The following is a 40,457-nucleotide window of genomic DNA, read 5'->3' as shown; positions in this document are numbered from 1 at the left end:
GCAGACCGCAGGCTTCCCCTGGATCCGCCACGACGAAGTTCAGACCGCAGGCTTCCCCTGGATCCGCCACGACGAAGTTCAGACCGCAGGCTTCCCCTGGATCCGTCATAACAACGTCCACACCGCTTAATCACTCGACATCAGGAGAATTCGCTATGTTAAAGCTTTTTAAGTCCCTGATCGGGCGCCATGAGAAAAGAAGCAAGATCGTTGCTCCCGCAAACCTGAACAATCTCGAAACCATCAGTGCCAGCGCTTGGTGGCAATAACCAGCCTTCGGCCAGAAAAGCTTCCAACTTTAAAACAGAAAGGGCTCCTGTAAAGGAGCCCTTTTCGCATCTTTAGCCCAACTCAAACCCTGACGTGGTATTGGCCGATACAGATGGCCAATCGACCTGACACCCCGCTTACCTCAAAAGGAGGGACGGGAAATTGGCATCACCTGCGATTGCAATCGGTACCCCGTCAAATAATTGACCAAATATTGAACGCCGCACCTCCTCGCTCAAGCTCGAAGATGGCTTGGGCTAAACCGCTCCGTCAGTCCACGTAGGAAACGCATGATCCCATTACATCGCTTCAACAGCCACGCAGAGCGACTGTCGCAAGTGCCGGAAAATTTTAGTGTGGCCTATTAAATGAAGCGGTAAAAAAGGAGCTCGTCAGAGCTCCTTTTCTTGACCAAGGTATCCTTAGCTGTAGAAGCGGTCACCACTCTCAGCCATGCGAACCAGTCGCTGCGATGGCTCGAAACGGTCTCCATAACGCTCCTGGCAGGTGCGTAACTTATCCAGCAGTTCTGCCGCACCGATCCGGTCGATATAGCGGAACGGGCCGCCGAGAAACGGCGGGAACCCTATGCCGAAGATGGCACCAATGTCGCCATCCCTTGGCGAAGCGATGATCCCCTCGTCCAGGCAACGCACCGCCTCGTTTAACATCTGGATCAGGCAACGTTCTGCCAGTTCCTCGCCGCTGAGGCGAGCCTCAGGAGTGACCCCCAGTACCTTGTAAACACTCTCATCTACCGGCTTCGGCCCTCTCTTTTTACCGTCATGCCGGTAAAATCCACGGCCATTCTTCTTGCCCTTGCGGTCATCTGCCAGCAGGGTATCGAAGGCTTCCGGTGCCTTGAAGCGCGCACCGAGCTCCCGTTCAAGAATCGGCGCAATCTTCGCTCCCACATCGATCCCCACCTCGTCCAGCAGGGTCATCGGGCCCACCGGGAAGCCAAACTTCACCAGCGCCCTATCCAGAGCTTCGATAGGCTCACCGGAAACCACAAGGTTGGCCGCTTCGTTCATGTAGAGCGCCAAGATGCGATTGACATAAAAACCGGCCCCATCCTTAACCACGATGGGCGTCTTGCCCTGTTTACGGGCGAAGGCCACCGTGGTGGCGATGGTTTGGGGCGAGGTGCCCTCGTGTGCAATCACCTCGACCAGTGGCATCTGCTCCACCGGCGAGAAGTAGTGCAGTCCAATCACGTTCTCCGGGCGAGTGGCTACCGCGGCGATCTGCCCGATAGGCAGGGAGGAGGTGTTGGATGCGAAGATGGTATCCGGCCCACAATGCGCTTCGACGTCCTTGATCATCTGGTGCTTAAGATCCAGATCCTCGAACACCGCTTCCACTACCATGTCGACATCCTTGATCCCCTGGTAACGGGTAGTGGTCGACAGCAGACTCATCGCTTTGTCCGCCTGGCCCGGGGTCATCTGGCGCTTCTTGACCCGTTTCTGCACCTGTTTGTAACTGTATGCCAGAGCGTTCTGTAGTCCGGTTTCGGCGATATCCTTGATACGAACCGGCACCTTAGCTTTAAGCGCCGTCACCGATGCGATTCCGCCGCCCATCAAGCCGCCGCCGAGCACCATCACCTTGTTGACTTCGGCCGGCTTGGCCCCCTCGGCGCCGCTCTCTTTCTTCATCTGGGTGGTCGCGAAGAAAAGGGAGCGTAACGCTTCCGACTCAGGCGTCATCACCAATTCGGCAAAGAAGCGCGCTTCCGCCTCGAAACCCGCAACCCGGCCCTGCTCCCGACCCACCTTGACCGCCTCGATGATCTTCGGCGGCGCCGGATAGTTGCCCTGGGTTTTCTTCTCAACCTGCTTGGCAGCTTGGTCGTAGATCAGTTTCCGTCCCAGCGGGGTCAGCTCCAACGCACGCTCGGTGGCAGAGAGCTTGGGCTTGATCTTGCCGCGCTTGCCTTTGGCCGCCCAAATCTTGGCCACCTTCAGCAGCACGGAGTGCGGTACCACCTCATCCACCAATCCCATCCGACCGGCCTGCTTGGGCCGCAGTTGGCGACCGGTAAGCATCATATCCAGCGCTTTGGCAACTCCAACGACTCGCGGCAGCCGCTGCGTACCACCACCACCGGGCAGCAATCCAAGTTGAACCTCCGGCAAGCCGATCAGCGTTTTGGTACTGTCGCTCACGACTCGGTAATCGCACGCCAGCGCGACCTCCAGACCGCCGCCCAAACAGGGACCATGGATCGCTGCCACCACGGGAACTGGCAGCGCTGACAGGGCGTCCAGGGTCTGATGGCCCGCCAGCGAAAGCCGCGCCACCTCCTCTTCCGTGGTACAGCGATCCAGCATGCCGATATCGGCGCCGGCGATGAAGGAGTCCGCTTTTCCGGAAGTCAGGACCACACCGCGGACAGCACTGTCATCGCGGATCTCGTCCAGCACGGTTTTCACTTCCTCGTTGAAGCTGTCCCGCAACGTGTTCATGCTTTCGCCAGGCACATCCATGGTGATCACCGCGATCCCATCGGCGTCCTTTTGCCAGCTAAAGGTCTTCCCGCTCATCACTCCACCTCCAGGATCATTGCCGCACCCAAGCCACCGGCCGCACAGGCGGTGGTTAAGCCAACCCCTCCCCCGCGCCGTTTCAACTCACGGCACATCTGGGTGATCATCCGACCCCCGGTGGCCGCGAAGGGGTGGCCATACGCCAGCGAACTGCCCATCACGTTAAACTTGTCCATGTCGATCTCACCGATCGCCTCGCTTCGACCCAGCTTCTGCTGGGCAAACTCGCGGCTGGCAAACATCTTCACGTTGGCCAGCGTTTGCGCCGCGAACGCCTCATGCATCTCGATCAGGTCCAGATCCGCCAGCGTCATACCGGCCCGGTCCAGCGCTTTGGGCGTCGCATAACTGGGCCCCATCAGCATGTCCTCCCAGACATCGATGGCACTGAAGGCGTAGCTGCGCAGGTAACCGATGGGGTCGTACCCCATCGCCTTGGCCCGGGACTCCGGCATCAGCAGCAGGGCCGAGGCACCGTCGGTCAATGGCGTCGCGTTGGCGGCGGTGACACTGCCGTACTTGCGATCGAACACCGGCTTCAGCGTGGCCAACTTCTCCGCTTCGATCTGCGCGCGAATGTTGTTGTCCCGCTCGATATACCCTTTATAGGGAGGGACATGGCAGGTCATCACCTCGTCATTGAGCAGGCCATCCTCCCAACTCTGGTGGGCGCGGCGATGGGATCGTACCGCCAGGGCATCCTGGTCGGCTCGAGGGATATCGTGGGTCTTCGCCATCTGCTCGGCAGTTTGTCCCATGGAGAGATTGGTGGAGTATTCCGCGACCGCCGGCGGCACCGGCAGCAGGTCTTTGGGCCGCAGGCGCTTTAAGATCCCCAGGCGTTGCCCCAGCGAGCGCGCCTTGGAGAGATCCACCAGGGCACGACTCAAACGGTCACTGACCCCGATGGGCAGAACCGAACTGGAATCGGCGCCCCCGGCGATGCCGATCTCGATCTGCCCCGCCATGATGGACTCCGCCACATTGACCGTGCTCTGAAAGGAGGTCGCACAGGCACGGGTAACCGAATAGGCATCGGTGTGTACCGACATCCCGGTACCCAGTACGATCTCCCGGGCGATGTTGGGGGCCTTTGGCATCTGGATCACCTGGCCATAGACCACCTGATCCACCAGTTTCGGATCCAACTCACTGCGAGCCAGCAGCTCACTGACCACCATCTTCCCCATCTCCAACGCGGAGATACCGTGGAAAGCCGTAGCCTGGCGTGCAAAGGGGGTTCGCAGGCCCGCTACTATAGCGATCCTGTCACCCGACGAGGTCGTCAAAGGCTGTCGCTTCGTCATGAAATACCCTCATTCCGTTGAGAAAAATGTGACCCGTTCGAGGTCAGACCAGTACAATGTGACCCAATACTAACTTTTGCTGTCATAGTGTCAAACACCCGTGTGACTTATCCCGTTACAGGGTGTTCATATTTGTAAGCCACGAAGTGCCCTGAAGTTTTCTCAGTCCATGGGAAGACCCAGGCCAAGAGATGGCACCCTGGATAGCTTTGCAAGATGGAACCCCCATGCGACCCGACAAAAACCTCAGCCGCCGCCCCCTCTCACTCTGGATAGCCCTGCTTTATGTTCCTCTGGGATTGCAGATGCTGTTTTGGATGATGGGGTTTCACTACGTGGATTTCAGCCTGCCTCAGAGCCTCACGGCGATCCCCGCCACGCTGGGACGCTACTACATCAGCGTCACCCAACTGCTGTACCCGGTGGTGTTTGCCTATGGGCTCTTCTACAGCCTGCACCTGAACCGTCAGGGCGCTCCGGCATCCCGGGTGATGCTGGCTTCTCTCCTGCCGCTTGCATGCGCATCCCCCTACTTGCTCAGCATACAGATAATGCAGTATTTTCAATGATCTTCATACCGGAACACGCCAACCAATCTGGGCCATCAGCGCCCACGAAGTGGTAGCGTCGACCGCGTCCGTGAACCCGAGAATGCGTTAAGAGAGTGACCATGCAACTGCAACGTCTCACCCCCATACAAACCTACCTGCAGCAGATGGTGCTGGGGCAGCCCAACCTGGTGGAAGGGCTGCTCATTGCGCTGATCGCCGACGGCCACCTGCTGGTGGAGGGGCCACCCGGGCTCGCCAAGACCCGGGCTGTGAAAGCCCTGTCCGATTGTATCGACGGTGACTTTCATCGGATCCAGTTCACCCCGGACCTGCTCCCGGCGGATCTCACCGGCACCGACATTTTCCGCCAGGAGACCGGTCAGTTCGAGTTTCAAAAAGGCCCCCTGTTCCATAACCTGGTCCTGGCGGATGAGATCAACCGGGCGCCGGCCAAGGTACAGTCTGCGCTGCTCGAAGCGATGGCGGAGGGGCAGATCACCGTGGGTAAGCGCAGCTACCCCCTGCCCCGCCTGTTTCTGGTGATGGCCACCCAGAACCCCATCGAGAACGAAGGCACCTACCCGCTGCCGGAAGCCCAGCTCGACCGCTTCCTCCTGCACCTCTCTTTGGATTACCCCGACAGCGAGACGGAACTGGAGATCCTGGCCCTGTCCCGAAACGAAGCCCAACATGAGACGATCACCCGTCCGGAGGCGCTCACCGAGCAGGAGGTCTTCAGCGCCCGGGATGCGGCCCTAAAACTCTACCTGGCCCCTCAACTGGAGCAGTACATCGTCTCCCTGGTGATGGCCACCCGCCAGCCAGCCCGCTATGACGATACCCTGGCCAGCTGGCTGCAATGGGGCGTCAGTCCCCGTGCCTCGATTGCGCTGGAACGTTGCGCCCGCGCCCGGGCCTTCCTCCAGGGCCGGGACTACGTGGCTCCCGAGGATATCCAGGCGGTCGCGGCCAACGTTCTGCGTCATCGTCTGCTGCTCAGCTACCAGGCAGAGGCAGAGGGCGTCACCAAGGATCAGGTGATCGCCCGGATCCTGCAACTGGTGGCGGTACCCTGATGGTCCAGGCAACACCGGGCCGGTCTGCATCCATTCCCGGGCCCGAGGATCTGCCCCGCCACGGTAACGGCGTTAGCCTGACCCTCAAGGAGTTGCTGGCCCGGGCGGAACACCAGGCGTTGGTGCGCAGTGCCGATGACGGGCGGGCGCGGGCACAGATGGCGGGAGAACGTCTCTCACGGCTCAAAGGACGCGGCATGGAGTTCGCCGAAGTGCGCGCTTACCAGCCTGGGGATGATGTTCGCACCATCGACTGGCGCGTCACCGCCCGCTCCGGTAAGGCCCATACCAAGCTGTTCCGCGACGAGCGGGAACGGCCGGTGCTGCTGTGCGTGGATCTCGGCAGCCGCATGCGCCTAGGCTCCCGACTGCTGTTGCAGTCGGTGCAGGCCGCGCACCTCGCCGCCCTGCTGGGCTGGTATGTTACCGCCCGCGGGGACCGTATCGGCGGCCTGATCTGCCATGAGCAGGGTCACCATGAGCTCAAACCCCGCGCCCGCCGGCTTGGCCTGCTGGCGATGCTTGAGGCCCTGGTGGAGCTGCACACTGCGGACAACCGCCAGGATCCGGCTGCGAACGGCGCAGATTACTGGGCTAAAGCGCTGCTTCGGCTTCAGCGCCTGACTCGCCCAGGCAGCCTGGTGGTGATCATCACCAACCCCCTTGGGCTGGATGCGCCATCGCTGGAGCAGATCAATCGGTTGCGCCGCCACGCCGAGGTGCGGCTCTTCGCCATCGGCGATCCCCTGTTTGACCAGCTGGCGCGAAACCCCGGCCCCCTGCCGGTGCAGCTTCCCCATCATAATCAACCCGGCTGGCTGGACCGGCGAGGCAGCCAGCATCTCGCTCAACGCTGGCAACAGGCACGTCAAAATGCCGCCCAGTTGAGCCAACACCACCACCTTTTTCTCAGTGAACTGACCGCGGCCGAGCCCCTGGAGCGGCAGTGGCAGCAATTGTGGTTATGAATCCGCTCGAACAGTTACACGACATTCAACTACCGGCTCCCGTGAGTCACTGGCCACCGGCCTGGGGCTGGTGGTGCCTGCTGGCACTCATCCTGGTTAGCCTCGGTGCCATCGCTTACGCGCTTTGGCGACGTCATCAATATCGCCGGCCGCTGCGTCAGACCCTGGCCCAGCTCCAGCAACTCGACGCCAACGACCCCACCCTGCCCACCCAGCTTCAGGCGCTGATCAAGCGTTGCGCCCTGGCTTACACCCCCCGGGAGGCAGTGGCCGCGCTGCATGGCGAACAATGGCACCAGTACCTCAACACCCTCTATCCCACCGACTGGCCGGCATTGCTGGGTAATCCCTACCGCCCGCCAGCCTTGTCGACGCACGAGGGCCAGCGCCTGCTGGTGGCAGCGGCCCAGGCTTTGAAGGCCCTGCCAAAACAACACACGGGGGTGCGTCATGCTGAGTCTTGAGTGGCCCTGGTTGCTGCTGGCCCTGCCACTGCCACTGCTCCTTCCGCGGCGCCGTCCCAACCAGGTGGCGGCCCTGCGATTGCCCGGCGCTCTGGCTCAAGCCCTCCCCACCGCCGCCAGCCCGGTACCTCACCGGGGATGGCGGATACTCGCCTGGTTGGCCTGGGGGCTTCTGGTGCTGGCTACGGCACGCCCCTTGTGGCTGGGCGATCCGGTGGCGCTGAAACGAGAGGGGCGGGATCTCATGATTGCGGTGGACCTCTCTGGCTCCATGCAGCTGGAGGATATGACCCTCAATGGCCGCACGGTGGATCGTTTTACCATGGTGGGTCACCTGCTAAGCGACTTCATCCAGCGTCGGGAGGGGGACAGGCTTGGCCTCATCCTGTTTGCCGATAACGCCTACCTGCAGGCCCCCTTGACCTTCGACCGGCGTACCGTGACCCGCTACCTGCGGGAGGCTCAAGTGGGACTGGTTGGCCAGCAGACCGCCATCGGCGACGCCATCGCCCTGGCGGTCAAGCGCTTCGAGCAACTGGAGCAGAGCGCCCGGGTGCTGGTGCTGCTGACCGATGGCGAAAACAACGCCGGCCGCTTCAGCCCGGAGCAGGCGGCGGACCTGGCCCGCCGGGCGGAGGTGACTCTCTACACCATCGGGGTCGGTGCCTCCGAACTTCAGCAACGGGGCCTGTTTGGCAGCCGCACCGTTAACCCGTCCGCGGAGCTGGACCGGGCGGAAAAAACCTTCACCGCCCTGTCCGAGTCCACCGGCGGGCGCTACTTCCGAGCCCGCAGCAGCGCCGAACTGGAAGCGATCTACCAGGAACTCGACGCCCTGGAGCCGATCGCACAGCAGGGTAGCCAGTGGCGCCCCCGCAGCGAACTCTATCCCTGGCCCCTGGGCCTGGCCCTGGTTCTTCTGCTGGCGCTGTTTCTGAGGAGGCAGCATGGCTGATCTGCATCTTATGCGCCCCCTCTGCCTGCTGGCCCTACTGCTGCTGCCGCCATTGGCCTGGTGGCTGCGTCGTCAACGTGCGGGCCAGCAGTTTTGGCAGACCCTGCTGCCTGCCCACCTGCAACCGGCGATGCTCAGTGACGCCGATGCCTCGCGTCCTATCGGAGTCCTGCTGCCGGTGGGCTTGCTGGCCCTGGCGATCCTGGCGCTGGCCGGCCCTTCCTGGGACAAGCAATCGGTACCCCTGTTTCAGCTTCAACAGGGCCGGGTGCTGGTAATGGACATGTCCTACTCCCAGTGGGCCACGGATCTCAAGCCCAACCGCCTCACCCAGGCCCGCTTCCGGGCACTGGATCTGCTCAAGCAGCTCCCCGATGGGGAGCTGGGCCTGGTGGCTTACGCCGGTGACGCCTTTGTCCTGGCGCCACTGACGGAAGACCGCACGACCCTCGCCAACCTGCTGCCCACACTCTCCCCGGAGTTGATGCCGGTGCCCGGCTCCAACCTCCCCAATGCGCTCTACACCGCCGACCAACTGCTAAGGGATGCGGGCTACCAGCAGGGCGACATCATGCTGATCACCGATGGGCTACACCCGGAGCATGCGGATGAGGCGCTGGCGCTGGCGGCGAAACTGCCCTGGCGCCTCAATATCCTTGCCCTGGGCAGTGCCGAGGGCGCGCCGATGGGGCGACCGGATGGCCAGTTGATCCGTAACCGTGCCGATGAGATCGCCCTGGCCACGACGGACTTCGCCCTGCTCGGCAAACTGGCGCGGGCCGGTCAAGGCACCCTGGTGCCCTACCGTTCCGATGGCAGTGACCTCACCCGCTGGATCCAGGCCGCCTCCCCCTCCCTGGAGGCCGAGGGCCGAACCCAGGAGGATCGTCTGCATCAGCAGTGGCAGGACCGCGGCGCTTATCTGTTACTGCTGCTGTTGCTGCCCCTGGCCTGGATGCTGCGCCGCCACGCCCTGTTGGCGCTACTGCCGGTGCTGTGGCTGTCGGGCCTGTCGACGTCACAGGTCGAGGCCTCCCCCTGGTTGACCGACGATCAACAAGGCCAGCGGGCCTTCGAGCGGGGCAACTATGCCGAGGCAGCACAACTGTTTGAGAACCCCGCCTGGCAGGGCGCGGCCCTCTACCGGGATGGCCAGTACGAGCAGGCGCTGACGGCCTTTGAGCAGGGAGGCGATATCGACAGCACCTTCAATGCCGGCAACGCCCTGATGCAACTGGGCCGTTATGACGAGGCGGCAGAGCGCTACCAGAAGGTCCTGGATCAGCAGCCCCAGTATCCCGGTGCCCGGGACAACCTGGACTTGGCGCGGACGCTGATGGAGAACCCACCCCAGCAGCAAAGCCAAAACGACAAAGATGGCGATAGCGATGACAGTTCGGATGGCAGTGGCAGTGATGGCCAGAACGCCGAAGATCCATCGAGCGAAGGCCAGTCTCAGGACCCCCAATCGCCATCGTCGCAGTCCGATCCGGGATCTCAGTCAGGCGATGCTGAAAACGGCCCCGAGGACGCGCAACCGCCCTCCATGCAAGCCGGCGGTGACGCTGAATCCGGGCAAGAGAGGCCCACCCAGCCGCCGGGCTCCGAACCGTCGGACTCGGATCAGAGCCAGGGAGCGAATTCAGATGCCCAGGCTCAAAGCAGCGCCGACCCCAACGCCCCCAGGCCACAGCCAAAAGAAGCCGCAGAGAGCGAAGCCGGAGCCCAGCAGGGGCAAGAGGAAGACCATTCCGAGGGTCAAAACACCGAGGCCCAGGGCACGGGTGCCGACATGAGCGAGCCGGGTCAGGAGGAAGCGGAGCAGGCGGGCGTCGCAGCGGCCGAGACCGGCGACAGCCCCCCCGAGGACCCCGAGCTTACCCGGATGTTGCGGCGGGTGCCGGACGATCCGGCCACCTTGCTGCGCAACAAGATGCAACTGGAATATCAACGCCGCCGTCAGGAAGGCCGCATACATACGGAGCGAACGCAGTGGTGAACCGCGCCCCCCATTTCCCGACTTTTGCCGCTTTTATCGGAGCCGCCCTGGCTCTGTTGAGTCTGCTATTGCCCCCCCAGGCCATGGCGGTCACGACGCTGACCGCCTACGTGGACCAAAATCCCGCCATCATGGGCCAGTCGGTCACCTTGACCATCACCGCCGATGACAGTCTGAAACGGGACGCGCTGGATCTGACACCGCTGGAGCAGAACTTCGTGGTGGGGCGCAGCAGCGTCAGCAGCAGCACCCAGATCATCAACTTCGATATGAAGCAACAAACCACCTGGACGGTGCTGCTGCTTCCCCGTCAGCCGGGGGAGTTTACCCTCCCCTCCCTGGCGATCGAGGGCGTCCAAACCCAGCCGATCACACTGGAGGTGCTGCCCGCCGACCAGGCGGCGGAGCGGGATACCCTGCCCCTGGCGTTCATCGAGACGGAACTGGATCGCAACGAGATCTACCCGGGCCAGCCAGCCCTGCTGACCGCCACCCTGCATGTCGGTGCGGATCTCCAACGCGGGGCACTCACCGCCCCCTCCGCCCCCGGAATCACCCTCAGCCAGTGGGGAGAGGACGAGTCCGGTACCGAGGTGGTTCGAGGCCAGCGCTACCGAACGGTGACCCGACGTTACGTGGTCAGCGCCGCCGAGAGTGGCCCGCTGACGCTGGATCCTATCCAGTTCGAGGGCGACCTGCTGGTGGGCGGCGGCGATCTCATCAACCGGGGTCGCGCCCGCTCCATGGTGGTCGCCAGCGATCCCATCGAGCTGACCGTGCTGCCCCAGCCGGCGGCCTACCAGGGGGAGTGGCTGGTGGCGGACATGGTGGCCCTGAGCGATGATCTGGGCGAGCAAGCCGGCCCCTACGAGGTCGGTCAGCCCATCTCCCGCACCCTACTGCTCACCGCCATGGGCGCGGTTGCCGACGCCTTGCCCGCGCCAAAGGTAACCGCCCCCGAAGGGATGCGTCTCTATCCCGACAAGGTAAAACGGGAGGGGGGTGTGCGCCAGGATCGGCTGATCGCGACTCTACGCCAGAGCGTGGCCCTGGTGGCCAGCCAGCCGGGGCAGTTCACCCTTCCCGAGGTCAGGGTTCCCTGGTGGAACGCCAAACTCAAACGTCAGGAGTGGGCCGTACTGCCGTCGCGAACTGTCGAGGTGATCCCCAGCAGCGGCAGCGCAGCAACGCCTCCCGACTCACCTCAGCCCACCGCTGCACAGCCGCAACACCCCCTCTCTACTGAGGCCGGACACTGGCCGCTGCTGACGGCGCTGATGTTCCTGCTTTGGCTGGTGACCCTGGTCTGGGGCTGGCGTCGCGGACGACCAAAAATCCAGCCTCTTACCGAGAAGGGGCCAAGCGAAGTCGACGACAGCGCGTTACTTCGGGCCTGCGAAAAGCACGACGGAACCACGGTACTCAACCTGCTTCCAATCTGGGCGGAAGCATACCTTGGGCAGCCCGTCACCCTGCCACAATTGAGTCAGCGTCTGCCCGCGCTGGCGGAGCCCATCGCGCAGCTGCAGCGCAGCCGCTTCGCCGTGGCAAAAGCGCCCTGGGATGGCACCGCCCTGGCAAAGGCAATCCGCGCCCTGCCCCCGCCACGGCGCAAACCGGTTTCCGACTTGCCGCCGTTGGATCCCACAACCACACTGACTGAACCAGTCAGTAAGCGGCCATAACCACAAGGTTTCAAAAATGCTTGGCGGAGTAGGAAAGAAACAGCTGGCGGCTTCGGTCACTTCAGAGATGATGACAAAACAGCGACGTTACGAAGCCCTGGTGCGTGCCCTGCACGCCGATCTCTACCGCTATGCGTTTTGGCTCTGCCACAACCCCACCGTGGCAGACGATCTGGTGCAGGAAACCTTTCTGCGCGCCTGGAAATCCCTCGACAGCCTCAAAGATGAGGGGGCTGCCAAGGCGTGGCTCATCACCATCTTGCGACGGGAAAACGCCCGGCGGTTTGAACGTAAGCAGTTCGATCTCAGTGATCTCGATGAGGTGCAGGTGGCCGATCCCGCTCAGGGCGACCCGGAACAAACCATAGAGCAGCGCTGGCTGCGCCGGCAGATCGCGCAGCTGGAGCCGGAGTACCGCGAGCCTCTGCTGCTGCAGATCCTGTACGGCTTTTCCGGTGATGAGATCGCCACCGTCATGGAGCTCAATCGCAACACCGTGATGACCCGACTTTTCCGAGCCCGCAACCAACTGCGAGAAGCGATGCAGGATAATGCCAAGACTGGGGGGCAGAAGAATGGATGACCTTGAATTTCGCCGGCGTCTCTACGCCGATCCGAATAGACAAGATGAGGAACTGCGCCAAATCGCCGAAGGTGACCCGGCTCAAAACGCATTCTGGCAGGAGCTCAGGGCATTGGATCAACAACTCGCCTGCGCCATCAAGGTGCCGGTCCCTGCAGATCTGGCGGAGCGCCTGCTGCTGCAGCAGCAGCTAAAGGTGCACCGAAGCGCGCGAAGACAGCGCTGGCAACTAGGACTGGTCGCCTCCGTGGCGCTGCTGGCATTGGGTCTGTTCCTGGTGTCGGGACAGCGAAGTGCGGATCTCGGTGAGCACGCCCTGGCCCATATGGCCCATGAGCAGGACTTCGTGGCCCATATCGATGAGCAGATCACCCTGGACGCCCTGAATACCAAGCTGGCGGCCCTCGGCGGCACCCTGAGCGACATCCCCGGTGAGATCTACTACGCCAACTACTGCCATTTCGAGGGCGTACGCAGCCTGCACGTGGTGATGGGGTCGGATCAGGGCCGGGTAACGCTGTTTGTGATCCCGTCACAATCGCAGCTTACCCTCCCTCATCAGTTCGCCAACGACAGCTACCTCGGCCTGGGACTGGATAAGGGCCCGCTGCACCTGGCTCTGGTGGGGACCCGGGAGCAGCAGTTGCAACCCCTGGTCGAGCGTCTCAGGAGTGACCTAAAACTTCTGTAACCGCAATGGGAAGCGCAGACGTGTCCCTATGGGTGCGAGGGCGGCGTCAGTAACATGTCCAGGTGCATCACACCGCCATCGTCATAGGGCTCGGAGCATACCGCGAAGCCAAACTGGCTGTAGTATTCCACCAGGCCCTGCTGGGCGGAGATCTTGATACTGGCCGAGGGAGTTTGCTCCCATACTCTGAGGATCCCCGCCCGCACCAGCTTGGCGCCCAGATCCTGCCCCCGGAACTCCGAAGCCAGCACCACCCGGCCCAACTTGGTCACCTCCGCCCCAGGGATCAGCCTCAAGTAGCCCGCCAACCCCTCCGGGCAGTAAAGCAGCAGGTGCTGTGCATGCCGGTCCAGCCCATCCAGATCCGCATAGAGACTCTCCTGTTCCAGTTGGAAGACCCGCTCGCGCAATTGCAACAATGCATACAGATCTTCTACGCCCAGATCCTTAAACTCCTTCCAGATCATGTTTTCAATGGGTAACGTGACACTGCTCACGGACGTCGTCCTCTTATTGGATGTCAAAATTAGAACTCGAAAAGAGCCGTTACTATGATATCAACCGCCACCAGCATCACCTTTTTTGCCTACCTGATCTTTCTTCTGGTCATCGGGATCCTGGCTTACAAAAAAACCAACACCACCTCAGATTACATCCTCGGCGGACGGCAGATGGGCCCCGCCGTCACTGCATTGAGTGTCGGCGCCTCTGATATGTCCGGCTGGCTGTTACTGGGCCTGCCCGGTGCCATCTACCTGTCGGGCCTGAGCGAAGCCTGGATCGGCATCGGTCTGGTACTGGGGGCCTGGATCAACTGGCACCTGGTGGCCAAGCGCCTGAGGATCTACACCGAGTTCACCCGGGATTCCCTCACCCTGCCGGATTACCTGGAGACCCGCTTCGGCGACAGCGGCGTGTTAAGGCTGGTGGCGGCATCCACTATCCTACTCTTTTTCATCTTCTACACCTCCTCCGGCCTGGTGGGCGGCGCCATTTTGTTCGAGCAGGTCTTTAACCTGGATTACACCACCGCCCTGATGGTGGGATCCGCCATCATCGTCTCCTACACCTTTGTTGGCGGCTACTTTGCGGTCAGCTGGACCGACTTTTTCCAGGGGATCCTGATGTTGATCGCCCTGCTGCTGGTACCGGCCGTAGTGTTCCTGGGTAACGATGCCCCCGCCCAAACCCTGGAGCCGGGCATGCTGGATCTGCTGCCCGAGGAGCTCTCCGCGCTCGCGATCATCTCCCTGATGGCGTGGGGACTGGGCTACTTCGGTCAGCCCCATATCCTCGCCCGTTTCATGGCCATCGGTAAGGTCGAGGACCTGCCCCGCTCCCGGCGCATCGCCATGAGCTGGATGCTGATCTCCCTGCTCGGTGCCCTGGCCACCGGTCTGGCCGGGGTTATCCACTTCAACGGTGGTGCCCTGGACAATGCCGAAACCGTCTTTATCGAGCTTTCACGGGTGCTGTTCAATCCCTGGATCGCCGGCTTCCTGGTCGCCGCCATCCTCTCCGCCATCATGAGCACCATCGACTCCCAGCTGCTGGTGTGCTCCTCGGTGGTCACGGAAGACTTTTACAAGAAGTGGCTGCGACCCAACGCCGATGACCGGGAGAAGGTGATGGTCGGGCGGCTCACGGTGCTGGCCGTAGCGGTGATCGCCACCCTCATCGCCCTGGATCCCCAAACCAGCGTCCTGGGCCTGGTCTCCTACGCCTGGGCCGGCTTCGGCGCCGCCTTTGGTCCGGTGATCCTGCTCTCCCTCTATTGGCATGGCTTCAGCCGCACCGGCGCCATCGCCACCATTATTACCGGCGCCGCTACCGTGGTGATCTGGAAGCCCCTCTCCGGTGGCCTGTTCGATCTCTACGAGATCCTGCCGGGCTTCCTTATGGCCACGCTGGCCGGAGTGCTGTTCAGCCAACTGGCACCACCTAGCCACCAGATCCGGCAGCAACATGCCGAATTTGAGCGGATGCTCTAAACCCGAGCACAACAAAGGGCGCCTCTGGCGCCCCTTTTTTTAACATTCGCCCAAAGTGCCGAATACAGTTACCTCAAGAAAACGGGAATAAGCTCGCACTTTTAACGACGTTAACCGCAAAAAAGCATCTGGTCGGATATGTCACCCTACCCCGACTGCCTAGAATGCGTCCCCAATATTAAAACGATCCACTGCCGTTTAAGTGAGACCTCGATGAAAACGATGAACAAGACGCTGATCGCCACTGCCATGAGCTCGGCGGTCAGCCTGGTTGCCAGCCCGGCTTTCGCCGCTGGCTTCCAGCTGAACTCCCAATCCGCGACCATGCTCGGTCGCGCCGCTGCCGGTGATGCCATCATTGCCGACAACGCCGCCGTGCTGGCCCGCAACCCCGCCGCCATGGCGCTGTTTGATGAGAAAGCCTTCTCCGTAGGCCTGGCTTATGTGGCTCCGGAAGTCGAAGTCAGCAATGTGGAATTCAATGGAACCGAACTGGGCAGCATCGAGAATGCCGCTGAATCTTCACCGGTGCCGAACATCTACTACATCCAGCCGGTCGGCGACAAATGGGCCTTCGGCTTCGGCGCCTTCACCAACTTTGGTACCGGTACCGACACCGCTGAGCTGCTGAAAGATAATCCGGTATCGCCGGATCTGCTGGGCAAGACCGAGGTCAAGTCCATGACCCTGAACGCCAGCATGTCCTACCGCATCAACGACTACCTGAGCCTGGGTGCCGGTATTGATGTGGTGTACGGCATGGGTACCCTGACCCGAAATGGAAATATTGGTCCCGTTCCTTTTGAAGCGGTCAACGCCGATGCCAGTGGCATTGGCATCGGCGGGATTATCGGCCTGGCCTATGAGATCAACGACAACCATCGCCTGGGTTTCAGCTACCGCTTTAGCCCGGATATCGATGCCACCGGCGACATCTTCTACCTAAACCGAGAGCAGGACGAACTGCACGTACCGCTGGCCGATATCGCCCAGTTCGCCGGTTACCATAAACTGACCCAGAAATTTGCCCTGCACTACACCGCCCAGTGGACCAACTGGAGCAACTTTGAAGCAGTGGACTACACCGGCCTGGATGGCAGTTACAACCAATTGAAAGAGTACGCCTGGAAAGACTCCTGGTTCCTGAGCCTGGGTGGTACCTACGACATCAATGAAAAATGGACGGTTCGTGCCGGCTACGGCTTCGATCAGGGCGTTATCGATGAGGTCGAATCGGTTTCCATCCCGGATTCCGATCGTCAGTGGGTCTCCCTGGGTGCCAGCTACCGTCTGAGCCCGACCTCCTCGCTGGACATCGGTTACACCAAGGTGATTGGCGAAGAGGTGAACGTGGTCGAGAACTCCGTCCTTGGCGGTGTGCTCAACGCGACTACCGAAGCCGGCGCAAACTACGTTGGTATTCAGTACAGCCGCAGCTTCTGATCCCAGTTGACTGCATGAAAAAAGAGGCCGCAAGGCCTCTTTTTTTGTTTGCTCCTCAGGCAATCAAAGCGGGCAACTCGGCAAGCATCGGGCCCGCGTTGTCCGGGTAGAGGCGATACTCGCCGTGGTACTTCACCAAGGCGCGGTAGTCGCTGACTTTATGCAGCAGTAGCCCCTGCTGGTATGCCCTGGCAATTAATACCGATACCTCTCCCCGCGCGTACAGGGAGAGCGGCACCGCCAGTGTACCCTCCCCCTCGAAGGCCGAAGAGAGTGCATCCGCACAGACCACCAGCGAGCTTCGCCCCTCACTGTGGTGATGGCAGGGTCCCCTGACCGGGTAGGTGGTTTCCACCTGCCAATCCAACGTCACCATCTCCTCCAGCAGCGCCGCCAGCTGAGGCTTTTGCACCGGCGCCATGGCAGTGCCACCGTCGTCCACAGTCAGTAAAGCGCCGTACCAGGCCTGGATCTGCCGAAAAAGGGGGGTCAACTCGGCACCCTTGCCTCGGGAGCGGGATTGCTGCTGCCACGCCTTGAGCTGTTCCACGGTGGTACGGGAAAAACGATGCAGCTTTAGCGCCTGAGTGATCCAGCGACCCAGAAAGTGAGCCTCGCTCAACGGCGTCCGCGGCACCCGCCCGCTGGCCTGCGCCTCCGTCAGTTCAGACAGCGCCGTGGTCACGACCTGATAGATATCCCGGTTAAATGTGCTGGCCATGGTGCGACTCCCAAAATCAATACAACGCCGCCCATGGGCAACTCCTCATGGGCGGCGATATCTCATCATGGACAGGGGAGCGACTCAAGGGCCTGGGTGCGGCTGCAATCACTCAGCGCAGCACACCGTTGCGGCGCTGACGGTTGGCGTAACGCAGCAGGAACAGCGCTACCAGGAAGATCACCAGCGTGAAGGTGAGCGAAAAGGGGTCGCCCATCACCTGCAACCCATCCATCAGCAGGTAGTTGTGGATGGTGGTCAACACCATCGCCAGCAGGGAGATAAGCAGCACAGGCACCGCCAACGACTTGCGCAGCAACAGCAGCAGGGCCCCCAACAGGCCGCCCCAAACCGCCACCGCCCAACTGGCATCCACCCAGGCCGGGAAACCGGTGAAGAATGCCACCTGCTCAGGCGTGAAGGCGCTGAGGTATTCCGCATCGCCACTCTGGGTCAGGTAGTAATCCAACGCCCCCATGGCGTTCCAGGCGATCGCCAATATGGCCACCAACCAGAGGTGCCATGGGGCCGGTGGGTGCTCACGCAGTGCTGTCATAGCAAACTCCGGAAAAATTCTCGTAGAGTGCTGATTGTAGATGGTTAAATCTCGCTAAGCAGGGAGTCGACAAAAGAAGGGGCCACCTTAGAAAGGTGTGCTTGGCACGGCAAAATAGCCAACTCGAGAATGGGAGCGTCTTGGGTACGGCGTTCGAACAGAAGTATCAAACGGCGGCGGGCCTGAGAAAGGCCTGCGCTCTAGGCCTTCCAAGAGATGCTTACCCCAAAAAATATCCAGACAATGAGACTATGCTGTACGTGTTCACAAAGACAGATGCCTAATCCTATTTATTGGATGAAAAAGCCCGCCTAATGGCGGGCAGGTCTAGGTGCCAGAACTAGTTACAGATTAACTGCGGCTTGATTTGCAGCGTGCTGCTCTGGAGTCGTAACGACTTCGCCTTCCACGGTGATCTTGCTCTGCCCATAGCTATAAGGGATCCAGAAAAAGCTGGAGTGAACAGTGGCGTTCTTGAGAGCAAATCCCTTCTTACCTTAAATAGCACGGTCAATGGCCTCTTCGGCATTGGGGTTGCCTGTTGGGATAAAAGTGATGGTTACCCACAGCGTCCGCCGCAGCTTTCTTTGTGATCAAGATCCGGTCAGCGACAATGGCTCACCACGCCTCTAAAGTGAATCGAGCGTGGTGAGCTAGGGAAGAATGGATCAGGCCGCCGGAGCGGGGGACGCTACCGCAGTGAGCTGCGGCTCGCTTTTTAACTCGGGCTCACCCGCATCCGCATGGTACTCCTCCCCATCCCGGTAGGCCCGGCCGTAGTAGGAAGCCAGCAGCACCTGCTTGAGTTCCGAGATCAGGGGATAGCGGGGGTTGGCGCCGGTGCATTGGTCATCGAAGGCATCCACTGCCAGCTCCTCCAGCTTGGTCAGGAAGTCGGGCTCGGCGACGCCCGCCTCCCGGATGGAGAGGGGGATCCCAAGCTCGCGCTTGAGCCCCTCCAGCCAGCTGATCAACGCCTCCACCTTCTCATCGAGTCCCACACCAGGTTGGCATAGCCCAAGGTGATCGGCGATCTCCGCGTAGCGACAACGAGCCTGGGGCCGGTCGTACTGGGAGAACGCGGTCTGCTTGGTGGGCTTGTCGGTGGCATTAAACCGCACCACATTGCTGATCAACAGGGCATTAGCCAGACCGTGCGGCAAGCCAAACTCGGCCCCCAGCTTGTGGGCCATGGAGTGGCACACCCCAAGGAAACTGTTGGCGAAGGCGATGCCGGCGATGGTCGCGGCGTTGTGCACCTTCTCCCGGGCGATGGGGTCCTGGGCCAGTTGGGCGTAACTGGTGGGCAGGTAGGTCTTGAGCAGTTTCAGCGCCATCAGCGCCTGACCATCGGCGTACTCGTTCGCCAGCACCGACACATAGGCTTCCAGGGCGTGGGTCACGGCATCGTACCCGCCGTAAGCGGTCAACGACTTGGGCATGGTCATCACCAGGTCCGCATCGACAATTGCCATGTTCGGGGTCAGCTCGTAATCCGCCAGCGGGTACTTGGCACCGGTTTTATCGTCGGTTACCACCGCGAAGGGGGTCACCTCGGAACCTGTCCCTGAGGTAGTAGGGATGCAGACCAGCTCCGCTTTCTGGCCCATCTTGGGAAAGCGGTAGATCCGCTTGCGGATATCCATAAACCGCAGAGCCAGATCGGCAAAATCGGTATCGGGATGCTCATAGAGGACCCACATGATCTTGGCCGCATCCATCGGCGAGCCGCCACCGAACGCGAGGATCACATCCGGCTGAAAGCTGCGCATCGCCTCGGCACCGCGCTGAACCACCGACAGCGTTGGATCCGCCTCCACCTCGAAGAAGCTGTGCACCTCCATCCCCTGGGCCTTGAGCTGCTTCACCAACCCATCCGTGTGTCCCTGGTTGAAGAGGTAGCGATCCGTGACGATAAAGGCCCGCCGCTTATCGCGAAGATCCTCCAGCGCCACCGGCAGGGAGCCACGGCGGAAGTAGATCGACTTGGGCAGCTTGTGCCACAGCATGTTTTCCGCCCGCTTGGCGACCGTTTTCTTGTTGATCAAATGCTTTGGCCCCACGTTCTCGGAGATGGAGTTGCCACCCCAACTGCCGCAGCCGAGGGTAAGCGAGGGGACGACATTGAAGTTGTAGAGATCCCCAATCCCGCCGTGGGTGGTGGGGATGTTGATCAGGATCCGCGCGGTTTTCAGCTGCGCGCCGAAGTAGCGGATCCGCTCCCGTTGGGTGTCCTGGTTGGTGTAGAGGCCGGAGGTGTGCCCAATCCCCCCCAGCTCCACCATCTGCACCGCCATCGCCACCGCCTGCTCGAAATCAGCGGCGCGGAACATCCCCAGGGTGGGGGAGAGCTTCTCATGGGCGAAGGGCTCATTCAGGTCGATGGTCACCCCCTCCCCCACCAGCAGTTTGGTATCCGCCGGCACCTCGACTCCTGCGATGGCGGCGATGGTGGTGGCGGACTGACCGACGATGTCGGCGTTAAGCTGGCCATCGATCAGCAGGACCGCCCGTACCCTGTCTGCCTCTTCGGGACTGAGCAGGTGAGCGCCGGACTGGGCAAATCGCGCCTTAACCCGGTCGTAGACCTCATCCAGCACAATCACCGCCTGTTCCGAAGCGCACACCACCCCATGGTCGAAGGTCTTGGAGAGGATAATGGAGGCGACCGCCCGCTTGAGGTCGGCGGTCTCGTCGATCACCACGGGAACGTTGCCCGCCCCCACCCCGATGGCGGGCTTACCGGAGGAGTAGGCGGCTTTCACCATGCCCGGACCACCGGTGGCCAGGATCAGGCTGATATCATCATGGGTCATCAACGCATTGGAGAGCGCCACCGATGGCTCATCGATCCAACCGATGATCCCCGCGGGCGCACCGGCCGACACCGCGGCCTCCAGCACCAGCCGCGCCGCCACGTTGGTGGCGTTCCTGGCCCTGGGGTGGGGAGAGAAGATCACCCCGTTGCGGGTCTTAAGGGCGATGAGTGCCTTGAAGATCGCCGTTGAGGTGGGGTTGGTGGTGGGCACAATAGCGCAGATGAGGCCCACCGGCTCGGCGATGGTCATGGTCCCCATGGCGTCATCCTCCTCCAGCACGCCACAGGTCTTCTCCTCCTTGTACTTGTTGTAGATGAACTCGGAGGCAAAGTGGTTCTTGATCACCTTATCCTCCAGGATCCCCATGCCCGACTCCTCGACCGCCAGGCGCGCCAGGGGGATCCGGGCATTGTTGGCCGCCAGGGAGGCGGCTCGGAAGATGGCATCCACCTGCTCCTGGGTGAAGGTGGCGAACTGCGCCTGGGCGGCCTTAACCCGCGCCACCATGGCATCCAGGCTGGCCCTGTCATGAACTCGCATACGTGACTCCTAAAGATTGAAAATCGATGAGTCAGCCCCCGTGATGAGTGTTTTTAGCGGTATCGGCCACCAGCCTATCCATGAGTGAAAAAACACCTTTATTTCCGATGGATAATCTGTTGGACAGAGGCTGACTCAACGACTCTCTGGGCCGATTATAGGGAGGGGAGGAAGGGAAAAATTTGACCGGGGTCACTTGCTAAGAAAAAGCAGCAAAAAGGTAAATTTTGTCAGGGAAAAGGGGTTAAATGTGCGATCTTGATAGCGCTGTGCGGGCGCTATTGTTATGAACCTCGGTTCCTGAGCGTGAGCTCCGAGATCCTAAAACCAGGTTCTCGGTTCTCTGTGCTACATAGCTGATCCTAAATATGCTCCACTTTCCAGTAAGCCCAGAAGCCTTAGGCTTTGATCCGGCTCTTAGGAACTCGGGCCCAGATCCGAGTTCCCAAGAGCTTGGTGCTCGACTGCACCAGGTTGCCTTCGCAAAAGGCGGGGGGTACCACAATTCAGAACAGTTTTTTAGGAACCAGGAACTTGAGCCTTAGCTTTAGCCAGCAAAGGATGCACCAATAAAAATCCCGGTCAGCAGACTGACCGGGATGGGGGATTTGCAGGGCGGGGGGGTTAGCCGTGGTCGAAGTACCAGGCGGCCGCGCCCATCAGGGCGGTATCGCTTTTCAGAGCCAGGGAAACTGGCACCGGGTCCAGGTAGCCGGTCATCGCGCCCTTGTGGCCAAACGCCTGGGTGAAGTCACTGTGCTGCAGGAACTCCTTGATCCGAGGCAGGATCCCCCCACCGAGGAAGGCACCACCCAGCGCTCCCTGTGCCAATACCATGTCGGCGGTGACGCTACCCAGCCAGCGACAGAACTCCCTGAGTGTTTCCAGCGCCAGGGGATCATTGCCCTCCTGGGCAGCCGCGGTGATCTGCGCCGGGGTCTCCAGGTGCGGGTCCATCGACAGCAGGATCCCCATCGCCCGGTAGAGGTTCACCAGTCCATTACCACAGAGCACGGTTTCCACCGAGACATGGGCGAAGCGACGCCGCAAGATCTCAATTAGGGCGGCCTGCCGCTCATTGGTGGCCGCCAGGCTGATGTGTCCCCCTTCGCAGGCGATGGGCTGCCATTTGCCATCCGGGCGCGGACTCAAGGAAGCGACACCGAAGCCGGTGCCCGGTCCCAACACCACCATGGGGGCGCCCAGGGCGCCCTCACCGAGTTTAACGCTCTGCAGCTGCTCCGGCGGCAGCAGCGGGATGCTGTAGGCGTAGGCAACAAAGTCGTTGATCACCGACAGCTTGGGCAAGCCCAGGTTGCGCCCGAGATCGCGGATATTGGCTTGCCAGTTCAGATTGGTGAGGTTGACGCTCTCCACCCCAACCGGGCCGGCCACCGCCAGGCACGCCCCCTGGGGTTCAACGCCGTCGGGCAACTGCGCCATAAAGTGGCGAACCACCTGCTCCAGGGAAGCAAAATCGCGGCTGGGAAAGTGGGTGGCGTGCTCGATGAGCAGGTCAGCCCCCTCACGGCGGGCCAGGGCGAAGCGGGCGTTGGTGCCGCCGATGTCGGCGACGATGATCTGTGTGTGCTGTTCCATAGTGATCCAATCTTGAGTCGGATTGTACGCAGAGGTCCCTGCCCGCGCTCCTTGGCGGGCGCCCCGTCAAAGGGCCACTCATCTTACCGAACCTGGGAACAGATAAAAGGGGAATACGAATGCAAAAGCGGTGTCGCCACAATCACTTGCCCGGTGTTCTGCCATCAGGACAGATCCCGACCCGGATCTGAGGTAGGATCGTGGCACTCAGTTATCGCTTTCTCTTTAGGCAGTTATGCGGATCATCCACACCTCGGACTGGCACCTCGGACAACACTTCTACGGCAAAAGTCGCCTGGACGAACATCGCGCCTTCCTTGACTGGCTGCTCGAACAGATCCAGCACCACCAGGCCGATGCCCTGATCGTCGCCGGGGACCTGTTCGATACCGGCACGCCCCCCTCCTACGCCCGCAGCCTCTACAACGACTTCGTGGTTCGGTTGCACCAGACGGACTGCCAGCTCGTGTTGCTGGGGGGTAACCACGACTCCGTGGCGATGCTGGAGGAGTCCAAGGTGTTGCTCTCCTGCCTGGGCACCCACCTGGTTGCCCGGGCGGAAATGGATCCGGCCCAACAGGTGGTGGTGATCAAGGATCCCAAAGGCAAGCCCCTCGGCCTGGTCTGCGCCATCCCCTACCTGCGCCCGCGTGACCTGGCACACTCCGAGGCGGGCCACTCCGCCGAACAGAAGAAACAGGCGCTGCAGGCGCTCATCGGCGAACACTACCAGGGGGTCTACCGCCACGCCTGCCAGCTACGGGAGGAGTTGGCACAGCAAGGAGCAGGTCCACTGCCGATCGTCGCCACTGGCCACCTGACCTGCGTCGGTGCCAGCCAGAGTGAATCGGTACGGGATCTCTATATCGGCACTCTGGACGCCTTTCCCGCCAGCGCCTTCCCTCCGGTGGACTACCTGGCTTTGGGGCATATCCATCGCCCGCAGCGGATCGCCGGCAGCGACCACCTGCGCTACAGCGGCAGCCCCATCCCCCTGAGTTTCGATGAACTGGGCAAAGAGAAGGAGGTACTGCTGGTGGAGCTGGACCACACCGGCTTTGTCTCTGCGACCCCGCTGCCGGTGCCCACCACCCAGCCAATGGCAATGCTCAAGGGGGATCTGGCAAGCCTGGAGCAGCAACTGGCCCAATGGCCGGATAATTCCTCTCCAGCCGATGCACAAGCGGCACCGGGGCTGACCACTTGGCTGGATATTGAGGTAACCGACCAGGCCTATCTTAGCGACCTGCAAAACCGGATCCTGGCGCTCACCGAGGGCAAGGCGGTGGAGGTTCTGCTGGTGCGCCGCGCCCGAACCACCGAGGCACGGGCCCTGGAGGGGGAGGAGCGCGAGACCCTGACCGAGCTGACCGTGGAGGAGGTGTTCCATCGCCGCCTGGCGCTGGAGTCTCTGGACGAGGCCCAAAGCAATGCCCTTCGACAGCGATTTGCCGACACCCTGGCGCAACTGGACGAGTCCGAAGAGGCCCAAGCATGAAGATCCTCAGCCTGCGATTTAAGAACCTCAACTCCCTCAAGGGAGAGTGGAAGATCGACTTCACCCAGGAGCCCTTTGCCAGCAACGGCCTCTTCGCCATCACCGGCCCCACCGGGGCCGGCAAAACCACCCTGCTGGACGCCATCTGTCTGGCGCTCTACCACCAGACACCACGCCTGAGTGTCTCTCCCAGCCAGAACGAGCTGATGACTCGCCACTGCGCCGACTGCCTGGCGGAGGTCGAGTTCGATGTCAAAGGGGTGGGCTATCGCGCGTTCTGGAGCCAGCGTCGGGCCCGCAATGCCCCCGATGGCAAACTGCAGCCCCCGCTGGTGGAGTTGGCCCAGCTTGACGACGGCACCATCCTGGCGGACAAGGTCAAGGACAAGCTGGCGCTGATCGCCGAACTGACCGGGCTCGACTTCGGCCGCTTTACCAAATCGATGCTGCTCTCCCAGGGCCAGTTCGCCGCGTTTCTTAACGCCAGTGCCAACGAGCGGGCGGAGTTGCTGGAGGAGCTGACCGGTACCGAGATTTACGGTCGCATCTCCGCCCAGGTGTTTGACCAGGCCGCCGCCAGCAAAGCGGAGCTCGACACCCTGCGCGCCCGGGCGGACGCGGTCGAACTGCTAAGTCCGGAGACGCGCAGCGAACTGAACGATGCGCTGGCACAGCATAAGGCCCAACAAACCGAGCTTGAGACACAACTGTCGGCGCTGGACCAGCAACGCCAGTGGCTGCAAAAAGCCCAGGAGTTGACGCAGCGGCAGCAGGAGGCTGAGGTACAGCAGCAGGCGGTTGCCACCCGCTATGAAGCGCACAGGGAGGACCTGGATAAATTGGCGCAGGCGGAGCCGGCCCAGCCCCTTGCGCCCCTGCTCAACCAGCTGGATGAGGATCGCACCCAGCTGGCCTCCCTCAGCCAACAAGAGGAGCAGCTCAAGCAGCAACTGCAGAGTCAGCAACAGCGGCTGACAGAGTTGGAAGCGCAGCAACAGCGGGCAGCCTCGGAGCTGACGCAGCAGCGCCAGCGTCAGGCTCAGGAGGAGGCGCAGATCCTCAGTCACCTGATCCCACTGGACAACACCCTGGCGCAGTGCGAACAGCAGCGGGCCACCGTTCAGGGCGAGAAGCTGCGCCTGGATCAGCAGCGGCTCGAAGCCGAGCGGGAACACAACGAACTGCGACAGGCAGAGCAGGCGCGGCAGCAAACCATGGCAGAACGGGCACGCTTTTTAGAGCAGCACGGCTACGCCGAGGCGCTGGATCGCCAGCTGGCCCTGTGGCAGCAGTTTGCCGAACAGCAGCAAAGCGACAGCGAACAGCTGGCACAACTGGATAAGCGCCATCAGGAGCTCCAGGGCCAGCAACGCCCCCTTGGGGAGCAGCTGACCCAGTTTCAGGCAGAGTCCCAGCAACATGAACGGGCGCTGCAACAGGCCCAGGAGGCGCTGGCACATGCGCCGCCGCCCCAGGACGGATCCGACGAATGGGAGCCGCGACTGCAGCAGCTCCAGGCACAGGGGCCGCACTGGCAGGAGCTCAAAACCGCTGCCCGGTTCTGGCTCAACGCCCAACAACAGATTACCCCCCTGCTGGCCCGCCAGGGCACCCTTGAGAGGGCCATCGCTTCCCAGCAGCAGGAGCTGGAGCTGAAACGGGAACAGCTGCGGCAGCGCACCCCCCACCTCAAGGACTTGGAGGCACGCTACGCCCTCGAGCAGCAGATCCGCTCCCTGGACGCCCATCGGGCGACACTGCAACCGGACACCCCCTGCCCTCTCTGCGGTGCCACCGAACACCCACTGGTGACCGAGTACCAGCAACAGGATGACGCCAGCACCGCCGACCGACTGAGCCAGTTACGCCAGGAGGTGGAGCAGCTCAAGAGCGCCGGCATCGAGCAGAGCCAGGCGCTCAGGCTCGACCAACAAAACCTGCAACAGCTGCAGCAGCAGCTGGAGAGCCTCAGGGAGCAACAGCGTCAGCAGCAGGCAAGCTGGGCACCACATCGAGAGGCCCTGGGGCTGGCATTCACCATCGAGCAAACGGACGCGCTGGCCGAGGCTGAGCAGGGGTGGCAAAAGCAGCAACAACGGCTGTCGGAGCAGGTTCAGAAGCAGCGCGAAGCGATGCAGCGCCGTCACCAGCTGGAGCAGCAGTTGGCCAAACTGGCGCAACAGCACCAGCAGGCCCAGGCCAAGCTCAGCGGACTGGCCCAGCAGCAACAATACCTGGCACAGCAGATCGAGAGCGTTGCAGCCGAACGCCAGCAGTACCAGCAACGTCAGCAGCAGCGTACCGAGCGCTGGCAGCAGCAGGCGCAATCCCTTGGCCTGAGTCTGCCGGAAGCGGCGAAGCAACCCCAGTGGCTGTCGCGACTGACCGGCCAGGTGCAGGCCTGGCACAAGGCCCAGCGCGACCAGCAGCAGGATCACAACGCCAGCGCCCTGGCCCAGGAGAAGCTGGAGCAACTGCAGCGACGCAGCCAGGAGCTCGCCGGGCAGGCGACTGAACTGGAGCAGACCCAGGCTGACATCGAGCAGAGGGAGATGCACACCAGGAACGAACGCACCCTGGCCTTTGGCACCGACAGCGTCGAAAGCCTCAGGGCGGCGATCCAGCAACGAAGTGACAAACAGGAGTCCAAACTCAAACAGGCGGAGGCCGAGCTCCAAGCCCAGCAACAGGCGGTGGCCGCCCTCAAGGGACAGGCACAGAGCCTGGCACCGCAGAGGGAGGCCCTGGCGAGCCGGGTCGATCAACGCCATGATGCCCTCAGTCAGAAGGGATCCGCCGCCGGCTTTGCGGACATCGAGGCCCTGCGGGCCACCCTGCTCAGCGAAACCCAGTGGTCCGAATTGATCAGCCTGAAACAGGCACTGCAGCAGCAGGCCCATCAGGCCGATGTTTTGCTCAAGCAGGCACAGGCGCAACACAGGGCGCACTGGCAGCAGAGGCCGGAGGCGCAAAAAGCCCTCTCAGAGGGCGACGAGGCGCTAGCGCAGGCCAGCCAGGCACTGGAGCAGGAACGACGGGAGATAGAAGAACAGCGACAGCAGAGCCTCGGTGAGCAGGGGCAGCTTCGCGAACGGCTCGAGAGCGATCAGCAGCGTCGCGAGGCCCGATCCGAGTTGGTGGCCGAGGTGGAGCGGCAGCAGGCACGCCATGATGAGTGGGCGCAGCTCAACGGACTTATCGGCTCCCGCGACGGCGCCAAGTTCCGCCGCTTCGCCCAGGGATTGACCCTGGAGCACCTGGTGCACCTGGCCAACCGGCAACTGGCCCGACTGCATGGGCGCTACCAACTCAAGCGCAGCCAGCGGGATGCCCTGGCGTTGTCGGTGCTGGACACCTGGCAGGCGGATACCGTCCGGGACACCCGGACCCTCTCTGGTGGCGAGAGCTTCCTGGTCAGCCTGGCCCTGGCACTGGCCCTGTCGGACCTGGTCAGCCACAAGACCCGTATCGACTCGCTCTTTTTAGACGAGGGTTTCGGCACCCTGGATCCCGAAACCCTGGATACGGCGCTCGATGCCCTGGACCAGCTCAACGCCAGCGGCAAGATGATCGGGGTGATCAGCCATGTGGAAGCCCTCAAGGAGCGCATCCCGGTCCAGATCCAGGTGCAAAAACGGGCGGGTCTCGGCCACAGCCAGTTGGCCAGCGAGTTTGCCCTCACCAACACCGCAACGACGACCTCATGATCAGACTGGGAAGGTAATGGTCGGAAGGGTGAATTAACCTCATCAACAATTGCGACACATTGTTAGCAATTTCATTGCATCTGGCTGCGCAAGGCCGATAAAATCGGCCTGCGAGCGGGTAACCGCCTTTGTCAGGACAGGGCATGAAAGTAACCATCAAGGATGTGGCGCAACGGGCGGGGGTTTCTTTCAAAACCGTCTCCCGGGTGATCAATCGAGAACCCTCGGTCAAGCAGGACACCATTGACAAGGTGGAAGCGGCGATCGCCCAGCTCAACTACCAGCCCAACCTGGCAGCCCGTAACCTGGCGGGCACCCATGCCTATGTCATCGGTTACATCTACGACAACCCCAACGCCTACTACGTCATCGACATGCAGCAGGGGATCCTTAAGGCCTGCCAAGCCGCCAACTACGAGCTGCTGATCCACCCCTGTGATGCCAAGGCCGAGGATATCTGTGATCAGCTGGTCGAGATGGTGCGCCGCTCCCGCCTGGCGGGACTGGTACTCACCCCGCCCTTTTCGGAAAGCGCCGAGATCATCGCCACCCTCAAGGCGCTCAACGTCGCCCTGGTGCGGATCGTCTCCGGCTCCGGCGAACCGGATGGGGATCCGGACTGCCTCTACATCGATGACCGGGCCGGAGCCTACGCCATCACCCAGCACCTGCTCAGGCAGGGGCACCGGGAGATCGGCTTCCTGGGCGGGGATCCCGAGCACCAATCCAGCTTTGAGCGCCTGGCGGGGTTTCGGCAGGCCCTTGAGGATCACGGCGTTGCAGTGCAGCCGGCCTTCATCCGCGAAGGGCAGTATGCGTTCGAGTCCGGGGTGGAAAATGCCAAGGCGTTGTTGGCACAAAAACAGCGGCCCACGGCGCTGGTGGCCTGTAATGACGAAATCGCCGCCGGGGCACTCTTTACCGCCCGGCTGGCGGGGGTAGAGATCCCGCGCCAGCTCTCCATCGTCGGCTTCGAAAACAGCCCCTTCTCCCGCCAGACCTGGCCCCGGCTGTCCACAGTGGACCAGCCCATCGCCCAGATCGCCCAACAGGCCACGGAGCAGCTGCTCAAGCGCCTGCAGGGCCAGGCGGTGAAGACGGCCCAACGCTTCGTTCCCCAGCCCCTGCTGCGGGACTCCTGCGATGTACCGGCGAGCGCACTGGAGCCGAGTCCGACCTGATCCCGTGCTCGCAGCGAGACCTTCGTTCTTAGTTCCTGGTTCCGAGTTCCTAGGTTCTAAAAGCTAAAAGCTAAAAGCTAAAAGCTAAAAGCTAAAAAGCATTCCATATCATGCTCTTCGAAATCGGTGTCTCGCGCCTGGTGCCTCGCTCCTGCTCTTAGGAACTAGTAACTCACACCTCGAGCCTCCTGCCCTTCAGAACCCGAAACGCGCACCGGGTGTCCGCTCTTAGGAACCAGGAAGTCGCTACTAGAATCCCGCTCCTGCTCTTGGAACCTAGAACCTAGAACCCAGCGTATCGATCCCGCTCTCAGGAACTCGGAACCAGGTACTCCCTCTTGGCGCCCGCTTTTGCCTCGGTCACACCTTAAAGAACAGCCGGTGCCGGGCCAGGAATGCCAGTACCGCCAGCTGTACCGCCAGCAGTGCCAGGCAAGCCAGCAGGGGTTGCGCCGCGGCCGGCAGGCTGTCGATCACCCCACCCATTAGGCTGCGGCTTAGGTAGCCCCAATCCACCAGTGCCGAGGCCAGGTAGATGGCGATGGCATTGCCGCCGATCAGAGCAAACAACCGCCCCGGGCGATGCCAGCCCCAGCCGTCGATCAACAGCGCAAACAGGGCCAGCAGAAGCCCGCTCCAGCCCACGCTCACCAGCACGAAACTGACGGTCCAGAGGGTCTTGTTCAGAGGAATCCAGGGAGAGATGCCATACCCTGTCAACAACAGGCCACTGCCCACCGCAGCCAGCAGCGCCAGTCGCCGGTTCAGGGCGTAGGGCGTCGACAACCAGCGTCCCACCCAGGCGCCAGCCAGGGCGTTGAGGGCGGCACTGAGGTGGGAAAACAAGCCTTCGGGGTCCAGCGGACCGCCGCCGTAAAACTGCCCCGGCAGCAGCGCCTGATCCACCCAGGCGTTGAGGGAACCGGCGGCACTGTACGGGTCGGCGCCGAAGCTGCCCTGGGTCAGGCCATAGGCCAGCATCAGCAGCCCTGCGGCCAGCAACTGGGCCCGCAGGGAGAGGTGCCAGACAATCATCGCGGCCAGGAACCAGGCCATGCCGATCCGCCCCAGTACGCTGGCGTAACGCACCGCGTCCGGTGCAAGCGGGATCCCCCCACCCCAGCCATGGTTGTACACCACCCCCAGCAGGCAGAGCAGCGCCAGTCGCTTTAAGGCCTTACGGTAGATGGGCCAGCGGGCCGACGGTGTCATCGCCCTCAAGGCCAGGGGTTTTAATCCCAGGGTGACGCCGGAGAGGAAGATAAAGAGGGGAAAGATGAGATCGTAGGCGGTCACGCCATGCCAGGCGCTGTGCTCCATCTGGTTGGCGGCCAGCTGGAAGCCGGACCAGCCGGTCAGCACCAGCAACGCGGCAAACAGCCCTTCGCCACCGAGGATCCAGAACATATCGAACCCGCGCAGGGCGTCAATCGAAAGCAGCCGGGGTCGAGACCCCGGCTGTGGTTGCGTCGCTTGGGTCATCTACGACCAGCTGCGCATCTTGTGCCCTTTGAAGGCATAGAAGAGGATGAAGCCGTAGCAGGGTATGCCGATCCAGTAAGCGGACTGGATGCTGCCGCTGATATCCGCCACCAGGCCGAACAGCAGGGGGATGATGGCCCCCCCGGCGATCCCCATAATCAGCAGTGCCGAGCCCTGGGCGGTGAACTTACCCAGCCCCTCCAGTGCCAGCGGCCATACCGCCGGCCACACCAGGGCATGGGCCAGGCCCATCATGGCCACGAAGGTCACGGAGTCCGGCAGCACCGGGATCCCACTCCAGCCCCACAGCAGGTCGGCGATAGCGGTGCTCTCCTGGGAACCCAGAGTGATTCCGACGATGCAGAGCAAGCCAGCGATGGCGGAGCCCTTCAGTGCCGTTTCCTGGCTAAAGAAGCGCGGAATGCAGGTCACGCCGATGATGTAGCCCACCACCATGAACACCATGGTGTAGGAGGTCAGGGCGGCGAAGTTTTTCACCCCCAACCCGGAGCCGTAGAGGCCGATGGTATCCCCGGCGATCACCTCCACACCCACGTAGGCGAAGAGCGCAACCGCCCCCAGAACCACCTGGGGGAAGTGGGCGATGTTGCCCTTGGCTTGCTCATCCGGAGCTTCCGGCACATCCAGCTCCGGCAAGGAGGAGAACTTCACCAAACCGATCAGCCCCAACAGCACCGCCGCCATGTAGAGGTAGGGCATTACCAGGCGGTTCGAGAGTTCACTGATCCGGGCTTCCCGCTCCGCCTCCGGCAGGGCAGCCAGGTGATCGGCGGTAAAGCCCTCGAAACCGGACAACACCATGGCGGTGAACAGCACAGGTACGATAACCCCGGCGCCCTTGTTGATGAGCCCCATGATGCTGATCCGCATCGCGGCGCTCTCCCGGGAACCGATCATCACCACGTAGGGGTTAGAGGCGGTCTGCAGGATGGTCAGGCCACTACCCAGTACGAACAGGGCGGTGAGGAATAGCGGATAAGCCGCACTCTGTGCCGCAACGATGAAGAGCAGCGCGCCCGCGACCATCAACCCCAATCCGATCGCCATGCCGTTCTTGTAGCCGGTTCGACGCAGGAGGTAGGACATCGGCAGCGCCATCACCGTGTAGGCGATGTAGAAGGCAAAAGTCACAAACAGCGCCTGGAACTCGCTGAGCTCACAGATGATCTGCAGGAAGGGGATCAACGATCCGTTCAACCAGGTGACAAAACCGAAGATAAAGAAAAGCACACCGATGATGCACATCGGCAGAAAACTGCTCTGGGTTCCCGTCTTCGCGGGGACTGCGTTGGACATATCCATTTTCTCGCCTCTGTTATTATTCCGTTGGAGCAAGTTTTTCATCAAAAAAATCAAATTCTCGGGGTACCGCCAATCCAGCACTGCTGCACCTGGAACTCGCCATCCAGCAGCACCATGTCCGCCGGACTGCCCACTTTCAGGGTGCCGTGCTGAGCCAGGCCAAGGAACTGGGCCGGGTAGCGGGCCGCCATCTTCAGTGCCCTCGCCTCCTCCACCCCAAGGCGCCGGATGCTGTTGCGCACCGCGCTGGCCATATCCAGCGCCGAGCCCGCCAGTTCGCCGGTAGGCGCAGTCAGCTTATCGCCCTCCCGCCGGATCGGCCGGCCCATCAGGGTGAAAGACTCGCCCTCGGCGCCCACCGGGGGCATGGCATCGGTCACCAACATCATCCGAGACTCCGGCCGCACCTTCAGTGCCAGCTGCAAGCTGGCATCGTGCACATGATGGCCATCGACAATGAGGCCGCACCAGGCGTCATCATCCAGCAAGGCTGCTCCGACCAGACCCGGCTCCCGGGAGGTAAAGGGGGACATGGCATTGAACAGGTGGGTGATCCCCGATGCGCCCGCCGCCAGCGCACTCTGGGCCGTGGCGAAATCCGCGTTGGAGTGACCCAGGCAGACCCGCACCCCCGCCGACACCAGCCGGGCGATCTGCTCCGGTGGCACCTGCTCCGGCGCCAGGGTCACCATCACCCGCCCCAGGTCCTGACGGCAGTACTGAGCCATCTCCGCCTCACTCAGAGGACGGATATACTCGGCGCTGTGCACCCCCTTCTTCGCCACCGACAGGTGGGGCCCCTCGAAGTGGATCCCGAGGTAGCCCGGCAGACCCGCCGCCTGTGCCTGGGCCGCGGCATCCGCGGCGGCCTCGATCACCGGCAGCTGGTCGGTGATAAGGGTGACCATCAACCCGGTACTGCCGTAACGGGCGTGGGCCGAGATGATCGCCGCAATGGCATCGGCATCGGGACGGTCATTGAAGAGCACACCGCCGCCGCCGTTCACCTGCACATCGATAAAGCCGGGTACCAGGGTGCCGGTCAGGACGACCGCCCCCGGGGGAGCCTCACCCTGCCCTATCGCCTGCACCCGCCCCTCACTGAGGGTGATCCAGGCGTTATCGATAAAGCTTTCCCCATCGAACAGGCGTTCCACCTGCCAGTGTTGTGCTTGCATGGCTCGCTTCCCCATTTCCCAGCCGTTGATTACAGGGTCTGAGTGACCTTCTTCAGCCCCTTGGGGTTGTCCGGATCGATCCCACGGGCGCGGGCCACCCGTTCCACGTCGAGATAGAAACGCTGCATTAGAGAGAGCGCCGCGATTCGCGGATGCACCGCGCCAACCTGTGACAGGGGCACCGCGTCGGCGCCACGGTTATGCAGCTCCGCCATCTGTTCATCGTGGGCCGGCTGGGACTCATCTTCGATATTGAGGCTCAGCAGGGCCAGCTTCTGCTCCACCAGCGTCACCGGACCATGGAGGAACTCGGCGCTGGAGAACGCCTCGGCATGGATCCCGCATACCTCCTTAAGCTTGAGGGCGATCTCCTTGGCCACGGCGTAGCCGAGCCCACGCCCCAGCACCACCAGATTAGTCACCGATTGCAGGGACTCCGGCGTCAACTGGGCCGGCGCTTCCACGGCGCGCTGCAGTGCCTCCGGCAGGGCCGCCACCGCAGCGCTCAGCTCCGGTTCATCCTTCCAGGAACTGACCAACTGCAGCAGGGCCGCCAGGGTCGCCAGGTAGCTCTTGGTGGCAGCCACCGCCCGCTCCTCACCCACGCCCAGGGGCATCATGTAGTCCGCCAACTGGGCCAGCGGAGACTGCTCGTCATTCACCAGAGCAACCACCTTGGCGCCCTGCTCCTGTGCCATGCGCGCCTGGGCCAGGATGTCAGGGCTGCGGCCAGACTGGGAGATCACCAGCACCAGGCCGCCCTCCAACGCCAGACGCTTACCGTAGATGCTGGAGACCGAGGGTGCCGACGCGAAGGTGGGGATCCCCATCTCGATCTCGATCAGGTACTTGGCAAACACGCCGGCATGATCCGAGCTGCCGCGGCCCACCCACATCACGAATTTTGGGGGACAGGCGCGCAGCTGGGCACCGAGTTGCGCCATGGCGGCCTGGTTGCGCTCCAGCTGTTCACCGATACGCTGTGGCGCTTCCAGCGCCTCTTTTTCCATGATACTGGTCATCGCTTAATCCTTGTTATTGGTTAGCCTGGGACGCCAGTGCGTCCTGGGCGTAATAGACGGCGCCCACTTCCGGGGCGGCTTCGGCGGCGTGCAGGCGCGCCTGGACCGACTCGGCCAGGTAGGGGATCAGCAGCGGGCCTAGGCCACCGAGCAGCGCCAAGCGGGGCGCCCCCAGGTTCAGCAGTTGCTGCGCCAGCTGGTCGATGTAGGCGGTGCCCTCGCTGAGAGTCGCCTGGGCCACGGCATCACCGTGCTCAGCGGCCTGGAACACCACTGCGGCCAGCTTGGCATAGGCGGTAGAGCGCTGACCGGCGATCTGCTCCACCCAGGCCATGGGGTCACTGCTGCCAAAATGTTGGGCCAGCAGCTCGGTCATCAGGGTATCGGCGGCGAGGCCATCACTGGCTTCCAGCGCTTGCTGGATCGCCCGCAGGCCAAACCAGGCCCCGCTGCCCTTGTCGCCCTGCGGGAAACCGTGACCGCCAATGATCTTGCCCTGGCCACCGAGGCTCAGGTAGCCACAGGAACCGGTCCCGGTGATCATGATGGCGCCATCCTTGTGGCCATGGGCACCGAGACAGGCGATGTGCAGATCCGTAGTGAGATGGAAAGCGGCGAAGGGGTGCTGCCATTGGATCATCGCCTGCTCACAGGAGGGCAGGTTTACCCCCGCCAGGCCAGCGCCCACCACGCACTGGGAGAGGGGCTGGTGGCCTAGGCCCGCATCCTGCAGTGCCAGTTCACAGGCTTCGATGATGGATGCCTGGGCCACGGCGAGGCCGTTGACCGGATTGGCGGCACCGGAGAGCCCGGTACCTATGACGCCCTCTTCGGGATGAAACAGTACGGCCCGGCATTTACTGCCACCGCCATCAATTCCCAAGATCATCGGTTGCATCTCCTTGTTCTTATTATTCATTGTGCCCCCTGTGCCAGTCGCTGCGGCCCCTCGGCCTCCAGCGTCAAACTGCGTCCGGGTCGCAGACCGTCCGCGGAGCGCGCCCGCACGGCAACCTGTCCTTTGACCGCCACCGGCTGATCAAAGGGCTGCCACTGGCCGCCCTCGGTTCGGTACTCCAGGGCCAGGCCGGGATAGAGCCCCAGGGCCTCGAGTTGGCCATTACGGATCTGTGCGCCCACGGTCGGGATCCGGTAGAAGATCCCCGCCCGGTCCAGCTTGGCCAGCTCCTGCTGACCCAGGAGGTGAGCAAAGCGTTGCCAGTCCCCCTTCAGGGCATCTTTTTCCGTGAACTGATCGGTGTCGGGACCATAGCTCTGCCCCGGACGGTAATCCAGCTCCCACTCAGCCCGGTGCCAGGCCCGCTCCGCTACCGCCAGCAGGCGGGGGAACAGCTTGTAGTGAACCAACTCGGGATCACGGACGGTTTCGGTCCACAGCTGGGCCTGGATCCCCAGGATCCGCTCTCCCGCCAGGGGCTCCGGATCTGCGGCCACGAAGGGGTTGCCCATACGGTCGAGCCAGTACTCGGCGTGCACCGGCAGGTTGTCCGGCTGCAGGCTGAACACCTTGTGGCTGTCTATCTGACGGGCCCCCCAGTAGTAACCGGTCTCCAGCGGGTCCGCCACGTAGGGGAAGTCCAGGTAGAGCGCATCCGGGGTGGAGAGCACCACGTCCCAGCCCCGCTTGAGCTGACGGTGCACCTGGTGGTGACCCTCCCAGGCCAGCACGCCCCAGGCGTAGGAGGTGATCCCCCCCTCCAGCTGGCTTGCGGCTTCCTCGAGGCCATCGCTCCAGCCACCGGCGGCGATGCCGCGCTCCTTGAGCTGGGCAGTCACCCGCTTAAGGAAGTACCCGGTGAGCTGATGGAGATTATCCAGTTCCGGGGTGCTGGCGATCAGCGCCGCACAGGCGGGGCTGGCATACCAGGCTTTCTCGGTCTCGTCCGCACCAATATGGTAGAGCGGCAGGGCAACACCGGCTTCGTCGTACATCGCCTTGACTTCGTCCAGCACCTTACCGATGAAGGCGTAGCTGGAATCGATGCAGGGGTTGAGGGTGTTATCCCGGTAGTACTGGATGGAGAGATACTCGGTGGTGTCCGTCGGGTCCAGCAGCCGGTACTGATTGGCCGCTTCGGCCTGGCCCGCCGCACTCAGGGCCTCGAAACGGCGCTCCATCGCCACCACCGCCGCCCGGGCATGGCCCGGCATATCCAGGGAGGGGATCACCTCGATGTGGCGCGCTTGGGCGTAGCGCAGCAGTTCGATAAAGCGCTCTCGGCTGAAATAGCCGTTGACCGGGCTGTTACGCTCGGTTCCTGCCCCCAACTGGGGCTGCAGGCAATCCTGCTCGCTTAGATCCGCGCAGCGGTATGCGCCGATCTCGGTCAACTCCGGCAGGCCGGGGATCGCCAGGCGCCACCCCTCATCATCCGCCAGGTGCAGATGCAGTTTGTTGAGCTTGTAGGCCGCCATCTGGTCCATCAGCGTCTCAAGCTCACTACTGGCCACGAAGTTACGGGCCAGATCCAGGTGCAGCCCGCGATAGGGATACCTGGGAGCATCCTCGATCTCAACCGCCGGCAGGGTGTCCCGACCCAGCCGGATCAGCCCCGCCAGACTCTGCAAGCCGTAGAAGGCACCGCTGTCGCTGGAGGCGAGGATCCGGATCCCGTCACTGTCGATGCTGAGCCGGTAAGCCGACTCCGGCAGGTCCGCCGCTCTTTCCAACAGGATCGCGCTGCCCTGCTCACTGGGTTCAAAACCCAGCAGGCTAAGGCGGTCCAGCGCCGCGTCCAGGTGGTGAAAATCGTTGGAGGTCAGGGTCCAGCCGCGCGACAAGGGCAGCGACTCCCCCTCACTCGGCGTGAGCGAAACCGGCGTGGGGATCAGGCCGAACTCCGGCGCCTTCGAAGCGGCTTCGGAGCGCGAGGTCAGTTCCTGATAGCGGGCATAAAGCTGGGCCGCATCCGCCAGGGGGACATTGTCCTGATCAGTGCGCTTGAGCTGCTGTTCGCGATCCGTCATCGGCACCACGTGGGGCAGCTGCCAGAGGCCGGTTTCCGCATCCCGCTGCTCCCGGGTGGAGGCGATCACCACCGCCGGGTCATCCCTCCACTCGAGCAGGTAGTTGGGGATGGCGTCGAACTCGGAGACACTCCAGAAGTTGGCACGCAGCTCAAGGTCCAGCTGCTCGCCGGGCGCCAGGCCGGTGAAGCCGGGTCCGGGGCTCAGGCGGTGCAGATCGCCGTTGATGTGGGTAAGTTCCAGCGGCCCCTCGATCCCCTGGATATAGGAGACTTGGCTCAGCACGATGGACCAGCCGGTCGCCGGCAGCGGGTGGGTTTCAGGGGTCAGGCTGAGACGGACACGGTAGCAGTGGCCATCCGCCTTGCCGGGATCGCAACCTTCATCCGGCTGGTTATCCAGTACCTGGTACTGGATCGAAAGCTGGTCGGCCACCTGTGCCGCCGACAGTGTGGAATCTGAGGTGGGCTCACTGGCCTGCTGGCATCCGGCCAGAAGCAGCAGCCCTGAGCAAAAGGCAGCTCGAAGCAACATGGTTCCTTCCCGTTGTGGGCGTCGTAATGACGCTGTGTTAAAGGTCGCCGAACGATACCCCTGTTTTGGGCGACGGACGCCTGAACCGAACAACAAGGCAGTGGGGGAAGTGCCCACCCTGGCTTCGGCACAAACCTCATGATGACAGCATCGGCCCAACAGACCGATAACCGGATGAAGCAATCATGACAACGCTGTCATTTCCTGTCCAGAACTTATTGTTATTTCCTGTTAACTGTTCACACACCTACTGACAACGCTGTCAGCCAGTGATAATTTATCGGCATTCGTCCCGGCCACCAAGGAATGTTATGCCGACACGGACCCCGGCGACCCTCCCCCTCAAGCCCAAAGCCCTGTTGATGCTGTTGATGTTGCCCCTGCTGGCCGTTGGGATCCTCGTCGGTACGGAGTCAGCGTACCTACTGCTGGGGATTGGTGGCGCACTGATCGCCAACAGCACCGGAGCCGGCGGCGGTGTGCTGTTCATCCCCGTGTTTCAGCGCCTGGCCCTGAGCCCGGAAGCGGCGGTGGCGACCTCTTTTGCCATCCAGTGTTTCGGCATGACCACCGGCGCCCTCGCCTGGTGGCGCTATGCCCGCCTGCAGCGACGTCAGGAAGCAGCCCTCAGCTGGCAGCCACTCCCCAAGCTGGTTCTGTTGCTCACACCGATAAGCTGGCTTGGACTGGCGTTGGCACACCAACTGACCCCTCCGGCCAGCCTGGAGCACAGCTTCGCCCTCTTCTCCATCCTGCTCGGTAGCGCCCTGCTGGCGCTGGCCAGACAGGTCAAGGTTGCCGCTACCGCCCTCCAGCCCTGGCACTGGCCGTTGCTGATGGTCACCGCACTGATTGGGGGGGTGATCACCGCCTGGCTGTCGGTCGGGGTAGGGGAGTTGCTGGTGTTGCTGCTGATCGCCCTTAGGATCGACGTCCGGGTGGCGGTGGCCTGCGGGGTGATGGTCAGTGCGGCCACCGTCTGGCCCGGCATGCTGTTCAGTCCACCGGGCAGCATCGCCTGGCCGGTGGTTTACCTGGCCGGCCCCGGGGCGATCCTTGGAGCCTGGCTAGCTCGACGTCTGGCCAGTGCCCTACCCGCCCTGGCCCTGAAACGCTTTTTCGCGGCCTGGATCCTGTTAACCGGTCTGCTCACCCTGTAAGGAGTTCCTGATGTCGACCTCTCCCACCCCCCTGAAAAAACTGGTGATCGTTGGCGGTGGCAGCGCCGGCTGGATGACCGCGCTCTACCTGAATCGCCATTTCAATGCCAACCAGCAGCAGGTGGCGATCACCCTGGTGGAGAGCGATGAGATCGGGATCATNATGAGCAGGAGATGATGCGGGAGTGCCAGGCAACCTATAAAAACGGGATCCTGTTCCGCCAATGGCGCAAGCCGGTGGCGGGCGAGCCTCACGAATACTTCCACCCCTTCGAGGAGAAGATGCCCCCGGGAGCCTCAGATCCCGTGACCCCCTGGCTCGCCGGCGGGCAGGGCCAGCGCTACGACCAGACGGTCAGCCTCGGCAGCCTGCTCAGTGCCCATCAGCATGGCCCCAAGGGGATCAACGCCCCGGCCTGGCAGGGGCTGGTGCCCTACGGCTACCACCTGGATGCAGTATTGCTGGGACGCTACCTCAAGCGCAAGGCGGTGGCAGCTGGTGTCGAGCACCGCCTCGCCACCATTGAGAAAGTCAGTATCGAGGGCGGTGAGATCCGCGCCCTGCACTGCCAGGATGGAACCCTGGAGGCGGACCTCTACATCGACTGCAGCGGTTTCAGCCAGGCGCTGATCGGCCCGCTCAAGGCGGACAACTGGCAAAGTTTTGAGGCGGCCCTGCCCTGCAACCGGGCGGTGGCTCTGCAACTGCCCTACCAGGATGGCCAAGCCCCTCGCCCCTACACCACCGCCACCGCACTGGGCGAGGGCTGGGTGTGGGAGATCGATCTCCAGGGGCGGCGAGGCAACGGCTATGTCTACGATGGCAACCGCCTGACCGAGGCCGAGGCGGAGGCGCAACTGCGAACGTTCCTGGGCTGTGGCGATCAGGGAGATGCCAAGCACCTCAAGATGAAGATCGGCTGCCTCAGGGAATTCTGGGTCGGCAACTGTGTGGCGGTCGGCCTCTCAGGGGGCTTTATCGAGCCCCTGGAGTCCACAGGGCTGCACCTGATCAACCTCAGCGTGCGCCTGCTCGCCACCCACCTTAACCAGGCGCGCCCGGCCCAGGCGGTGCGGGACAACTACAATCGCCTGCTCAACGGGATCTACGATGACCTCAAACGTTTCATCATCCTCCACTACTGCCTGACAGACAGGGACGACACCGAGTTCTGGCGCCAGGCCGCGCAGAGCCATCGTCACAGTCCGGTCTTGTCGGCACAGCTGACATTGTGGCAGCACAAGGTCTGCGAATACCTGGACCTAGCGGGCAGCTACAGTACGGTGTTCTCCGACGAGAACTACCGTTATGTCCTCTACGGGATGGATCACCGCCCCAAGCTGCCGACGGCAAGCGAGGCGGATGCCCAGCAGGCCCGTAACCGACTGCAGCGGTTAAACCAGCTTCTGGAGCAGGCTCTGGCCCAAAGTGCACCGCACCGGGACCAGCTGCCGGGGTAAACCTCAGGTTCGTGTTGCAGTCCGGAGTCCGTTCCTAAGTTCTAGGTCCTAGGTTCTAGGTTCTAGGTGTAGACTTCCAACACGTTGTTCACACCAAGTCGGCTGACTGGTGGTTTTCTATCCAAGCTCCCGTGGGGTCTGACGTGGTTATAC

Annotated in this window: 30 protein-coding genes; 17 read left to right on the top strand and 13 right to left on the bottom strand. The window is 62.5% G+C overall.

What is annotated here, in order from left to right; translation table 11 throughout:
- Positions 1-692: 692 nt before the first annotated feature.
- Together fadJ and fadI are read right to left on the bottom strand one after the other, a co-directional pair.
- Entirely contained in the window at positions 693-2,819 is a 2,127-nt protein-coding gene (fadJ, locus tag ABD997_RS09165) for a fatty acid oxidation complex subunit alpha FadJ (RefSeq protein ID WP_345316713.1), read from the bottom strand.
- Positions 2,819-4,129 (bottom strand): acetyl-CoA C-acyltransferase FadI, encoded by a 1,311-nt coding sequence (gene fadI, locus ABD997_RS09160; RefSeq protein WP_345316712.1) that lies wholly within the window; start codon positions 4,127-4,129, stop codon positions 2,819-2,821. Before fadI ends, fadJ begins: the two co-directional genes overlap by 1 nt.
- A gap of 227 nt (positions 4,130-4,356) precedes the next feature.
- Here fadI and ABD997_RS09155 point away from each other — a divergent pair, with 227 nt between their 5' ends.
- The 9 genes from ABD997_RS09155 to ABD997_RS09115 all read left to right on the top strand — a co-directional run bounded on the left by ABD997_RS09155 (position 4,357) and on the right by ABD997_RS09115 (position 13,101).
- Positions 4,357-4,698, top strand: coding sequence for a hypothetical protein (locus ABD997_RS09155; RefSeq protein ID WP_345316711.1), 342 nt, complete (start codon positions 4,357-4,359; stop codon positions 4,696-4,698).
- 101 nt (positions 4,699-4,799) lie between these two features.
- On the top strand, positions 4,800-5,756 hold the full coding sequence (locus tag ABD997_RS09150; protein WP_345316710.1) for an AAA family ATPase: 957 nt from the start codon (positions 4,800-4,802) through the stop codon (positions 5,754-5,756).
- Entirely contained in the window at positions 5,756-6,724 is a 969-nt protein-coding gene (locus tag ABD997_RS09145; protein WP_345316709.1) for a DUF58 domain-containing protein, read from the top strand. Before ABD997_RS09150 ends, ABD997_RS09145 begins: the two co-directional genes overlap by 1 nt.
- Positions 6,721-7,188: a DUF4381 domain-containing protein gene (locus tag ABD997_RS09140; RefSeq protein ID WP_345316708.1), complete on the top strand. Its 468-nt coding sequence runs from the start codon at positions 6,721-6,723 to the stop codon at positions 7,186-7,188. Before ABD997_RS09145 ends, ABD997_RS09140 begins: the two co-directional genes overlap by 4 nt.
- Complete coding sequence (locus ABD997_RS09135) at positions 7,175-8,143, top strand: vWA domain-containing protein (protein WP_345316707.1); 969 nt, start codon at positions 7,175-7,177, stop codon at positions 8,141-8,143. Before ABD997_RS09140 ends, ABD997_RS09135 begins: the two co-directional genes overlap by 14 nt.
- A complete protein-coding gene (locus tag ABD997_RS09130) occupies positions 8,136-10,142 on the top strand; it encodes a VWA domain-containing protein (RefSeq protein ID WP_345316706.1) in 2,007 nt (668 codons plus the stop codon). The genes ABD997_RS09135 and ABD997_RS09130 overlap by 8 nt, the downstream gene beginning before the upstream one ends.
- Positions 10,136-11,827, top strand: coding sequence for a BatD family protein (locus tag ABD997_RS09125; protein WP_345316705.1), 1,692 nt, complete (start codon positions 10,136-10,138; stop codon positions 11,825-11,827). Before ABD997_RS09130 ends, ABD997_RS09125 begins: the two co-directional genes overlap by 7 nt.
- A gap of 16 nt (positions 11,828-11,843) precedes the next feature.
- Positions 11,844-12,410, top strand: a complete 567-nt coding sequence (locus ABD997_RS09120) for a sigma-70 family RNA polymerase sigma factor (protein WP_345316704.1) — start codon at positions 11,844-11,846, stop codon at positions 12,408-12,410.
- The gene (locus ABD997_RS09115) at positions 12,403-13,101 is read left to right on the top strand and encodes a DUF3379 family protein (protein ID WP_345316703.1); all 699 of its coding nucleotides are present in this window, start codon (positions 12,403-12,405) and stop codon (positions 13,099-13,101) included. The genes ABD997_RS09120 and ABD997_RS09115 overlap by 8 nt, the downstream gene beginning before the upstream one ends.
- A gap of 26 nt (positions 13,102-13,127) precedes the next feature.
- Here the strand turns inward: ABD997_RS09115 and ABD997_RS09110 are convergent, their stop codons facing one another.
- A complete protein-coding gene (locus tag ABD997_RS09110; protein ID WP_345316702.1) occupies positions 13,128-13,598 on the bottom strand; it encodes a GNAT family N-acetyltransferase in 471 nt (156 codons plus the stop codon).
- A 54-nt stretch (positions 13,599-13,652) separates the two neighbouring features.
- On the opposite strand from ABD997_RS09110, the gene putP reads away from it, so the two are divergent.
- The gene (gene putP, locus ABD997_RS09105; RefSeq protein ID WP_345316701.1) at positions 13,653-15,092 is read left to right on the top strand and encodes a sodium/proline symporter PutP; all 1,440 of its coding nucleotides are present in this window, start codon (positions 13,653-13,655) and stop codon (positions 15,090-15,092) included.
- Positions 15,093-15,305: 213 nt separating this feature from the next.
- Positions 15,306-16,535 (top strand): OmpP1/FadL family transporter, encoded by a 1,230-nt coding sequence (locus tag ABD997_RS09100; protein WP_345316700.1) that lies wholly within the window; start codon positions 15,306-15,308, stop codon positions 16,533-16,535.
- Between the two features lie 55 nt (positions 16,536-16,590).
- Here the strand turns inward: ABD997_RS09100 and ABD997_RS09095 are convergent, their stop codons facing one another.
- The 4 genes from ABD997_RS09095 to glk all read right to left on the bottom strand — a co-directional run bounded on the left by ABD997_RS09095 (position 16,591) and on the right by glk (position 22,770).
- Positions 16,591-17,256, bottom strand: a complete 666-nt coding sequence (locus ABD997_RS09095) for a DUF2913 family protein (RefSeq protein WP_345316699.1) — start codon at positions 17,254-17,256, stop codon at positions 16,591-16,593.
- A 112-nt stretch (positions 17,257-17,368) separates the two neighbouring features.
- Positions 17,369-17,812: a hypothetical protein gene (locus ABD997_RS09090; protein WP_345316698.1), complete on the bottom strand. Its 444-nt coding sequence runs from the start codon at positions 17,810-17,812 to the stop codon at positions 17,369-17,371.
- 668 nt (positions 17,813-18,480) lie between these two features.
- Positions 18,481-21,171, bottom strand: coding sequence for a bifunctional acetaldehyde-CoA/alcohol dehydrogenase (adhE, locus tag ABD997_RS09085; protein ID WP_345316697.1), 2,691 nt, complete (start codon positions 21,169-21,171; stop codon positions 18,481-18,483).
- A 624-nt stretch (positions 21,172-21,795) separates the two neighbouring features.
- Positions 21,796-22,770 (bottom strand): glucokinase, encoded by a 975-nt coding sequence (gene glk / locus ABD997_RS09080; protein ID WP_345316696.1) that lies wholly within the window; start codon positions 22,768-22,770, stop codon positions 21,796-21,798.
- A gap of 235 nt (positions 22,771-23,005) precedes the next feature.
- On the opposite strand from glk, the gene sbcD reads away from it, so the two are divergent.
- The 3 genes from sbcD (at position 23,006) to ABD997_RS09065 (ending at position 29,156) form a co-directional block, all read left to right on the top strand.
- Positions 23,006-24,268: an exonuclease subunit SbcD gene (gene sbcD, locus ABD997_RS09075; RefSeq protein ID WP_345316695.1), complete on the top strand. Its 1,263-nt coding sequence runs from the start codon at positions 23,006-23,008 to the stop codon at positions 24,266-24,268.
- On the top strand, positions 24,265-27,975 hold the full coding sequence (locus tag ABD997_RS09070; RefSeq protein WP_345316694.1) for an SbcC/MukB-like Walker B domain-containing protein: 3,711 nt from the start codon (positions 24,265-24,267) through the stop codon (positions 27,973-27,975). Before sbcD ends, ABD997_RS09070 begins: the two co-directional genes overlap by 4 nt.
- A 143-nt stretch (positions 27,976-28,118) precedes the next feature.
- Positions 28,119-29,156, top strand: a complete 1,038-nt coding sequence (locus ABD997_RS09065) for a LacI family DNA-binding transcriptional regulator (protein ID WP_345316693.1) — start codon at positions 28,119-28,121, stop codon at positions 29,154-29,156.
- 360 nt (positions 29,157-29,516) lie between these two features.
- On the opposite strand, the gene nagX is transcribed toward ABD997_RS09065, so the two are convergent.
- Genes nagX through ABD997_RS09035 form a run of 6 tightly spaced genes read right to left on the bottom strand, consistent with a single transcriptional unit; the run spans position 29,517 to position 37,683 of the window.
- Positions 29,517-30,638, bottom strand: a complete 1,122-nt coding sequence (nagX, locus tag ABD997_RS09060) for a transmembrane glucosamine N-acetyltransferase NagX (protein WP_345316692.1) — start codon at positions 30,636-30,638, stop codon at positions 29,517-29,519.
- Positions 30,639-31,955, bottom strand: a complete 1,317-nt coding sequence (locus ABD997_RS09055; RefSeq protein WP_345316691.1) for a sugar MFS transporter — start codon at positions 31,953-31,955, stop codon at positions 30,639-30,641. It abuts the gene before it with no gap.
- A gap of 56 nt (positions 31,956-32,011) precedes the next feature.
- Entirely contained in the window at positions 32,012-33,139 is a 1,128-nt protein-coding gene (gene nagA, locus ABD997_RS09050; protein ID WP_345316690.1) for an N-acetylglucosamine-6-phosphate deacetylase, read from the bottom strand.
- A 29-nt stretch (positions 33,140-33,168) separates the two neighbouring features.
- The gene (nagB-II, locus tag ABD997_RS09045) at positions 33,169-34,161 is read right to left on the bottom strand and encodes a glucosamine-6-phosphate deaminase NagB-II (protein ID WP_345316689.1); all 993 of its coding nucleotides are present in this window, start codon (positions 34,159-34,161) and stop codon (positions 33,169-33,171) included.
- 13 nt (positions 34,162-34,174) lie between these two features.
- Entirely contained in the window at positions 34,175-35,080 is a 906-nt protein-coding gene (gene nagK, locus ABD997_RS09040; RefSeq protein ID WP_345316688.1) for an N-acetylglucosamine kinase, read from the bottom strand.
- Positions 35,077-37,683 (bottom strand): family 20 glycosylhydrolase, encoded by a 2,607-nt coding sequence (locus ABD997_RS09035; protein WP_345316687.1) that lies wholly within the window; start codon positions 37,681-37,683, stop codon positions 35,077-35,079. Before ABD997_RS09035 ends, nagK begins: the two co-directional genes overlap by 4 nt.
- Positions 37,684-37,994: 311 nt before the next feature.
- Between ABD997_RS09035 and ABD997_RS09030 the strand changes: the two genes are divergently transcribed.
- The 3 genes from ABD997_RS09030 to ABD997_RS09020 all read left to right on the top strand — a co-directional run bounded on the left by ABD997_RS09030 (position 37,995) and on the right by ABD997_RS09020 (position 40,304).
- On the top strand, positions 37,995-38,843 hold the full coding sequence (locus ABD997_RS09030; protein ID WP_345316686.1) for a sulfite exporter TauE/SafE family protein: 849 nt from the start codon (positions 37,995-37,997) through the stop codon (positions 38,841-38,843).
- Between the two features lie 10 nt (positions 38,844-38,853).
- Positions 38,854-39,021: a tryptophan 7-halogenase gene (locus tag ABD997_RS09025; protein WP_345316685.1), complete on the top strand. Its 168-nt coding sequence runs from the start codon at positions 38,854-38,856 to the stop codon at positions 39,019-39,021.
- Positions 39,018-40,304 carry a tryptophan 7-halogenase gene (locus ABD997_RS09020; RefSeq protein ID WP_345316684.1) on the top strand — a complete coding sequence of 429 codons (1,287 nt, stop codon included), beginning with the start codon at positions 39,018-39,020 and terminating at the stop codon, positions 40,302-40,304. The genes ABD997_RS09025 and ABD997_RS09020 overlap by 4 nt, the downstream gene beginning before the upstream one ends.
- Positions 40,305-40,457: the final 153 nt, after the last annotated feature.

Origin of the sequence: Ferrimonas gelatinilytica, from assembly GCF_039544205.1 — a bacterium.
GTDB classification, from domain to species: Bacteria; Pseudomonadota; Gammaproteobacteria; order Enterobacterales; family Shewanellaceae; genus Ferrimonas; species Ferrimonas gelatinilytica.
This window is presented reverse-complemented; position numbering and strand designations above follow the sequence as displayed.

Coding starts and splice junctions, on each gene's coding strand:
- fadJ (WP_345316713.1), bottom strand. CDS start 2,819: ATGAGCGGGAAGACCTTTAGCTGGCAAAAGGACGCCGATGGGATCGCG.
- fadI (WP_345316712.1), bottom strand. CDS start 4,129: ATGACGAAGCGACAGCCTTTGACGACCTCGTCGGGTGACAGGATCGCT.
- ABD997_RS09155 (WP_345316711.1), top strand. CDS start 4,357: ATGCGACCCGACAAAAACCTCAGCCGCCGCCCCCTCTCACTCTGGATA.
- ABD997_RS09150 (WP_345316710.1), top strand. CDS start 4,800: ATGCAACTGCAACGTCTCACCCCCATACAAACCTACCTGCAGCAGATG.
- ABD997_RS09145 (WP_345316709.1), top strand. CDS start 5,756: ATGGTCCAGGCAACACCGGGCCGGTCTGCATCCATTCCCGGGCCCGAG.
- ABD997_RS09140 (WP_345316708.1), top strand. CDS start 6,721: ATGAATCCGCTCGAACAGTTACACGACATTCAACTACCGGCTCCCGTG.
- ABD997_RS09135 (WP_345316707.1), top strand. CDS start 7,175: ATGCTGAGTCTTGAGTGGCCCTGGTTGCTGCTGGCCCTGCCACTGCCA.
- ABD997_RS09130 (WP_345316706.1), top strand. CDS start 8,136: ATGGCTGATCTGCATCTTATGCGCCCCCTCTGCCTGCTGGCCCTACTG.
- ABD997_RS09120 (WP_345316704.1), top strand. CDS start 11,844: ATGCTTGGCGGAGTAGGAAAGAAACAGCTGGCGGCTTCGGTCACTTCA.
- ABD997_RS09115 (WP_345316703.1), top strand. CDS start 12,403: ATGGATGACCTTGAATTTCGCCGGCGTCTCTACGCCGATCCGAATAGA.
- putP (WP_345316701.1), top strand. CDS start 13,653: ATGATATCAACCGCCACCAGCATCACCTTTTTTGCCTACCTGATCTTT.
- ABD997_RS09100 (WP_345316700.1), top strand. CDS start 15,306: ATGAAAACGATGAACAAGACGCTGATCGCCACTGCCATGAGCTCGGCG.
- ABD997_RS09095 (WP_345316699.1), bottom strand. CDS start 17,256: ATGGCCAGCACATTTAACCGGGATATCTATCAGGTCGTGACCACGGCG.
- ABD997_RS09090 (WP_345316698.1), bottom strand. CDS start 17,812: ATGACAGCACTGCGTGAGCACCCACCGGCCCCATGGCACCTCTGGTTG.
- adhE (WP_345316697.1), bottom strand. CDS start 21,171: ATGCGAGTTCATGACAGGGCCAGCCTGGATGCCATGGTGGCGCGGGTT.
- glk (WP_345316696.1), bottom strand. CDS start 22,770: ATGGAACAGCACACACAGATCATCGTCGCCGACATCGGCGGCACCAAC.
- sbcD (WP_345316695.1), top strand. CDS start 23,006: ATGCGGATCATCCACACCTCGGACTGGCACCTCGGACAACACTTCTAC.
- ABD997_RS09070 (WP_345316694.1), top strand. CDS start 24,265: ATGAAGATCCTCAGCCTGCGATTTAAGAACCTCAACTCCCTCAAGGGA.
- ABD997_RS09065 (WP_345316693.1), top strand. CDS start 28,119: ATGAAAGTAACCATCAAGGATGTGGCGCAACGGGCGGGGGTTTCTTTC.
- nagX (WP_345316692.1), bottom strand. CDS start 30,638: ATGACCCAAGCGACGCAACCACAGCCGGGGTCTCGACCCCGGCTGCTT.
- ABD997_RS09055 (WP_345316691.1), bottom strand. CDS start 31,955: ATGTCCAACGCAGTCCCCGCGAAGACGGGAACCCAGAGCAGTTTTCTG.
- nagA (WP_345316690.1), bottom strand. CDS start 33,139: ATGCAAGCACAACACTGGCAGGTGGAACGCCTGTTCGATGGGGAAAGC.
- nagB-II (WP_345316689.1), bottom strand. CDS start 34,161: ATGACCAGTATCATGGAAAAAGAGGCGCTGGAAGCGCCACAGCGTATC.
- nagK (WP_345316688.1), bottom strand. CDS start 35,080: ATGAATAATAAGAACAAGGAGATGCAACCGATGATCTTGGGAATTGAT.
- ABD997_RS09035 (WP_345316687.1), bottom strand. CDS start 37,683: ATGTTGCTTCGAGCTGCCTTTTGCTCAGGGCTGCTGCTTCTGGCCGGA.
- ABD997_RS09030 (WP_345316686.1), top strand. CDS start 37,995: ATGCCGACACGGACCCCGGCGACCCTCCCCCTCAAGCCCAAAGCCCTG.
- ABD997_RS09020 (WP_345316684.1), top strand. CDS start 39,018: ATGATGCGGGAGTGCCAGGCAACCTATAAAAACGGGATCCTGTTCCGC.